The organism is Caballeronia udeis (genome assembly GCF_044909315.1).
Taxonomy (GTDB): Bacteria; Pseudomonadota; Gammaproteobacteria; order Burkholderiales; family Burkholderiaceae; genus Caballeronia; species Caballeronia udeis_A.
In genome coordinates this window covers 114095-170064 of sequence record NZ_JBIYEB010000018.1, presented here as the reverse complement: position 1 = coordinate 170064, position 55970 = coordinate 114095, and the positions used below count along the sequence as shown (strand labels likewise).

General features: G+C 57.3%; 58 protein-coding genes, 1 tRNA gene and 1 riboswitch (1 of these 60 cut by a window edge). Of the genes, 38 read left to right on the top strand and 21 right to left on the bottom strand.

The genetic code is table 11. The annotated features are described in order from the left end of the window. Positions 1–824: the 3' portion of an N-acetylmuramoyl-L-alanine amidase gene (locus ABH944_RS26785; RefSeq protein WP_404610204.1), read on the top strand. It extends 724 nt beyond the left edge of the window; only the last 824 of its 1548 coding nucleotides appear in the window; the start codon falls outside the window, past its left edge; it ends in the stop codon at positions 822–824. A gap of 71 nt (positions 825–895) precedes the next feature. On the opposite strand, the gene ABH944_RS26780 is transcribed toward ABH944_RS26785, so the two are convergent. Beyond that, positions 896–1780 carry an EamA family transporter gene (locus ABH944_RS26780; RefSeq protein WP_404610205.1) on the bottom strand — a complete coding sequence of 295 codons (885 nt, stop codon included), beginning with the start codon at positions 1778–1780 and terminating at the stop codon, positions 896–898. Positions 1781–2072: 292 nt separating this feature from the next. Between ABH944_RS26780 and ABH944_RS26775 the strand changes: the two genes are divergently transcribed. Next, on the top strand, positions 2073–2972 hold the full coding sequence (locus ABH944_RS26775; protein ID WP_404610206.1) for a pirin family protein: 900 nt from the start codon (positions 2073–2075) through the stop codon (positions 2970–2972). Positions 2973–3094: 122 nt separating this feature from the next. Beyond that, positions 3095–3943 (top strand): thioredoxin, encoded by an 849-nt coding sequence (gene trxA / locus ABH944_RS26770; protein WP_404610207.1) that lies wholly within the window; start codon positions 3095–3097, stop codon positions 3941–3943. 133 nt (positions 3944–4076) lie between these two features. Here the strand turns inward: trxA and ABH944_RS26765 are convergent, their stop codons facing one another. Next, positions 4077–4937: a tRNA threonylcarbamoyladenosine dehydratase gene (locus ABH944_RS26765; RefSeq protein WP_404610208.1), complete on the bottom strand. Its 861-nt coding sequence runs from the start codon at positions 4935–4937 to the stop codon at positions 4077–4079. 341 nt (positions 4938–5278) lie between these two features. Here ABH944_RS26765 and pdxH point away from each other — a divergent pair, with 341 nt between their 5' ends. The 3 genes from pdxH (at position 5279) to ABH944_RS26750 (ending at position 8491) form a co-directional block, all read left to right on the top strand. Then, on the top strand, positions 5279–5935 hold the full coding sequence (gene pdxH, locus ABH944_RS26760; protein ID WP_404610334.1) for a pyridoxamine 5'-phosphate oxidase: 657 nt from the start codon (positions 5279–5281) through the stop codon (positions 5933–5935). Between the two features lie 205 nt (positions 5936–6140). After that, positions 6141–7355 (top strand): class I SAM-dependent methyltransferase, encoded by a 1215-nt coding sequence (locus ABH944_RS26755; protein WP_404610209.1) that lies wholly within the window; start codon positions 6141–6143, stop codon positions 7353–7355. A gap of 62 nt (positions 7356–7417) precedes the next feature. Then, on the top strand, positions 7418–8491 hold the full coding sequence (locus ABH944_RS26750; RefSeq protein ID WP_404610210.1) for a DUF72 domain-containing protein: 1074 nt from the start codon (positions 7418–7420) through the stop codon (positions 8489–8491). 81 nt (positions 8492–8572) lie between these two features. On the opposite strand, the gene msrA is transcribed toward ABH944_RS26750, so the two are convergent. Further along, positions 8573–9133, bottom strand: a complete 561-nt coding sequence (gene msrA, locus ABH944_RS26745; RefSeq protein ID WP_404610211.1) for a peptide-methionine (S)-S-oxide reductase MsrA — start codon at positions 9131–9133, stop codon at positions 8573–8575. A gap of 256 nt (positions 9134–9389) precedes the next feature. On the opposite strand from msrA, the gene ABH944_RS26740 reads away from it, so the two are divergent. Continuing rightward, positions 9390–9899 (top strand): flavin reductase family protein, encoded by a 510-nt coding sequence (locus ABH944_RS26740; RefSeq protein WP_097265014.1) that lies wholly within the window; start codon positions 9390–9392, stop codon positions 9897–9899. Positions 9900–9947: 48 nt separating this feature from the next. On the opposite strand, the gene ABH944_RS26735 is transcribed toward ABH944_RS26740, so the two are convergent. After that, positions 9948–10436 carry an Lrp/AsnC family transcriptional regulator gene (locus ABH944_RS26735; protein WP_062081678.1) on the bottom strand — a complete coding sequence of 163 codons (489 nt, stop codon included), beginning with the start codon at positions 10434–10436 and terminating at the stop codon, positions 9948–9950. Between the two features lie 141 nt (positions 10437–10577). Then, positions 10578–11417, bottom strand: coding sequence for an IclR family transcriptional regulator (locus ABH944_RS26730; RefSeq protein ID WP_404610212.1), 840 nt, complete (start codon positions 11415–11417; stop codon positions 10578–10580). Between the two features lie 99 nt (positions 11418–11516). On the opposite strand from ABH944_RS26730, the gene ABH944_RS26725 reads away from it, so the two are divergent. Further along, a complete protein-coding gene (locus ABH944_RS26725) occupies positions 11517–12707 on the top strand; it encodes an acyl-CoA dehydrogenase (RefSeq protein ID WP_404610213.1) in 1191 nt (396 codons plus the stop codon). A gap of 114 nt (positions 12708–12821) precedes the next feature. On the opposite strand, the gene ABH944_RS26720 is transcribed toward ABH944_RS26725, so the two are convergent. Beyond that, complete coding sequence (locus ABH944_RS26720) at positions 12822–13460, bottom strand: peroxiredoxin (RefSeq protein WP_404610214.1); 639 nt, start codon at positions 13458–13460, stop codon at positions 12822–12824. A 472-nt stretch (positions 13461–13932) separates the two neighbouring features. Here ABH944_RS26720 and ABH944_RS26715 point away from each other — a divergent pair, with 472 nt between their 5' ends. The 3 genes from ABH944_RS26715 to ABH944_RS26705 all read left to right on the top strand — a co-directional run bounded on the left by ABH944_RS26715 (position 13933) and on the right by ABH944_RS26705 (position 15430). Next, entirely contained in the window at positions 13933–14235 is a 303-nt protein-coding gene (locus ABH944_RS26715; protein ID WP_062081668.1) for an ElaB/YgaM/YqjD family protein, read from the top strand. A gap of 225 nt (positions 14236–14460) precedes the next feature. Beyond that, on the top strand, positions 14461–14841 hold the full coding sequence (locus ABH944_RS26710) for a phage holin family protein (protein WP_404610215.1): 381 nt from the start codon (positions 14461–14463) through the stop codon (positions 14839–14841). Positions 14842–14935: 94 nt separating this feature from the next. Then, positions 14936–15430 carry a DUF3318 domain-containing protein gene (locus tag ABH944_RS26705; RefSeq protein ID WP_404610335.1) on the top strand — a complete coding sequence of 165 codons (495 nt, stop codon included), beginning with the start codon at positions 14936–14938 and terminating at the stop codon, positions 15428–15430. Between the two features lie 40 nt (positions 15431–15470). Here the strand turns inward: ABH944_RS26705 and ABH944_RS26700 are convergent, their stop codons facing one another. The 4 genes from ABH944_RS26700 to glyA form a co-directional block, all read right to left on the bottom strand. Then, positions 15471–15644 (bottom strand): hypothetical protein, encoded by a 174-nt coding sequence (locus tag ABH944_RS26700; protein ID WP_404610216.1) that lies wholly within the window; start codon positions 15642–15644, stop codon positions 15471–15473. A gap of 400 nt (positions 15645–16044) precedes the next feature. Next, complete coding sequence (locus ABH944_RS26695; RefSeq protein WP_404610217.1) at positions 16045–16146, bottom strand: prepilin-type N-terminal cleavage/methylation domain-containing protein; 102 nt, start codon at positions 16144–16146, stop codon at positions 16045–16047. 165 nt (positions 16147–16311) lie between these two features. Beyond that, complete coding sequence (nrdR, locus tag ABH944_RS26690; RefSeq protein WP_062081655.1) at positions 16312–16794, bottom strand: transcriptional regulator NrdR; 483 nt, start codon at positions 16792–16794, stop codon at positions 16312–16314. Positions 16795–16797: 3 nt separating this feature from the next. Next, positions 16798–18045 carry a serine hydroxymethyltransferase gene (gene glyA, locus ABH944_RS26685; RefSeq protein ID WP_404610218.1) on the bottom strand — a complete coding sequence of 416 codons (1248 nt, stop codon included), beginning with the start codon at positions 18043–18045 and terminating at the stop codon, positions 16798–16800. A gap of 161 nt (positions 18046–18206) precedes the next feature. After that, positions 18207–18306, bottom strand: a riboswitch (ZMP/ZTP riboswitch). 333 nt (positions 18307–18639) lie between these two features. Between glyA and ydfG the strand changes: the two genes are divergently transcribed. From ydfG to ABH944_RS26640, 9 genes are all read left to right on the top strand, one after another. Then, on the top strand, positions 18640–19386 hold the full coding sequence (gene ydfG / locus ABH944_RS26680) for a bifunctional NADP-dependent 3-hydroxy acid dehydrogenase/3-hydroxypropionate dehydrogenase YdfG (RefSeq protein WP_404610219.1): 747 nt from the start codon (positions 18640–18642) through the stop codon (positions 19384–19386). A gap of 110 nt (positions 19387–19496) precedes the next feature. Beyond that, entirely contained in the window at positions 19497–20012 is a 516-nt protein-coding gene (gene ybgC, locus ABH944_RS26675; RefSeq protein WP_404610220.1) for a tol-pal system-associated acyl-CoA thioesterase, read from the top strand. 187 nt (positions 20013–20199) lie between these two features. Further along, a complete protein-coding gene (gene tolQ / locus ABH944_RS26670; RefSeq protein ID WP_404610221.1) occupies positions 20200–20877 on the top strand; it encodes a protein TolQ in 678 nt (225 codons plus the stop codon). 10 nt (positions 20878–20887) lie between these two features. After that, positions 20888–21334, top strand: a complete 447-nt coding sequence (gene tolR / locus ABH944_RS26665) for a protein TolR (protein WP_097265032.1) — start codon at positions 20888–20890, stop codon at positions 21332–21334. Next, positions 21334–22428 (top strand): cell envelope integrity protein TolA, encoded by a 1095-nt coding sequence (tolA, locus tag ABH944_RS26660; RefSeq protein WP_404610336.1) that lies wholly within the window; start codon positions 21334–21336, stop codon positions 22426–22428. The genes tolR and tolA overlap by 1 nt, the downstream gene beginning before the upstream one ends. Positions 22429–22544: 116 nt before the next feature. Next, positions 22545–23837: a Tol-Pal system beta propeller repeat protein TolB gene (gene tolB, locus ABH944_RS26655; RefSeq protein WP_404610222.1), complete on the top strand. Its 1293-nt coding sequence runs from the start codon at positions 22545–22547 to the stop codon at positions 23835–23837. Between the two features lie 44 nt (positions 23838–23881). Beyond that, positions 23882–24388 carry a peptidoglycan-associated lipoprotein Pal gene (pal, locus tag ABH944_RS26650; protein WP_062081640.1) on the top strand — a complete coding sequence of 169 codons (507 nt, stop codon included), beginning with the start codon at positions 23882–23884 and terminating at the stop codon, positions 24386–24388. Between the two features lie 27 nt (positions 24389–24415). Beyond that, on the top strand, positions 24416–25165 hold the full coding sequence (gene ybgF, locus ABH944_RS26645; protein WP_062081638.1) for a tol-pal system protein YbgF: 750 nt from the start codon (positions 24416–24418) through the stop codon (positions 25163–25165). A gap of 162 nt (positions 25166–25327) precedes the next feature. Then, a tRNA-Lys gene (locus ABH944_RS26640) sits at positions 25328–25403 on the top strand. 14 nt (positions 25404–25417) lie between these two features. On the opposite strand, the gene ABH944_RS26635 is transcribed toward ABH944_RS26640, so the two are convergent. Next, positions 25418–26497: a tyrosine-type recombinase/integrase gene (locus ABH944_RS26635; RefSeq protein ID WP_404610223.1), complete on the bottom strand. Its 1080-nt coding sequence runs from the start codon at positions 26495–26497 to the stop codon at positions 25418–25420. A 501-nt stretch (positions 26498–26998) separates the two neighbouring features. Between ABH944_RS26635 and ABH944_RS26630 the strand changes: the two genes are divergently transcribed. The 10 genes from ABH944_RS26630 (at position 26999) to ABH944_RS26585 (ending at position 41712) form a co-directional block, all read left to right on the top strand. Further along, complete coding sequence (locus ABH944_RS26630) at positions 26999–27238, top strand: hypothetical protein (RefSeq protein WP_404610224.1); 240 nt, start codon at positions 26999–27001, stop codon at positions 27236–27238. A gap of 35 nt (positions 27239–27273) precedes the next feature. Next, on the top strand, positions 27274–27546 hold the full coding sequence (locus tag ABH944_RS26625; RefSeq protein ID WP_404610225.1) for a hypothetical protein: 273 nt from the start codon (positions 27274–27276) through the stop codon (positions 27544–27546). 17 nt (positions 27547–27563) lie between these two features. Further along, a complete protein-coding gene (locus ABH944_RS26620; RefSeq protein WP_404610226.1) occupies positions 27564–28727 on the top strand; it encodes a tyrosine-type recombinase/integrase in 1164 nt (387 codons plus the stop codon). Positions 28728–29210: 483 nt separating this feature from the next. Next, positions 29211–29480: a type II toxin-antitoxin system ParD family antitoxin gene (locus ABH944_RS26615; RefSeq protein WP_404610227.1), complete on the top strand. Its 270-nt coding sequence runs from the start codon at positions 29211–29213 to the stop codon at positions 29478–29480. Continuing rightward, on the top strand, positions 29467–29775 hold the full coding sequence (locus ABH944_RS26610; protein ID WP_404610228.1) for a type II toxin-antitoxin system RelE/ParE family toxin: 309 nt from the start codon (positions 29467–29469) through the stop codon (positions 29773–29775). The genes ABH944_RS26615 and ABH944_RS26610 overlap by 14 nt, the downstream gene beginning before the upstream one ends. A 234-nt stretch (positions 29776–30009) precedes the next feature. Next, positions 30010–32847: an SNF2-related protein gene (locus tag ABH944_RS26605; RefSeq protein WP_404610229.1), complete on the top strand. Its 2838-nt coding sequence runs from the start codon at positions 30010–30012 to the stop codon at positions 32845–32847. Beyond that, on the top strand, positions 32844–34670 hold the full coding sequence (locus tag ABH944_RS26600; protein ID WP_404610230.1) for a site-specific DNA-methyltransferase: 1827 nt from the start codon (positions 32844–32846) through the stop codon (positions 34668–34670). The genes ABH944_RS26605 and ABH944_RS26600 overlap by 4 nt, the downstream gene beginning before the upstream one ends. Positions 34671–34678: 8 nt before the next feature. Continuing rightward, positions 34679–37402, top strand: a complete 2724-nt coding sequence (locus tag ABH944_RS26595) for a DEAD/DEAH box helicase family protein (RefSeq protein ID WP_404610231.1) — start codon at positions 34679–34681, stop codon at positions 37400–37402. 81 nt (positions 37403–37483) lie between these two features. Continuing rightward, positions 37484–39769, top strand: a complete 2286-nt coding sequence (locus ABH944_RS26590; RefSeq protein ID WP_404610232.1) for an ATP-dependent nuclease — start codon at positions 37484–37486, stop codon at positions 39767–39769. Further along, positions 39766–41712, top strand: a complete 1947-nt coding sequence (locus tag ABH944_RS26585) for a UvrD-helicase domain-containing protein (RefSeq protein ID WP_404610233.1) — start codon at positions 39766–39768, stop codon at positions 41710–41712. The genes ABH944_RS26590 and ABH944_RS26585 overlap by 4 nt, the downstream gene beginning before the upstream one ends. Before the next feature lie 157 nt (positions 41713–41869). Here ABH944_RS26585 and ABH944_RS26580 read toward each other — a convergent pair whose 3' ends face one another. Next, positions 41870–42070, bottom strand: a complete 201-nt coding sequence (locus ABH944_RS26580) for a hypothetical protein (protein WP_404610234.1) — start codon at positions 42068–42070, stop codon at positions 41870–41872. 636 nt (positions 42071–42706) lie between these two features. Here ABH944_RS26580 and ABH944_RS26575 point away from each other — a divergent pair. Continuing rightward, positions 42707–43597 carry an ArdC family protein gene (locus ABH944_RS26575; protein ID WP_404610235.1) on the top strand — a complete coding sequence of 297 codons (891 nt, stop codon included), beginning with the start codon at positions 42707–42709 and terminating at the stop codon, positions 43595–43597. An 18-nt stretch (positions 43598–43615) separates the two neighbouring features. Here the strand turns inward: ABH944_RS26575 and ABH944_RS26570 are convergent, their stop codons facing one another. Further along, positions 43616–44218, bottom strand: a complete 603-nt coding sequence (locus ABH944_RS26570) for a YdcF family protein (RefSeq protein ID WP_404610236.1) — start codon at positions 44216–44218, stop codon at positions 43616–43618. A gap of 27 nt (positions 44219–44245) precedes the next feature. On the opposite strand from ABH944_RS26570, the gene ABH944_RS26565 reads away from it, so the two are divergent. After that, positions 44246–45055 (top strand): phytanoyl-CoA dioxygenase family protein, encoded by an 810-nt coding sequence (locus ABH944_RS26565; protein ID WP_404610237.1) that lies wholly within the window; start codon positions 44246–44248, stop codon positions 45053–45055. Between the two features lie 66 nt (positions 45056–45121). Here the strand turns inward: ABH944_RS26565 and ABH944_RS26560 are convergent, their stop codons facing one another. After that, the gene (locus ABH944_RS26560) at positions 45122–45640 is read right to left on the bottom strand and encodes a hypothetical protein (RefSeq protein ID WP_404610238.1); all 519 of its coding nucleotides are present in this window, start codon (positions 45638–45640) and stop codon (positions 45122–45124) included. Between the two features lie 84 nt (positions 45641–45724). On the opposite strand from ABH944_RS26560, the gene ABH944_RS26555 reads away from it, so the two are divergent. Then, a complete protein-coding gene (locus ABH944_RS26555) occupies positions 45725–46120 on the top strand; it encodes a hypothetical protein (RefSeq protein WP_404610239.1) in 396 nt (131 codons plus the stop codon). A 43-nt stretch (positions 46121–46163) separates the two neighbouring features. After that, a complete protein-coding gene (locus ABH944_RS26550) occupies positions 46164–46559 on the top strand; it encodes a hypothetical protein (protein WP_404610240.1) in 396 nt (131 codons plus the stop codon). Between the two features lie 552 nt (positions 46560–47111). Here the strand turns inward: ABH944_RS26550 and ABH944_RS26545 are convergent. Then, positions 47112–47636, bottom strand: coding sequence for a J domain-containing protein (locus tag ABH944_RS26545; RefSeq protein ID WP_404610241.1), 525 nt, complete (start codon positions 47634–47636; stop codon positions 47112–47114). A 94-nt stretch (positions 47637–47730) separates the two neighbouring features. After that, positions 47731–48420 carry a hypothetical protein gene (locus ABH944_RS26540; protein ID WP_404610242.1) on the bottom strand — a complete coding sequence of 230 codons (690 nt, stop codon included), beginning with the start codon at positions 48418–48420 and terminating at the stop codon, positions 47731–47733. Between the two features lie 95 nt (positions 48421–48515). On the opposite strand from ABH944_RS26540, the gene ABH944_RS26535 reads away from it, so the two are divergent. After that, complete coding sequence (locus tag ABH944_RS26535) at positions 48516–49301, top strand: hypothetical protein (protein ID WP_404610243.1); 786 nt, start codon at positions 48516–48518, stop codon at positions 49299–49301. 57 nt (positions 49302–49358) lie between these two features. Continuing rightward, a complete protein-coding gene (locus tag ABH944_RS26530) occupies positions 49359–49721 on the top strand; it encodes an ankyrin repeat domain-containing protein (RefSeq protein ID WP_404610244.1) in 363 nt (120 codons plus the stop codon). A 2-nt stretch (positions 49722–49723) separates the two neighbouring features. Here ABH944_RS26530 and ABH944_RS26525 read toward each other — a convergent pair whose 3' ends face one another. Continuing rightward, positions 49724–51274 (bottom strand): type IV secretory system conjugative DNA transfer family protein, encoded by a 1551-nt coding sequence (locus ABH944_RS26525; RefSeq protein WP_404610245.1) that lies wholly within the window; start codon positions 51272–51274, stop codon positions 49724–49726. Positions 51275–52045: 771 nt separating this feature from the next. Here ABH944_RS26525 and ABH944_RS26520 point away from each other — a divergent pair. Together ABH944_RS26520 and ABH944_RS26515 are read left to right on the top strand one after the other, a co-directional pair. Continuing rightward, a complete protein-coding gene (locus tag ABH944_RS26520) occupies positions 52046–52387 on the top strand; it encodes a hypothetical protein (RefSeq protein ID WP_404610246.1) in 342 nt (113 codons plus the stop codon). Next, positions 52384–53976 (top strand): relaxase/mobilization nuclease domain-containing protein, encoded by a 1593-nt coding sequence (locus ABH944_RS26515; protein ID WP_404610247.1) that lies wholly within the window; start codon positions 52384–52386, stop codon positions 53974–53976. Before ABH944_RS26520 ends, ABH944_RS26515 begins: the two co-directional genes overlap by 4 nt. Before the next feature lie 473 nt (positions 53977–54449). Here ABH944_RS26515 and ABH944_RS26510 read toward each other — a convergent pair whose 3' ends face one another. Genes ABH944_RS26510 through ABH944_RS26495 form a run of 4 tightly spaced genes read right to left on the bottom strand, consistent with a single transcriptional unit; the run spans position 54450 to position 55482 of the window. Beyond that, positions 54450–54575 carry a hypothetical protein gene (locus ABH944_RS26510; protein WP_404610248.1) on the bottom strand — a complete coding sequence of 42 codons (126 nt, stop codon included), beginning with the start codon at positions 54573–54575 and terminating at the stop codon, positions 54450–54452. Then, positions 54559–54879, bottom strand: a complete 321-nt coding sequence (locus tag ABH944_RS26505; protein WP_404610337.1) for a nucleotidyl transferase AbiEii/AbiGii toxin family protein — start codon at positions 54877–54879, stop codon at positions 54559–54561. The genes ABH944_RS26510 and ABH944_RS26505 overlap by 17 nt, the downstream gene beginning before the upstream one ends. 58 nt (positions 54880–54937) lie before the next feature. Then, positions 54938–55357, bottom strand: coding sequence for a hypothetical protein (locus ABH944_RS26500; RefSeq protein WP_404610249.1), 420 nt, complete (start codon positions 55355–55357; stop codon positions 54938–54940). Beyond that, entirely contained in the window at positions 55354–55482 is a 129-nt protein-coding gene (locus ABH944_RS26495; protein WP_404610250.1) for a helix-turn-helix domain-containing protein, read from the bottom strand. The genes ABH944_RS26500 and ABH944_RS26495 overlap by 4 nt, the downstream gene beginning before the upstream one ends. Between the last annotated feature and the right edge of the window lie 488 nt (positions 55483–55970).

The following is a 55970-nucleotide window of genomic DNA, read 5'->3' as shown; positions in this document are numbered from 1 at the left end:
CCACGGTCAAGCCGGCGCCGCCTACGGCCTTGGCTAGCCAGGACGACTCGTCCGGCAACACCACAAACGACGACTACGGCTTCGCCAATCCGAAGAGCAACAAGTCGGGCACGACCCGCCTGCTTACCGTCGCGATCGATCCGGGCCATGGCGGCGAAGATCCAGGTGCGATCGGCAGTGGCGGCACGTACGAGAAGCACATTGCCCTTGATGTCGCCAGGAAGCTGCGCGCCAAGATCGACGCCCAGCCGAACATGCGCGCCATGATGACGCGCGACGCCGACTTCTTCGTGCCGCTCAACGTGCGGGTACAGAAGGCGCGTCGCGTGGGCGCGGACCTGTTCGTTTCCATTCACGCCGATGCGTTCACCACGCCCTCGGCACGCGGTTCGTCCGTGTTCGCACTCTCGGATCACGGTGCGTCGAGCGCGGCTGCGCGCTGGATGGCGAACAAGGAGAACTCGTCTGATTCCATCGGCGGGATCAACGTGACGACGCAGGACGCGAGCGTCAACCGGGCGTTGTTCGACATGTCAACCACCGCTCAGATTCGTGACTCGATGCGCTATGGCAATTTCGTGCTGAACGAGATTGGCGATATCAACAAGTTGCACAAGGGATCGGTGGAGCAAGCCGGTTTTGCGGTGTTGAAAGCGCCGGACATTCCGTCAATCCTGGTGGAGACCGCGTTTATCAGTAACCCCGAAGAGGAGCAGCGTCTGAACGACGACGCTTATCGCGACAAGATGGCGAACGCGATCATGAAGGGCATCAAGCGTTATTTCGCGGCCAACCCGCCGCTCGCAAAGAGCCGGATGACGTAAGGGACTGTGTTCGCTCGCGCGGAGCTACAGGCACCGTTCTGCCACCGCGAGCGAACCGCTTCGACTTGCCCCTAACGTGCCGTCGATAAAAACCGCTGCCGAAACCATCCGCCGAACACGTTGACCACCAGTCCGGCCATCACCAGCACCGCCCCCGCGAATTGCATCGGGCTTAGGCCTTCATCAAGCAGCAATGCTGCCGACGCCAGCCCGACAATGGGCACGAGCAAGGAAAACGGCGCGACCTGACTCGCCGGATAACGCGCCAGCAGCTTTCCCCACAACGTATAACCGAGCATTGTTGCGATAAACGCGAGATAAACAATCGCAAGAACCGACGTGAGCGAAATGCCCGACAAGCTGGCCGAAATGCGCGCCGGCCCCTCCACCATCAGCGAGAGCGCGAGGAACGGCAACGGCGGCACCAGGCTCGCCCACACTACGAGCGACAACAGGTCGACCTTGCCCATGCGCTTCGTGATGACATTGCCCATGCCCCACATGGCCGCGGCCACGAGTGTCAGCAGGAAACCGGCAACGGTCATCGCATGCCCAGCCTGCACGCCGATCACCGCCAGCCCGCACGCCGCGATCAGCAAACCCGCGACGTTGGGCCCGCGAAAGCCTTCGCCCAGAATCATGGCCGCGAAGATCAGCGTGAAAAACGCCTGCGCCTGCAACACCAGCGACGCAAGGCCGGCGGGCATGCCAACAGACATTGCGTAGAAAAGCAGCACGAATTGCCCGAACGAGATGGTCGCGCCGTAAGCAAACAGCCAGCGAAACGGAATAGCCGGCCGCTTGACGAAAAACACGGCCGGGAATGCGACCAGCGTGAAGCGCAACGCGCCTAGAAGCATGGGCGGCACGCCGTGCAGACCCACCTTGATCACGACGAAGTTCACGCCCCAGGCGAGAATGACAATCAGCGCGGACAACAAATCCTTGGGCGACATCGCCGTCTCCGTGAGTTTTATTCGAAGCTGTTTTCAGGATCAGGCCGGAGACAGGACGCTCCGAATTCAGATCGAACGCAATTCGACACTGTAGCGGACGATTTTGCAAATGCGTTGTACAAACTCACGCCATAGCCCGTTCGGATAAGGCGATCCCGCGTTGCGTCTGTCGGTGACCTCAGGTTCCGGTTTGAATGGTCGGCCGAATGGCACACCGCCCGGGTACCGCTTGCGTGCTTCCACACGGCGCCCAGTAGAATTGCATTTCCGAGTACGCAATCCGGACGTCCATATGTCTTCCACAATCCAAGCGTTTCTCAAGCCGCATCAGCACGACGTTGGCGGCCTCATGGTGCGTCGGGTATTGCCCGCACTGGCTGCCCGGACCATCGGACCGTTCATCTTCTTCGATCATATCGGCCCGGCAACGCTCGCACCCGGCGTGGGGCTGGACGTGCGCCCCCATCCGCACATAGGCCTGGCGACCGTCACATATCTCTTCGAGGGAGCGATCGTGCATCGCGACAGCGTCGGCTCGGTCCAGAAAATCACGCCGGGCGACGTCAACTGGATGACGGCCGGCGGCGGCATCGTGCATTCGGAACGCACGCCGGACCCGGAACGCGCCGCAGGCCAGAACATGCACGGCATCCAGACATGGGTCGCGCTGCCGGTAACGGAAGAGGAGTGTGCGCCGTCGTTCGAGCACCATCCGGCCGCGACGCTGCCGCAACTCGAACGCAATGGCGTGAACCTGCGGGTGATCGCCGGCAGCGCTTTTGGTGAAACAGCGCCGACCACCACGTTCTCCCCCACCCTCTATGTCGCGGCGCAATTTTCGGCGAACAGTGCCGTGACGCTCGATACGGAACATGAGGAACGCGGGGTCTATCTGTTGGAAGGCGATCTCACCATTGACGGCGACGCGCTGCCCGCCGGCCAGATGGCGGTGCTGAAGCCCGGATTTGCCGCCGATCTGCGCAGCACGGGAGGCGCCATCGCGATGCTGCTTGGCGGCGCGCCACTGGACGGTCCGCGTTTCATCGAGTGGAATTTCGTGGCGAGTTCACGAGAGAAAATCGAGGCTGCAAAACTGGCATGGAGCGAACAGCGAATAGGCCAGGTCCCTGGCGAGACGGAGTTTATCCCGTTGCCTCCACCGCGCCGCCCGGCCAATCCGCCTGATGCTTGAGGATTGCCAGGCTCAAGGCCTGAGGTCCGGGCCCGCTGCTGAATCAGGTGTGCGCCCGGTTGAACTTGGCCGGCTTGCCCCAAGATAATTGTTCATCGTTTACGCGTTTCTGGAGGAACACCATGGATACAACACTCGCTACGTTCGAACAGGACGTAATCGCCGCGTCCACGCTTGCGCCGGTGCTCGTCGATTTCTGGGCGCCGTGGTGCGGTCCGTGCAAGACGCTCGGCCCGATGCTCGAGCGGCTGGAAGCGGAAGGCGCGGGCAAGTGGAAGCTGGTGAAAGTGAATGTCGATGAAAATCCGGAACTGGCGCAGCACTTCCAGGTGCGCAGCATTCCGCACGTGGTCGCGTTTGCGGACGGCCGTGCCGTCGACCAGTTCATCGGTGTGCTGCCGGAAGGCCAGTTGCGCGAGTTCATCGACAAACTGGTTCCGGACGGCGCGGAGGCCGAGCGGCGGGCCGCGCATGCGGCCTACGCGGCCGGCGAGACCGATCTGGCCATTGACCATATCAAGGCGGCGCTGGCGCTTGATCCCGGTTATGACGACGCGCGGCTGGACCTGATCGAGTGGCTGCTCGCTGCGGGCCGCACGGACGAGGCACGCGACGAAGACAAGTTGCTGTCGCCGAAAACCACGCAGGGGATCGATGCCCGTTACAACGCGCTAAAAACGGAGCTGGACGCCGCCGATGCCGCTGAGAGCCTTCCACCCGCAGACGCCCTGATCGACGCAGTGAACGCGAATCCGGATGATCTGGAAGCCCGTTTCGCGTTGGCCAACCGGCTGATCGCCGGCCGCGATTACAACGGTGCGCTGGAGCATTTGTTCGCCATCGTGACGCGTGACCGCACGTTCATGGACGACGTGGGCCGCAAAACCATGCTGTCGGTATTCGGTCTGGCCGCACATCAGCCGGAGGTGGTTTCGCAATGGCGCCGCAAACTGAGCGCGGCAATTAACTGACACATTAAATAAATGCCTGACGCCAAAACCTTTCAAATAGTTTGAACATATATTGGCGAAGAAACGTTTTGAAAAATGGCCGCTTTCAAGCGGCCATTTTTTTAATCTTTTGAGTCACGCGCAATGTCGATGTTTAAGCGCGTTTCGCGATATCTCTTAAGACATAAGCAGCAGCGGCGAATCCGAAACTTGCGGTCACGCAGACACTTGATCCGAATCCCGCGCAGTTCAGTCCGACCGGTCCCGTAGCAGCGGGCGCTGTTTCTTCCGGTCCGCTCACCTCGCCGGCATCGCGAGCAGGCGCTTCGGGGTAGATCAGCGGCTCGTCGGAATAGACCGCGCTCACCTTGAACTTCGCTTTCGGTCCACGCGGGAAACCGTGCAATTTGCGCAGTTGTCCGCGCACCTTCGAAAGCAACGGATCCTGGATCGTGAGCGCCAGATCGTCGATACGAATCCGCGTCGGATCGAGCTGCCCACCCGCTCCGCCTACGGTGATCAATGGCTGTTCGTGCGCAACACACCACGCAATTAGCGCCGTTTTCGTACGCACGCTGTCAATTGCATCGATCACGAAATCGAAACCGCCGCCCAGCACCGAATCGAAATTCGCGGGCTCGATGAAATCTTCGACCTGCTCCACGCGGCACGCCGGATCGATCAGGTGGATGCGCTCGGCCATCGCGCTCACCTTGGGCTTGCCGTAGTTGCCGTCAAGCGCATGCACCTGGCGGTTCGTATTGCTTTCGGCCACGTTGTCGAGGTCGATCAGCGTCAGGCGCCCGATCGCATTGCGCGCCAGCGCTTCGACCGTCCACGAGCCCACACCGCCAATTCCGATCACCGCCACATGCGCGCGTTCGAAGGCCGCGAGCCCGGCCGGACCGTATAAGCGTGCCACCCCGCCAAAGCGCCGGGCGCGGTCGGCGGCTTCAATCTCCGACGTAGCGGAGTTAAAATTCAAAGCATCGGCAGAGGCAGGAAAAGCGGTCATGATGGGCACGCGAAAGGTAAGCGAAACTCGCAAAAACAAGGACAGGAGAGCATCACAATAGCGGCGAATGGCACTGGTCAGCACTGACGCGCTATCGCAACGATAGAAGCGGAGATCAGCAGGAATTCGCTGAATTGCGTATTCTGCCTTATCGAAGATTGGACGTAAGAAATCGACGGCCAGTTTTTGAAAGCAAAATGAAAATAATTGCCGAGTTGAGTCAAATTTTGTCGCCCGGGATCATGATCTTAATCATTAAAGATCAAAGGGATATTGGCGGTAAAGCGCAGAATTTGACGAGCTTGGCTATACTAATGCGATTGAAGCGTTTGCATAAGAAAATGACGACCCTCGCTGATCTTCGAAAGAATTATTCCCTCGGATCGCTGGAAACATCCGACGTGGATCCCAACCCGATTCGACAATTCGAAACGTGGTTCGCGCAGGCGCTCGACGCACAATTACCCGAACCCAATACCATGACGCTCGCGACCGTCGACGAGCGCGGTCATCCTTCGGCACGCATTGTGCTCATCAAGGGCGTAGACGACCGGGGCTTTGTTTTCTTCACAAACTACCTCAGTCGCAAAGGTCACGAACTCGCGAGCAACCCTGCCGCGAGTCTGCTGTTTTACTGGATCGAACTCGAACGCCAGGTGCGTATCGAGGGTTCCGTCGTCAAGACAAGTCCGGAAGAAAGCGATGCGTATTTCGCGTCGCGCCCGCTTGGATCGCGAATAGGCGCGTGGGCGTCGGAGCAGAGTGAAGTGATCGAAAGCCGCGCGGTGCTTGAAGCCCGCGAGCGCGAATTGATTGCGAAATACGGTGACAACCCGCCGCGTCCGCCACATTGGGGCGGCTACCGGCTCGTTCCCGACACCATCGAATTCTGGCAGGGCCGACCGTCACGGTTGCATGACCGTGTCGTCTATAAACGTGCTGCACACACGCTTGGGGCGAATGGCCAGCAATGGCAAATCGTCCGCTTGTCGCCTTAGCCTTAGCAGGACTTCGACTTTCGCCGGGTTCCTCGTGGACCCGTATTGACTGGACCCGCATTAAATCGCGTCTCGTTGCGGCGTGTCCGGGTGGCGAAGGGCAAACAGAGAAGGGCAAGCGACAAAGGCATCGCGAACACAGTGCAAACGTGCAGTGCAATCGACCCGGTTTAGCTTCATTTTCATCTGAGCGCGGAGAACGAGCATGTTTTGGGAGAAAAAGCTGACGCAGTGGGTGCAGGACATTCGGGACCGGGCAAACCTGCCCGCCCGCTTGGTACTGTGGGATGGACAGCAACATGACTTCGGAAGTTTCGCGGCGCCGCAAGTCACGCTACATGTGAAGAGCGCAACCGCACTACCCTATCTGCTGGAACCGAGTCTCGACAACCTCGGCGAAGCCTATGTGAAGGGCAAGATCGATATCGAAGGCAAGCTGTCGGACATCATCAATATTGGCTACGGGCTGGCCAAGAACACCGTCACGAGCGCGAGCAAGCTGGCGCGCGTGCGGCGCTATTTCAATCATACGAAGGCGTCGGACAAGAAAGCCATTCAGTACCACTACGATGTATCGAACGAGTTCTACGCATTGTGGCTCGACAAGAACATGGTGTACTCGTGCGCGTATTTCGAGAACGGCGATGAAGACCTCGCCACCGCGCAGATCAAGAAAATCGACCACATTCTCACGAAGATCCAGCTGCAACCGGGCCAGCGCCTGCTTGACATCGGCTGCGGCTGGGGGGCGCTCGTCTTGCGCGCCGCCCAGAAATTCGGTGCGAAATGCGTGGGCGTCACGCTCTCCCAGAACCAGTTCGACCTCGCCACCAAGCGCGTGAAAGAAGCCGGACTGGAAGGCCAGATCGAAATCCGCCTGCAGGATTATCGCGACGTGCAAGGCCAGTTCGACCGGATCACGAGCGTCGGCATGTTCGAGCACGTCGGCCGCAAAAACCTGCCCGGTTACTTTGCCAAGGTGCGCGAACTGCTGGTCGACGACGGCATTGCCATGAACCACGGCATTACGTCGACCGACTTCAACAGCGGCGAAACGGCGCTTGGCGGCGGTGAGTTCATCGACCGGTACGTGTTCCCGGACGGCGAGTTGCCGCACATCGGGCTCGCACTCGAAGCACTGCAGGAAGGCGGCCTGGAAGCCGTCGACGTGGAAAGCCTGCGCCGTCACTACGCGCGTACGCTCGACATCTGGGCGGAAAATTTCGAGACGAAGTCGGAGCAGGCGAAGAGTCTTGTCGACGATGAAAAATTCCGCATCTGGCGCGTGTATCTTGCAGGGTGTGCGTACGCGTTCGAAAACGACGATGTGTCGATTTACCAGATTGTGTGCCGCAAGGCCGGGCGCAGCGCGAAAACGCTGCCGTGGTCCCGCCGGTATATCTACGACAAAGCACTCTGAGTTCTACGCCTGACTCCCCCGCCTCCCACGAACCCGCATCCGGTGATGAACCGGATGCGGGTGTGGAGCCGCCTGAGCAATCCGCGCTACAGGTCGATCTGTTCGGGGCGGTGGAAGAGCCGGAAACGGTAAATAGCAAAGGTCCGGCGGCCCCCTCCCCCACAAAATCGAAATCACGTGGCGGCATCTTGCCCGCCCTCGCCGCGCCCGACCATCACGCGTTAGCTCTCCGTCTTCCCGACACCGTTCATATCGGCCCCTCCACGTGGTCGTTTCCCGGCTGGCGCGATATCGTGTACGGCGACGAATATTCGTCCGCGAAGCTCTCCCGCGATGGCCTCAACGCGCTCGGCGCGCATCCATTGCTGCGTTGCGTATCGATAGACCGTTCGTTCTACGGGCCGTTATCGGTGGCCGACTATGCGCGCTACGCGAACCAGGTGCCTGCCCATTTCCGCTTCATCGTGAAAGCGCCTGCTTCCGTCACCGACGCCACCGTCCGCGGCGACAAAGGCGCCCCCGCCGGCGATAACCCCGCTTTCCTGAACGCGCGTATCGCCATCGACGAATTCGTGCAGCCGTGCATCGCCGGCCTGGGAGAAAAAGCTGGCGCGCTCGTGTTCCAGATTCCACCGTTGCCGGACGCGCTGATCGTCGATCCAGGCGTCTTCCTCGAGCGGCTCTCCGCGTTTCTCAACGCGTTGCCGCCACTGCCCGGTGAAAGTTGTTACGCGGTGGAGTTGCGCGACGCCATCATGCTGACGCCGCGTTTCATCCGCGTGCTGCGCGACGCGAAGGTGCGCTATTGCGTCGGCATTCATGCGCGCATGCCCGATCCCCGGCGCCAGGCGAAGGCGCTTGCGCTGCTGGACGAAGGCGGACTTGGGCCGCTGATCGTGCGCTGGAGTCTGCACGGCGGCTTTAAATACGAGCAGGCGAAAGCGAAGTACGAGCCGTTCGATAAACTCGTCGATGAAGACCCGGACACGCACGAAGCGCTCGCCGAACTCGCGTTGCGCTACGCGCTGGCAGGGCAGCCGGTGGTCATCGCGGTGAACAACAAGGCAGAGGGGTCGGCACCGCTGACCTGTTTCAAGATCGCACGGAACATGGCGGCCGGGCTGCCACAGACATAAGCCGCCGGAATAAAAAACGGGCTTCGATTTCTCGAAGCCCATCTTCCCTTATGTGCCTTTCAAACCGTGCCGTTCAACCGCTCAGCGTTTCAGCCGGTGCGCGAACTTCTGCCTGAACTTCGCCACCTTCGGCGCGACCACGAACGCGCAGTATCCCTGATTCGGATGCTGCTCGAAGTAGTTCTGGTGATAGTCCTCGGCCGAAAAATAATTGCCGTTCAGCGGCGTGACTTCGGTGACGATCTTGCCGTCGAAGATGCCTTCTTTCTGCAATTCATCGATCACTTCCAGCGCGATCTTCCTTTGTTCGTCGGAGTGCGTAAAGATGGACGACCGGTACTGCGTACCCACATCATTGCCTTGCCGGTTGAGTTGCGTCGGATCGTGGGTCGCAAAGAAAATCTCCAGCACGTCCCTATACCCGATCACCGCAGGATCGAATTCCACCTTGATGACTTCGGCGTGACCGGTCGTGCCGTCGCAGACCTGTTCGTATGAAGGGTTCCTGACCTGGCCGCCGGCATAACCCGATTCCACCGACAGCACGCCTTCGACGCCTAGAAAAACCGCTTCGGTACACCAAAAGCAACCGCCGCCAATGGTGGCGGTTTCGCGCTTTGCCTGCTCGTCATGTTGCGTCATGCTGGCTCCTGGTTCGTGTTCCGCGAGAGACACCAAAATGTGCGCGGACGCCTGTGAATCAACCCTTCCAGCTTACTGGTTTTCGGTTGTCCGCGTTGCCAGTACGGCCTTTAGCACCGTGGCGAACAGGCTGATTCCGATAGAATCGTCACAATCGCCAATCCTCCGATGACTTCGAAAACTTCATCCGGCTTATTGTTCAGCTATTGTTTGCCGCCTGGATTTCGCCGATACCGTCGAACCTGAACCCATCCCGATGAAACGCGCCAATCCTCCGAATTTCGACGCTACCGCTTTCCGCGACGCCCTCAGCCAGTTTGCCACTGGCGTCACCGTCATCACCACACGCGCCGAGTCCGGCCAGTTGATCGGCATTACCGCTAGTTCGTTCAACTCCGTTTCACTCGATCCGCCACTCGTGTTGTGGAGCCTCGCGACCAAATCCGCCTCCATGCCGGTATTCCAGGCCAATAGCCACTACGTGGTCAACGTACTCGCAGCCGATCAAGTCGATCTGTGCAAACGCTTTGCGACGGTCAAGGGTGACCGCTTCGCCGGCGTGTCACATGCCGCGGGAGACAGCGGCATGCCCGTCCTGGATGGCGCCCTGGCGTGGTTCGAATGCCACAACCGCAGCCGCTATCAGGAAGGCGATCACGTGATCTTCGTGGGTCAGGTCGAGCGATGCGGTGTGCACGAGAATGCAGCGGAAATTGCCCCGCTGGTGTTTCAGGCGGGGCAGTTTCATACGCTTGGATCGCTGTGACGTTCGGCTTGCTACAGCCCGGTTAAGACGCTCGTTTAATGCGCTCGTTCAGCCGGTTCTTTCGATCAGGGCAACCGGCACGCCCGCTTCGTCTTTCATGGTCTGAAGCACGATGTTCGAGCGGATGTCGATCACACCCGGCGCCTTGTACAGCTTGCTCAGGATGAAGTCCGAATAGTGCTTGAGATTATGTGCAAGCACGCGCAGGACGTAATGGGTGTCACCGGTCACGACAAACGCACCCACCACTTCCGGCCATTCCCGCACCGCGTCCGCGAATTTCTCGTGCCAGTTTTCCTGGTCGTTGCGCATGGAAACATGGACGAACGCCTCCAGCTCCACGCCCAGCCGTTCCCGGTCGAGACACGCGCGATAGCTCGCTATTACCCCTTCTTCCTCGAGCAGCCGCATACGGCGCAGACATGCCGACGGCGAAAGCGAAATTCGCTCAGCCAGATCGAGGTTACTGATACGTCCATCTTCTTGCAGCACCGACAAAATACGGCAATCCGTTGCGTCCAGCGAGAACCCGGTCATTTTTTAGTCTCCCTGCGGCTGTTTCATCGAATTATGTTCTAAGAGCCATCTTTTTGGGATGTTATTTATAAATCACGTTTTCATCGTTTTCGGCGCGATTTAGTCATCAAGCGGCCCTATTCGGGCTTAATCGGCGTTACTTCACGCCAGTCGCGCGGCCAGCGTGCGTAGCTTGGGCGCAACGATATTGCGGAAATACGCCTCGTCCATCGACGATGCCGGCCCGCTGCTGCTCAGCACCAGCCATCGCCCGTTGCGGATATCGCGTAAAGGCGCGGCGATCGCGTTCACGTCGGCATGCCAGTCGCGAAACGAATAACAGCAGCCATCGCGCGCGTAATCGTCGATCGCATCCTGCGCCGCCTTCACCAGCCGCGCGCCGTCCTCGCCGTTTTTCACCGCCGCCGCCCCGAGCTCTTCGAGCAAGGCCGCGCGCTGATCCGGTTCCTGCACCGCCAGATACGCGCGGCCCATCGAGCTGGTCAGCATGGACAGCCGTGAGCCGGGCGCGAGGCCGAGCGTCAACGCGGTCTCGCTCCGGATGGTTTCCAGATAGATCATGTCGAGATCGTCGCGGCATCCCAACGACACCGCCGCGCCAATTTCCCGCGCCAGCACCCGCATGTGCGGGCGCGCGAGTTCGAGTGCATCGGCGCCGGCCAGCAGCGCGAATCCGAGCGACAACACGCCCGTGTCGAGCGCGTATTTGCCTGCCGGTTCGTCAAAACGAAGATAACCGAGCGTGGTCAGCGTATACGCAAGCCGGTTGACGGTGGCTTTCGGCAGGCCAGTTCTATCGACGAAATCACGATTTCCCAGCAAGGTCTCGCCCGGACGAAATGCGCGCAGCATCTCGAGCCCGCGGGCGAGCGCGACGACAAACTTGCGTTCATCGATTCCTTCTGAAGGATCGGACGGCTGTGCGGACAGCTTCGAGAACGACTTCGGCAACTCGGAATTCCGGATGGAAGTTATTGGCATCGGATGTTAGACTCGGTTCTGATTTGCAAAACATTGTTCCGCTTAGCGGAACTTCAGTCAAGTCCGAAAATCAGGAATAGAGGAAACAGGAGAAATAACATGGCCGATGACGCCCGCTTCAGTTGGGAAGATCCGTTGCTGCTCGACCAGCAACTCAGCGACGAAGAACGCATGATCCGCGACGCTGCGTACGCTTACGCGCAGGACAAGCTGCAGCCGCGTGTGCTCGACGCGTTCCGCAACGAACACACGGACGTGGCGATCTTCCGCGAGATGGGTGAACTCGGTCTGCTCGGCCCGACCATTCCGGAGCAATACGGCGGTCCCGGTCTCAACTACGTCAGCTATGGCCTGATCGCGCGCGAAGTTGAACGTGTGGATTCGGGTTACCGGTCGATGATGTCCGTGCAATCGTCGCTCGTCATGGTGCCGATCAACGCATTCGGCACCGAAGCGCAAAAGCAAAAATATCTGCCGAAGCTGGCGACCGGCGAATGGATCGGCTGTTTCGGGCTCACCGAACCGAACGCCGGATCAGACCCCGCCAGCATGACAACGCGTGCCAAGAAGGTGGACGGCGGATTTTCGATCTCCGGCCAGAAGATGTGGATATCTAATTCGCCGATCGCCGATGTGTTTGTCGTGTGGGCGAAGCTGGAAGAGGACGGCCGTGACCTGATTCGCGGTTTTATCCTCGAAAAAGGCTGGAAGGGCTTGAGCGCACCGGCCATACACGGCAAGGTCGGCTTGCGGGCATCGATCACCGGCGAGATCGTGATGGATGAAGTCTTCGTGCCGGAAGAAAACCTGATGCCGAACGTGAGCGGCCTCAAAGGCCCGTTCACCTGCCTGAATTCGGCGCGCTACGGGATCGCGTGGGGTGCGCTCGGTGCAGCCGAAGCGTGCTGGCACATGGCACGGCAATACACGCTGGATCGTAAGCAGTTCGGCCGTCCGCTCGCGGCCAACCAGTTGATTCAAAAGAAACTAGCCGACATGCAGACGGAAATCACCCTCGGGCTGCAAGGCGTGCTGCGTCTGGGCCGCATGAAGGACGAAGGCACGGCGGCGGTCGAAATCACGTCGATCATGAAACGCAATTCGTGCGGCAAGGCACTGGATATCGCCCGCCTGGCGCGTGACATGCTCGGCGGAAATGGTATTTCAGACGAATTTGGCGTGGCGCGGCATTTGGTAAATCTGGAAGTGGTGAACACGTATGAAGGCACGCATGACATCCACGCGCTGATCCTCGGGCGCGCCCAGACGGGGATTCAGGCGTTTTTCTGAGCTGAGTTCCTGTGAGCATATCCACGGCTCGTCGAGACCCCGAAAAAACAAAAAGCCAGCGCGTTTCATGCGTTGGCTTTTTGTTTTTTACTTGGCTCCCGGTCCGGCAAGCGCTTACTTATCGGGCTGAGGCGTCAGGCGCAGATACGGGCGCACAGCCTTGAAGCCCTTCGGGAATTTGCGCTTGATCTCCTCCGGATCCTGCAGCGACGGCACGATGATCACGTCGTCGCCCTGCTTCCAGTTGCCCGGCGTGGCGACCGAATGACTATCGGTCAGTTGCAGTGAATCGATCACGCGCAGGACTTCGTCGAAATTTCGCCCCGTACTCGCCGGATACGTGATGGTCAGGCGAACCTTCTTTTTCGGATCGATGACAAAAAGCGAGCGCACCGTCTGCGTCAAATTTGCGTTCGGGTGAATCATGTCGTAGAGCTCGGACACTTTCCGGTCCCCGTCGGCCAAAATCGGGAAACCGACATTCGCCGCCTGCGTCTCGTTGATGTCCTTGATCCACTCCTTGTGCGACTCCACGGTATCGACCGACAACGCGATCGCCTTCACGTTGCGTTTCTCGAACTCGCCCGCCAGCTTCGCGGTCAGACCCAGTTCCGTGGTGCAGACCGGCGTGAAATCCGCCGGATGCGAAAACAGCACGCCCCAGCTGTTGCCAAGCCACTCGTGGAACTTGATACGGCCCACGCTGGAATCCTGTTCGAAATCGGGCGCCGTGTCGCCTAGACGCAAACTCATAATGTGTCTCCTCGAAGTGATGCACCGGGTCATTCGTCACACGGTGCAGGTCTGGTACAGGTTGAATGCAGGTATCCGGATCTTGCCCGGGGGTTCGGATTTGGCCAGGCCGCTCAGGGTCATCCCGGCACGACGGCCCGCCAAAAATTAAAGCATAAGGGACTAGACCTGCACAACGAACGAACATTCCGTCACATCGTCATGCATTTTTGTAATTTTTCGGTCTCGGCGAAAACTTTCGCGGACGGAAATATCCTCCGCTCGATGCCCCCTCGACGCACCATTACGCACCCCGTGCATTGAATGGCCGGGCTTTACGTGCGAGCGCGATGGCTTCCTTGACGATCCTCGCGGTGAGCTTTGTGTCAGCAGGAACAGAAACTGCAAGCTTTGATCTCGGGGCCGGATGGACCTCAATTAGCGACCGCTTCTTTGGTACGATTGGCGTAGCCTCACTCGTGTGGAGCCATCAATGTCAGAAATTAATAAGGAGCGATTCATGTCGGATATCAAAACCGTTCTCGCAGACGCCGAAGACCTGTTGAAACAGGCCGCAAGCGCCACGGGCGAGCGTGCATCCGAGTTGCGCGAGACCGCTCTGAGCCGCTTGAAGCAAGCGAAGGAGAAGGCTGCCGACGCACAAGTCGTGGTGATCGAGAAAGGCAAGAAAGCCGCGCGTGCGACCGACGACTTCGTACACGAACGCCCATGGGCATCAATTGGGATTGCTGCAGGTTTAGGCGTTGTTGTTGGTTTGTTGATCAACCGCCGTTAATCCTCGTCAATTCCGGCACCGGGTCCGGCCGCTGTTTTGCCGCGCTTTGCTGAGTTGGCGGGCCACCCGGCGAGCCAACCCGGAATTCGCCCGGTGAAAACCGCAACTGCCTGGGACCGCCGGGGTTTTGCCGACCGGCGTTCAGAGTAATAGACCGGCCGGGCGGCTACAGGACCCGGCCGGAAATCTTCGCGCCAAAAATAACGCGCTCCTCGCGCTCAAGCCATGACGACAGACAGGCACTCTCAGCACGATACGCAAGGGCCGTTGCGCCGCATTGTCAGCTCCGTGTTCGCCATTTTCGAAACGCGTTTGGAACTGATCGGCATAGAACTCGCTGAGGAAAAGGAGCGGCTGATCGGCGTGCTCTTCCTCGGCCTTGCCGCGATGATGCTCACCATGATGGCGCTCATTACGCTCACGGTGCTGATCGCGATCGCGTTCTGGGATACGTACCGGTGGCAATCGCTTGCTGCGATCACGGTCGTGTACGCGCTGGTTGCCGTGTTTTGCGCCCTTCGGGCGCGCACCGGTCTGATCAATGCGCCTAACGTCTTCGACGGCACGATTGCCGAGTTCAAGAAGGACCGCGACACGTTCAAGTGATACCTGATCAGCGCTGCGGGCTCACCTCATGGCGACGCCCGGGCAGTACGACCACACCGTATTCATCGACGACCATCCAAGAGCTCGCCACGCCATGAGTCACTACGACGACACCTTCAAAGCTCCGAAGCGAGCGCCCGCGCACAAGTTGAGCACGCCCCACATGCGTGCATTGCGCAAGGAATTGCTGATCGCGCGGGCGGACGTCGAGCGCATGGAACTCGCGCAGGCCAGCGCCGATCTGCGCTACAAGGTCTCGCATTTCAGCGTCCTTAATCTGCTGATGCCGGGGCGCCGCAAGCGTGGCCGGGCAGCAGAAGGCAGCGGGCTCCTGAGCCGGCTGAGCGGCCTGTTCGGTGGCGGCAGCGGCCTGGCCTTGTTGCTTAAGCAATATCCCGTGGTGAGTTCGCTCGCCTCGCTGGTGCTCGCGAAACCGGTGCGCTCCCGCCTGATCGCCAGCGCGAAACCCATACTGAAGTGGGGTGGTCTGGGCCTGCTGGGCTGGGAGGCGTATCGGGTGTGGCAACAGATGAAATCGAGTCCGGACAAGCCCTTGTCGCCCGACGTTCCCGTCGATCCGGACGCCTAAGCGGATAATTCTTCACGTTTGTTTCGTTTCTTCAATCTGCTCATCTTCCACTCCAGCACGCCGCCACTTTGGGCGGCGTGAGATTTTCCATCGACCGGTTTGACCTGACACCCGTTGCGTCCAGCGAATCGATTCCGCCGGTGTCGCCGGCGTTGACCGGCTCCGCTTCGATCGAATACCCGCCGTTCTGCTCCGACTCGCCGATTATGCGCAACAGATAGACCGCCGTGCCCGACGCAGGCGCCTGGTCAAGCTGAACGGCAGCCTGGTAGCCACGTCATTGCTCCAAACCGTTCGCGCGCTCTCCCTATGTTGAGCGGCACGGTAAAGCGCAGTCACCGCATCCAGCCGATACCCTCCTGCCACCTGTTCCCAGTACCCTGGCATGGCGAATGTCGCAATGATCGCCGCCACGCCGAGCGTGATCATGAGGCGCCGCCCCCGGCCGGGCGGCCTGGCGAGCAACCGAACAGCGCCGGGCTCTTGTCTGCCGGCTCGGCGCCCGCCGGGACAAAACCCGCCCTCTGCACCTGCTGGTCGATCAGGTCGAGGGCGGTGCTTGCCGCGTCGCGCAGGCGCGTTGTTTCCGTCGCCTGATCGTAGGCAAACCGCTGTCAGCGAGACAGTGAAATAGTCGCGAGAACGACCAGCAAACCGAGTGCAACGGAGACAGTCAGCTCGAGCAGCGTAAAGCCTGACAAGCATCGTAAATTCATCTGTATTCCTTATCGATTGAGCTCAAGCCAACACTCAATCTAGGCAGAATTTTCGATGTGCGCCATTAGCCGATCGGTCGAGTATCGGACGTGCAAAAGCCTCGACATACTGTCAAAACGATCACTGGGTCCAAGCGAGAAAGGACAGGGAAATGCGGAAAATGCTCAGCGTTTTCGGGGACTGGATTTGCGCGGCGCGGCACGCCGGAATTCCTCGAGCACGTCTTCGAATTCGGACACGTCTTCAAAGCGTTTGTAGACCGAAGCAAAACGCACGTAGGCAATGGTGTCCAACTGGCGGAGCTCGTTCATCACCAGTTCGCCCAGACGGTCGCTGCGAACTTCTCGTTCGCCGCTACCAAGCAACTGATATTCGATCCGCGCAACGGCGGCATCAACGGCGTCCGCAGCAACCGGGCGTTTGCGCAGCGCCAGTTGCATGCTCGCCACAATCTTGGCGCGGTCGAACTCGGTACGGCTGCCGTCCTTCTTGACGACCGACGGCAACGCGAGTTCCACGCGCTCATACGTGGTGAAACGTTTGTCGCAGGCGGGGCAACGCCGCCGCCGGCGAATTGCCGCCCCATCTTCCGACACGCGCGAATCCGCCACTTGCGTGTCCTCGTGCCGGCAGAAGGGGCAGCGCATGGCTTAGCCGTAGACCGGGAATTGCTTGGTCAACGCGGCGACCTTCGTGCGTACGCGCTCGAGGTTGGCTTCGTCTTCCGGCGCGTCCAGCACGTCGGCAATCAGGTTACCCACCTGCTCCGCCTCAGCCACACCGAAACCGCGCGTGGTCATGGCCGGCGAGCCGAGACGCACACCGCTGGTGACGAACGGCTTTTCCGGATCGTTCGGAATCGCGTTCTTGTTCACGGTGATATGAGCCTTGCCGAGCGCAGCTTCCGCTGCCTTGCCGGTGATGTGCTTGGCGCGCAGGTCGACCAGCATCACGTGGCTCTCGGTGCGTCCCGAAACAATCCGCAAGCCGCGCTTTACTAGGGTCTCGGCCAGCACCCGCGCGTTCTCCGCGACCTGTTGCTGGTATGCCTTGAATTCCGGCGACAACGCTTCCTTGAACGCCACGGCCTTGCCGGCAATGACGTGCATGAGCGGGCCACCCTGGATGCCCGGGAAAATAGCCGAGTTGATCTGCTTCTCGAACTCGGCTTTCATCAGGATCACGCCGCCGCGCGGGCCGCGCAGGCTCTTGTGGGTCGTGGTCGTGACGAAGTCAGCGAACGGCACCGGGTTCGGATAAACACCGGCGGCGATCAGACCGGCGTAATGCGCCATGTCGACCATGAAATACGCGCCGACGCTCTTTGCGATCTTCGACAGCCGCTCGAAATCGATCTTCAGCGCAAACGCGGACGCGCCCGCCACAATCAGCTTCGGCTTGTGTTCCTTAGCCAGCTCCTCGGTTTTGTCGTAGTCGATATCTTCGGCTTCGTTCAGGCCGTAGCTGACCACGTTGAACCACTTGCCGGACATGTTCACCGGCGAACCGTGCGTGAGGTGACCGCCTTCAGCCAGGCTCATGCCCATGATGGTGTCGCCGGGCTTGAGCATGGCGAAGAACACGCCCTGATTGGCTTGCGAGCCGGAATTCGGCTGTACGTTCGCGGCTTCCGCGCCGAACAATTGCTTCACGCGGTCGATCGCCAGTTGCTCGACAATATCGACGTACTCGCAGCCGCCGTAATAGCGCTTGCCCGGGTAGCCTTCCGCGTATTTATTCGTGAGTTGCGAGCCTTGAGCGGCCATGACGGCCGGGCTCGTGTAGTTTTCCGACGCGATCAGCTCGATGTGATCTTCCTGGCGGCGGTTTTCCTGCTCGATCGCCGCAAACAATTCCGGATCGACCTGGGCGATGGTACTTTGGGCTTTATCAAACATACGTTTTCCGTTGAATGGGTGTCAGTTGACCGGATCGCGCGTGTACATATGCGCTACGCCGCGAGAGCGAGAAGCACGATGGGTCCCAAGCGAGGCGGAAGAGAGAAGCTCCGTTTACGCGAGACGGACAGCCACCGGCAACGCAACGAGCGCGTGCGGATCTCAGCTGCCCAGGCGAACGGCAAAACGACACCCTGCGCTTCCCGGTGGGTTAATCCACCTCGGATCCGAAGATCCTTGTCGCCAGTTACGCAGGGCTGGAGAGCCTTAGTTTAATGGGCCGCCTGAGAATAGGCAACTGCCGGAAAACCCCTTAAACAGGCGCTTCCAAGGCAGCAACGTTCTAGCGGCGACCGGGTGCGAATCTCACCCAGGTGCCACCGAAGTATGGCCCAGGCGCTAAAATTGCCGACCGGGAGCGGTATTTGCGCTGCTAAGCCGGCCTCGAAAGCGAATTGAAAGAAATATCTTGACAACTTGCCGCGTCGCAGCAATGGAAGTACGCTGTCCCGCTTTCTCGCAAACGTCCGGGCGGCGGCACGCGAGCGTTCCTTTCCGAAATCTGACGCACAACATTACAACCGGAATCCGCACATGATCGTATTTGTCACTGGCGCTTCCGCCGGCTTCGGCGCAGCCATTGCGCGCACGTTTGTCAAAGGCGGCCATCGCGTGATTGCAACCGCGCGCCGTAAAGACCGCTTGCTGGCGCTGTCGCAGGAACTCGGCGACGCGCTGCTGCCCGTCGAACTCGACGTTCGCGACGAGGCGGCGATCAAATCGGCCGTCGCGGCGCTGCCGGATGCTTTTTCGCATATCGACGTGCTTGTCAACAATGCCGGTCTGGCGCTCGGCCTGGAACCGGCACAGCGGGCGAGCCTGGACGACTGGAACAACATGATCGACACCAACTGCAAAGGATTGGTCACGGTCACGCATGCGTTATTGCCCGGCATGGTCGAACGCAATCGTGGGCACGTGTTTAATCTGAGTTCGGTCGCGGCCACGTATCCTTACGCGGGCGGCAATGTTTATGGCGCGACCAAAGCATTCGTGCGCCAGTTCAGCCTGAACCTCCGCGCGGACCTGAGCGGCACGGCGTTGCGCGTCACCGACATCGAACCGGGCCTGTGCGGGGGCACGGAGTTCTCGAATGTTCGCTTCAAAGGCGACGACTCGAAGGCATCGAACGTCTATAAGGACATGCAGCCGCTAACGCCCGAGGACATTGCCGACTCCATCTATTGGATCGCCACGCGCCCGGCGCACGTGAATATCAACGCCATTGAGTTGATGCCGATCGCGCAGTCGTTTGCTCCATTGACCGTGCATCGCGGCTGAGTCAGGCCAGTGAATATGCCAGGCGTACAGCCGATGGTTGCCAGAAAGCAGCAACCAACAGCACGATTCGACGGACGTTTTGCGGCTTCCGGTAAAATGCGCGGATGAACATGTCCACCAGCGAGCCTCAGCAGGCGAAACGCCTCTTGACCTTCGATTGGCCGCTCCGGGTCTATTACGAGGACACCGACGCCGGCGGTATCGTCTTCTACGCGAACTACCTGAAGTTTTTCGAACGGGCACGCACTGAATGGTTGCGGGCGTGCGGCATCGACCAGCGTGTGCTGGCCGAGTCGGACGGCGTGTTGTTCGTCGTCAAGCGCACGGCGCTCGAGTATTCGGCGCCCGCGCGCCTCGATGACATCATTCATGTGGTAAGCCGGATCGAGCGTATTGGCGGAGCGTCGGTGGATTTCCATCAGGAAGCCCGGCGGGACGGCACCTTGCTGGCTTCCGGCGACATCAAGGTGGCATCGGTCAGTGTCGGCGCCATCCGCCCGGTCGGGATTCCTGCCTCGGTGCTCAACGGGTTACGCAGCGGACCGCAAGAATCTGTCTCAAATAACGCGTCAACCATGGCAGTGCCAGTACCGTTTAAATCATCTTGTTCAGAAAAACCCATGTAGACAAAGACTCTTTGACTCCATCAAGACCTGAACCGAATCGAGCCCGCGTGCTATCAGGCATGCGGGCATAGAAGTACCGAGTATTTGCTTGCAGGACCTGTCTACGCTTTCAGTCGTTTGTCGAAAACCTGACAATTCCGAGCCAGTGCACCTCGGACGCCCCTTTGGGACGTAACAGCGGACCTTTATGAACACTACACAAGACCTGTCGATCGTTTCTCTCGTCATCCATGCAAGCCTGCTGGCGCAGGCCGTCATGGCGCTGCTGCTGATACTGTCGTTGTTGTCGTGGACCTACATCATTCGCAAGTGGTTTGCCATTCGGCGCGCGCAGAATCAGACCGAGCGTTTCGAACGCGATTTCTGGTCGGGCGGTGACCTGCAGGCGCTTTATCAAAGTGCTGCTAATAACCGCCACACAATTGGTGCGCTGGAACGGATCTTCGAATCGGGCATGCGTGAGTTCCTCAAGGGCAAAGAGCGCCGCATGAGTGATCCGGCCGCGATTCTCGATGGTTCACGCCGTGCCATGCGCGCCGCGTTCCAGCGTGAAATGGATGTGCTGGAAGTCAACCTCGCGTTTCTCGCGTCGGTCGGCTCGGTCAGCCCGTATATTGGTTTGTTCGGCACGGTCTGGGGGATCATGAATTCGTTCCGCGGCCTGGCCAACGTACAGCAGGCAACGCTTGCGAACGTGGCGCCGGGTATTGCCGAAGCGCTCGTGGCGACAGCAATCGGCCTGTTCGCGGCGATTCCCGCGGTGGTGGCGTACAACCGCTACGCACACGATATCGACCGCCTCGCCATTCGCTTCGAAACGTTTATCGAAGAGTTCTCGAACATCTTGCAGCGTCAGGCCCATTAAGGAGTCCAGTATGGCCGGAGGTCCAATGCGTTCCAGCATGCGCGGCAGTTCAAGGCGCGCCATGTCCGACATCAACGTCGTGCCGTACATTGACGTGATGCTCGTGCTGCTCGTCATTTTCATGGTGACCGCCCCGCTCGTCTCGCCTTCCATCATCAACCTGCCCACGGTCGGCAATGCGGCTCCCCAGGAGCAAACGCCCCCGGTCGTGGTCAATATCAAGGCCGACGGCAGCATGACCGTGCGCTACAAGGACGACGGCGGCGCGGCACAGCAGCAGAGCATGACGGAGGGTGACCTCAAGACGTTCGTGCTGAATCGCCAGGAATCGCATCCCGACCAGCCCGTGGTGATTGCTGCCGACAAGACCGTGAAATATGAAGTCGTCATGAACGTGATGTCGGATATGAAGGCGCGAGGCGTCAAACGGGTCGGATTGTTAGTCAAATCGCAATGATGAATCGGCAGTCCAGCAGTCACCATGGTGCGCGTGTCAGCGCGCGCCCCGTCCGTCCGCCGCGTGAACGCGGGACATGGAAAGCGTTCGCGCTCGCCGCGCTGATGCATGTGCTGCTCGGGATCCTCCTGTATCACGGCGTCAACTGGCAGAACAACACCCCGGCGGGCGCCGAGGCAGAGTTGTGGACCGACATCCCGGATGTGTCGGCGCCTACGCCCCGCCCTGTTCCGCCGCCTGCGCCGCCGATCAAGGTGCAGCCGGCACCGCCGCCGGCGAAGGACGAGGAAGCTGACATCGCATTGCAGGAAAAGAAACGTAAGCAGCAGGAAGCAGCGGCCCGCGCCGCGCAACTGGCTGAACAGCAACGTGCGCAGCAGCTGGCCGACCAGGAAGCGGAGGCCAAGCGCCAGCAGCAGCTCGCAGCACAACAAGCTGCGCAGCAAGCCGCTTTAGCGGCGCAAAAAGCGGCTCAGGATAAGCAGAAGCAGGCCGATAAGCAAAAGCAGCTTGCTCAACAGAAGCTCGATCAGCAGAAGGCGCAACAGGCCAAAGAGAAGGAAGCTGACGCAGCGAAAGCCGCGGAGCAGCAGAAGGAAGCTCAAGAGAAGGCGCAGGAGCAGGCGGACGCCAAGGCCAAGGCTCAGGCGGACGCCAAGGCGAAAGCCAAGGCCCAGGCCGACGCACAGGCGAAGGCCAAGCTTGATAAGGAACGCAGCGCGCGGCTTGCGGCGTTGCAGGGTCAGGCGGGTGGCGGAACGAGCGAGAGCGGCGAAGGACTGGCCAAGAGCGGTACAGGTCGCGGCGCGGGTGGGACCGCGACATCGGCCGGGTACGCTGAGAAGGTGCAGCGGCGCGTTCGTCCAAACATCCGGTGGGGAGGAGAAACAGCGGGACTTGAGACGGTGATCTCGGTACGTGTCTCTCCGGCGACCGGCACGCTGTTGTCTGCGTCAATCCAGCGCTCGAGCGGCAACGATCAGTGGGACCAGGCCGCGCTCCGCGCAGTTCAGCTCTCGGATCCGATGCCGCTGGACATCAACGGTCAGGCACCGCCGACGTTTACGATCACAATGCGTCCGGCGGGTGGTTGAACGGACATGGTAAAACGACAGCGCACAATGAGCCTTGACGGGAACGAATTGTGCGTCCGGTGGTCTCTTCTGCTGCCGCCGGTAGTTTAAAAATCGCTTTTTCTGGAACCAGATACATGAGTTTGATGACAAAGCTTGGCCTGAAAACGCTTGTTGCATCCTGCCTGATCGCCGCGGGCACCGCTGCGCATGCGCAGTTGAATGTGCTTGTAACGGGCGTAGGTTCTACCCAATTTCCCATTGCCACCGCCACGTTTGCCAACGAAGCAAATTCGCCGCAGCAGATTAGCGCGATCGTTCGTCAGGATCTGGCGCGCAGCGGCAAGTTTACAAATATTGATGCGGGCGCCACACCCGTGTCGGAAACGGATTCCGTCGACCTTGGCAGCTGGAAAGCGAAAGGTGCGGACGCATTCGTGTCCGGTAGCGTGAACCGCCTGCCGAACGGCCAGTACGAAGTGCGCTTCCGCCTGTATGACACGGTCAAGCAGCAAAGCCTGGGCGGCCTGTCGCTTGTCAGTCCGGAAAGCGGTTTGCGCATGAGTGCACACAAGGTCGCGGACTATATCTACGCGAAATTGCTGGGGGATCGTGGCGTTTTCGCGACGCGCCTGTCGTATGTGATCAAGACCGGCGGCCGTTATCAGTTGCAGATTTCGGACTCCGATGGTCAGGACGCGCGCATTGCGCTGTCGAGCCCCGAGCCGATCATCTCGCCGGCGTGGTCGCCTGACGGCACCAAGGTCGCGTACGTCTCGTTCGAAAAGAAAAAACCCGTTGTTTATATCCACGACCTGCCGACAGGCAAGCGTGTGATCGTATCGAATCAGAAAGGCAATAACAGTGCACCGGCGTGGGCGCCGGACGGCCGCAAGCTTGCGGTTGCCCTGTCGACTACCGGCAACACGCAGATTTTCCAGGTGAACGCGGACGGCAGCGGTTTGCGTCGCCTGACACTGGGCAGCTCGATTGACACCGAGCCGGCTTACTCTCCCGATGGCAACACGATTTATTTCACGAGCGACCGCGGCGGCGCGCCTCAGATCTACAAGATGTCGGCGAACGGCGAAAGCGCCGGCCAGGCACAGCGCGTCACATTCACGGGGAATTACAATACAAGCCCGCGAGTGAGCCCGGACGGCAAGCAGATTGCGTACATTTCGCGTGTTGGCGGCGGCTTCAAGTTGTATTTGCTGGACCTCGCGTCCGGCACGGCAACTGGCCTGACCGACACCACAGCAGACGAATCGCCCAGTTTCGCGGCGAATGGTCAGTACATCCTCTACGCCACCCAAGTGAACGGGCGTGGCGTGTTGGCGGCCGTGTCGACTGATGGTCGTACGCGGCAAGTCTTGTCGCTTCAGGGGGGCAGCGTACGCGAGCCGTCCTGGGGTCCGTTCATGCAATAAACCTCACGCAATAACTTAAGCAGCAACACACAAGGAGAGTAACCATGATGTCTAAAATTCGTATCGGCTTTGCAGTGGCGATGGTCGGTGCATTGGCCGCATGTCATTCAGGCGTGAAGCTGGATGAAGGTGCAAACAAAGGCGCGATCGGCACGCAACCCGACGCGAACGCAGTTCAACAGGTCAACGTCGATCCGCTGAACGATCCGAACAGCCCGCTGGCCAAGCGCAGCATTTACTTCGACTTCGACAGCTACGCTGTTCGTGACGACTATCAGCCGCTGCTGCAACAACACGCGCAGTATCTGAAGAGCCATCCGGACCGTCACGTCCTGATCCAGGGCAACACCGACGAGCGCGGCACGAGCGAGTACAACCTGGCGCTGGGCCAGAAGCGTGCTGAAGCTGTGCGTCGCGCAATGTCGCTGCTGGGTGTGGCAGACACGCAGATGGAAGCCGTGAGCCTGGGCAAGGAAAAGCCGCAAGCAACGGGGCATGATGAAGCGTCGTGGGCGCAGAATCGTCGCGCTGATCTCGTTTATCAACAGTAACGTAACCAGTCACGGGTGAGTCGCCGTATGTTGTATCGCTTCCCCTCGCTGCGCTCGGTCGCAGTTGCTTGTTTGTTGGGTTCGGCCGTGGTCGGCGGGTCAGCGCACGCGGCGTTGTTTGATGACAATGAAGCGCGTAAAGCCGTGCTCGATTTGCGCACGAAAACGGATAGTCTGGCTAGCCAGTTGTCCGCCGCTCAGCGCACGATCCTCGATCAATCGAATCGTCTTGACCAGTTGAATCAGCAGGTCGCTACGCTTCGAGGCCAGAACGAGGACCTGGCCAACCAATTGACGACGTTGCAAAAGCAGCAAAAGGACTACTACACCGACCTCGATGGCCGGTTGAAGAAGTTCGAACCGCAGCAGCAGACGGTGGATGGCGTGCAAGGGACGGTGCAGCCCGGCGAGACTGAAGCGTTCAATGCGGCGTCAACGCAATTCCGTAACGGCGACTTCAAGAACGCTGCTGCATCGTTCAGGACGTTTGTCGCCAAGTATCCGGACAGCCCGTACCAGCCGACCGCGCAATATTGGCTGGGCAACGCGCTGTATGCTCTGCGTGATTACAAGGCATCGACCGCAACCTGGCAAAATCTGGTGACGAAATACCCGACGCATCCGCGAGCGCCTGATGCGCTGCTCGCTATCGCGAACAACCAGATCGAGCAAGGTCAAAAAGCCGCTGCGAAAAAGACGCTGGATCAGGTCATCTCGCAGTACGGTGGAACGGAAGCCGCGCAGTCGGCTGAAAGCAAGATGTCGCAGGTGAAGTAAGCAAAGCTGGTCTTTGCGCCTCTCGTTGAAAAAGCCCGTTGCGTGGTTGCTGCGGGCTTTTTCTTATGGGTTTTGTGCGCGATTTCCGCCGTTCCGCGATGCGGAGCATTTTTACGCTCCGTTGACAACTTACGGTCTGTGTGACTATAATTTCGGCTCTTTGGGTCGTTAGCTCAGCTGGTAGAGCAGCGGACTTTTAATCCGTTGGTCACAGGTTCGAATCCCGTACGGCCTACCAAAGATTTAAAGGGCTCAGCGCAAGCTGAGCCCTTTTTCGTTTTCCACGTCGTGACAGGAACGTGACGTGGACGCGTCATTACTGACACGTCCCGCCGCATCCTCAATCCGTGCCGCAGCGGCTGCAAGATTGTCGGTTGCAAATTTCGCGTACCGATCAACCATGCTGCGCGACTTCCAGCCGCCCAAGTCTTTCAACTCGTCACAGCTTGTCCCGGCTTGCCGATGCCAGGACGCCCACGTGTGGCGCAGATCATGAAAACGCACGTCCGTCAGACCCGCCTTGCGCATCGCGGCACACCATCCGGAATTCGTTAAACCCCAAACGATCGGCTCACCGTGATACGTGAAACAGACCCGTGGATGTTTCCCAACTTGCTCCTGCAATACCGCCACTGCATCTGCATTCAACGGCACGCCTCGCGGTGTGCCATTCTTGGTCCGGTTCAGCCAGGCCGTGCGCCTGCCCAGATCGACCCGACTCCACTCCAGACCGGTGATCTCGCCTGCCCGGCAACCAGTCGCCAGTGCGAAACGCACCAGCGCCGCGAGATGGGGAGGACAGGCCAGAATCAGCCTGCCTGCTTCTGCCCGCGTCAGCCACCGGTCCCGCTCAACTTCGCCCGGAAGCAGCCGCACCTTTGGGATGCTATCAATCCATTGCCATTCATCACGCGCCGTCCGCAACAGATTGCGCACCAGCGCGAGATAACGGTTCACAGTTGCCGGTTTGTTACCGCGCTTGAGCTCTCCCTGAACAATCGTCCAGACCGTATCGCCTGTGATCTGATCGAGCGTCATGGCACCCAGGTACGGGTCCAGCATCCGGCAAATCCGCTGCAAGTCCCGATAGCTCCGCAACGTCATCTTGGTGGCGAGGTAGCGGATAACCGCTTCCTGCCACGTTCGCCGGGGCTTGATTCCGAAATGCGCGGCCCGATGGGCGTCAAGCGTTAGCTTGGCTAGCAGCGCCCGCGCTTCTTCGAAGATTTCAGTCCCAGAGCTCTGGCGTATGCGTCTTCCGTCCGGAAGGGTTGTGCTGATCCACCAGTGCCGGGAGTCTTTGCGCCGGTAGATACCTCTTTGCTGAGCCATAAAGGTTCCTTTACGGCCCGCCCTCTACGCTTAGTTTCGTCAAGCCAGGCGTCCAGGTCAACCCGATCGTAAAGACAACGGCGGCCAAGCTTGAGAACTGGGATGTCCAGCGAACACAGAAGCGTAACGCCGATTCCGAGATAAGCCGCCGCCTGTTCTTTCGACAGGCAGCGTTTCGGCGGCAGGGGCAGGTCGTGATCTTCCATGATGTTGCGAGCGATAGCGTTGCCACGGAACAATTCGTTCTGTTTTCGGCACTTGCGCGCCGCCATCACGCCGACCGTGGTGATTTTGACTGTACAGGGGCTATCCAACGCGATGCCTCGCGCAGTCCTCGCGGACTAAAGCGGATCAAGGGGGGCTTAGGCAGACGACAGGTTGACAGGAAAGAAAAAATATCAACTTTAACTTGATAAAATTAATTATTTATAAACCAGCCTATACCATCATTAGATTAATGAAATACCACTTTAGGTTAGAGGCTGAAAGCAGAGGCCAAAGATGCAGATCATTTTTAAAGGTGAAATTACAATCGCAGAATTAAGGCAGCTTTTGTTCCAAACTTTGAACGAAATAGAATCCGACCTTGCTGTACGTTATTCTCTCGGCGCAACGCTTTATGTTAATCCGACTAACGGTTTCGGCGACGCCATCGTTCCCCATAACAAGTATGGATTGTCGGTTAACAAGCTATACAGCAGTGGTCCCTACCGGAGCGCCGCAGATGAATTCAAATTATGAGAAAGCGTTCACGTTCTGCGTAACGAGGTATTTTTATGCACAAGCCATTTTATTTGAATATCGAAGAAGCCAGACTAGCCCTCGCGGAAATCGGAATAGAGCTTACTCCTCGTCAAATTAAACGCGCCGCCGATCCAGATGCTCACGGCAAGAGAAAGCTTCCGTTCTTCGTCGATCCCATTGATAAGCGCCTTAAGATTGAGCGTAATACCCTTCTGGAAATCTACACCCGGTGCCAAGTTCACGCTGAAAACAACGCACACATAAATCCCAAAAACCTGCGGGAATCGTTTGACCTGAGCAAGTAAAAGCGTTATCCAGAATCATGTCCGACATCAGAAAACGGGTTGGAAAGAAAGGCTCGACGTATCAGGTCCGTTATGCCGATCCGACCTCAAAAACGGGATATTCATACAAGACATTCTCGACCGCCAAGGAAGCAAGAGCCTTCCGGGAAGACGGGAGCAAGCGCGGAGTTGGGAAAAGCGATTGGACCATCACGGACGCCATTGATGCGTGGCTGAAGATTTGCCAGAACGAAGGCCGCGACGGCAGGCCGCCAGTGTCCGACGCGACCTACCGGTATTACAGCTACATCGCTGACATCATGAAATTGTATGCGTGGCAGAAGGGGCTTCGCGAGTTGACCAAACCGGATGTTGTCGCTTTCCGGTCATGGCTCATCACCGAACGGGGCCGCTATCTCGCGGCCAAGACCCTAACCTACTTTCACGCAGTGCTCGCCGAAATGGCTTCACGAGGCCTCGTCGCTAGCAATGTGGCATCAGGCGTCAGCGTGCGGCAGGAAACGCGCTATTCGGAACCAGTTGAAATTCCAACCCACAACGAAATTAAGGCGCTCTTGACCGCAGCGGACGAGCTTGCCAATTCGAAGAACTTGCAAATTGCGAACGCATGGGCGCGCTATCGCCCCATGCTCTACCTCGCCGTAGACTCTGGGATGCGGCCTCAGGAATATATTGCTATCGCGGGACGCAACCTCCTCAAGTCCGGAATCCAGGTCGAGCGCGCGATCGACCGTAGCGGCGAACTATCCGTGACCAAGACGCCGGCAGCGCGTCGATTTATAGAACTGAGCCCCGAAACTCTCGATATGGTCGTGCATTACCGCGACCACCTTGCCCCTACGAATGAGCATGATCTGGTCTTCCCGACCAGTAGCGGTCACTGGCAGTCGCTGGATAACTGGCGCAAGCGCTGTTTTGTCGCCGCCTGTGAGAAGGCCGGGCTTATGGACGCCGAGAACATCGACGGCGAATCGGTGATGAAGCCACGCTACACGCCATATGCGCTTCGCCACTATTTCGCGTCCGTACTGATCGCCGAGGGGACGGACATCGCCAAAATCAAAACCTTGATGGGCCATACGGATATCAGCACCACATTTGATGTCTACGCTCACCTCATCCGGCAAGCTGAAGATGGCAAAAGCCAGCGTACCGGGATGATCTCCAGACTCAAAAACTGACGTTGCTGTGGCAAATATGTGGCGATTCTGTATTAAGCCATTGGAGTTGGCTTAATTTTTTCAGCTTCCCAAGCTGTAGGTCGCCGGTTCGAGACCGGTCGCCCGCTCCATTTAGAATCAATAGCTTAATTTTGTATTACGGCAATTATTGCCTTTTTTGACCAAAAACGTCGCCAAAAAGCCAGCCGCTGTAACCCGCAGAAATCCGCCATTGTCCGGCGCAGTCTTTTTCGGCTTGTGGCGAGCCTGTGGCAAACGGCGGAGTCCAATAATGAGGCTTCAGCCCTTAAGATTGGCCGCTTTTCCCGATCCCGTTCGTCTCGGGTCCGTGCTCGTTCTCGCTGAAAGTGTGTCGAAGCCAAGGTGTTTGTTTCGCCACGTCTCTCTACGGGGCTGGGGCGGTCTGGTCTGTAAAATTATTGTCAGTCATTGACAATCTTTGCTACGCTATAAGTAGGCAAATGCAGGTTGATGGAGCGAGCAATGAACGTAAATCTGACCCCGAAGCTTGAGGAAATGGTGAAGGACAAGGTGGCGACCGGCCTTTACAACAACGCCAGTGAAGTCGTTCGTGAGGCATTGCGCTTGATGGAGGCGCGTGATCGTCACGAGGTTTTGCGAGAAGAGGCCCAAAAAGGGGTAGTCCAGCTCCGCGAAGGCAGGAGTTCACCCCTCGATATGAAAGCGGCAAAGAAGGTCGCCGAACAGAACGCCAAACGCGGACGTAAGGTGAATCCACTTGTCACGCCGTAGTTTCGATATTGTCCTGTCTGAGCTTGCACAACATGACCTGACGGATATCCTTCAATATACGTTAGAGACTTGGGGTGCGGACCAAATGGACGCGTACGCAGCCAAGCTAGAAAGCGGCATTCAGCTGCTCCAGAAAAACCCCGCTCTGGGCAAGACCAGGGAAGACCTATTCGAAGGCTGCCGGACCCATCGGGTTGAGCATCATCTTGTCCTATATGAGATTGGAGATAGCGAAATTCGAGTGGCCCGGATACTTCATGAGCGTATGGACGCTCACTCCCAATTTGCCGATTGAGAACCTTCCTAGATGACTAGATCGGAAAAGCGATGATAAAAAGTACAATTCCGGTGCGCGCCTCCCTACCCTAATGCGCCAGCAACCGTGAATGCTGCAATTCATTGCCCCTTTGGAGCTCGCCATCTGCCTCATTCCACTGGAATGGCCACGCGCAAAACAGTTGCGAACCGCGCAACAGCGTGGGAAGAATGGTTAATAATCAGCGGTGCATCAGGAAGGCCAAGCCGAAGAATGACGACGACATTTACGTTCACGCCGCACCAGAGTAGTTTTTTCGCGCATCGCATAACGTTAGAAGGTGTTGGCGACGAGGCGTTGGCGCAATCGCTCTCCACTGCGCGAGTCGATATGAACCCGCACCAGGTGGACGCGGCGCTCTTCGCATTGTCCTCGCCGCTGTCGAAAGGCGTTGTGCTCGCCGACGAGGTCGGGCTCGGCAAGACGATCGAGGCAAGTCTCGTCATTGCGCAGCGTTGGGCGGAACGGCGGCGCAGGATCTTGCTGATCGTACCTGCATCGCTGCGGAAGCAATGGAGCCAGGAATTACTTGAAAAATTCTCGCTGCCATCGACAATTATCGAGAGCAAAAGCTATAACGCAGCGAAGAAGAATGGGAACAACCGCCCTTTCGATATAGCCGACACCGTTCTGATCACGTCCTATGAGTTTGCCGCCACAAAATCCGAAGACATCGCGTACGTGAAATGGGACCTTGTCATTTACGACGAAGCGCATAGGCTCCGAAACGTCTACAAGCAAGGCACCGGGCTCCGTGCAAAGCGGCTGCGTGAAGCGACTGCTGATCATTTCAAGATATTGCTGACGGCGACACCTCTGCAAAACTCACTGATGGAACTGTATGGCTTGGTGTCCGTGATCGACGAGCATTTCTTCGGCGACGAAAACAGCTTCCGCGCTTCTTATGTTAGTGGCAGTGCCTCAAGCAACGGTTTCCTTTTTCTGCGCAAACGCCTTGAATCGATCTGTAAGCGAACGTTGCGCCGCCAGGTGCAGCAAGCAGGCCTGATCAAATACACAGCGCGTTGCCCGCTGACATTGTCGTTCGAACCGTCCGACAATGAGGCCCGGCTTTACGAATCCGTGTCGTCGTACCTGCAACGACCCGGCACCATCGCGTTCGGCGACAGACCTAATGCGCTGGTCACACTGGTCGTGCGGAAGATCCTTGGTTCATCGACTTTTGCACTGTCGGAAACATTGGCCAAGATCATCGAGCGCTTGCGCGAAAAAGAGCGGCCATCGATCGAAAACCTCATTGACTACGACGCAATCGATGATTCTGCCGAAGAGTTCGACGAGGACGACGCCGAAGCCGACGAAATTGATCCGGCCAAACTCGCCGCCGAGATTTCAGAACTCGAAGAGTACCGCGCCCTTGCCTTGGCGATCGGGGAGAACGCCAAGGGGAGCAAACTTGTAAATTCGCTCGCGGGTGCTCTGGACGAAATCGCCTCCAAGGGTGGCTTGCGGAAGGCCGTGATCTTTACAGAGTCGGTCCGGACTCAGCGCTATCTAGCCGATCTGCTGTCCGTCAGCGGATACGGAAATGAGATCGTGCTGCTCAATGGCCAGAACAACGATCCGGCCAGCGCCGCGATGTATCGCGAGTGGCTCGCCCGTCATAAAGATTCCGACGTGGTTTCCGGTTCCAAGACCGCAGACATGAAAGCGGCGGTCGTCGAAGCTTTTCGCGACCAAAAATCCATTCTCATCGCGACGGAGTCCGGCGCTGAAGGTATCAACCTTCAATTCTGTTCATTGGTCGTCAATTTTGACTTGCCGTGGAATCCTCAGCGGGTCGAACAGCGCATCGGGCGCTGTCATCGATACGGGCAGAAGATTGACGTAACCGTGGTTAATTTCCTGAACCTTAAAAACCAAGCCGAACGACGCGTCTTCGAGTTGCTTGACCAGAAATTCAGGCTGTTCGACGGCGTATTCGGCGCTAGCGACGAAGTCTTGGGTGCCATCGAGAGAGGTGTCGATATCGAACGACGCATTCTCGAAATCGTACAAAGCGCCCGCAACGAAGATGCTATTAACGCCGCATTTGACCAGCTCCAAACCGATCTTCAGGAGCAAATCAGCGAGCAGGTGCTCGATGCGCGCAAACGCTTACTGGAGAACGTGGACGAGAAGGTAACGAGGCAACTCAAAAGCAGAGACGGTGAAATCCGGAAGCACCTTTCCGAGTTCGATCGCGACCTCCTGCGAATCGCTCGGGCGGAACTCCCAGAGGCGCAATTTCATACCGATGACGAGCGCCGATTCGATTTCAGCGGTCACACATACACCACCGAATGGCCGATGGCGGATGAACGCGGATGGCAGTTCTTTCGGCTGACTGAAGGCACCTTGGCACAGGAAGTGATCGCCAGTGCGAAAAACCGCCAATTTCCAGACACGAGTCATCTTCAATTTGATCTGTCCGCCTATCCAGGGAGACTGGCTGATGTCGAATTGCTACGTGGGTCAAAAGGCTGGCTTCGGGCGGCAAAACTGCAGGTCAATACTGCAGCCGTGACCCGAGAATATCTTGTCCTGTCTATCATCGCCGACCAAGGGGACGCTCCGCATGCCGAGACGATCGAACGGCTTTTTTCAGTTCCCGCACGCGATATCGGTCAAGTATCAGAGGAGCCTCCCCTTGCCACGCTTGATGCGGTTGAAGTGTCAAGACGCGTGAGTCTCCTTGCTCTTGCGGAGGAGCAGAACAACGCTTGGCTAGAAGAAGAAGGCGAGAAGCTTGATGCCTACGCGGACGACCTTGAACGAGCATTCGAAGCCGACGTAAAGGCAATGGATACCGAGATCAAAGCAGCAAAGAAAGCACTACGAGGATCAAATCTAGCAATGAATGAAAAATTGGCCGAAAAACGGCGTATCAGCGCGCTGGAAGGAAAGCGGGACAAAATGAAGGCTGCCTTCTTTGATCGAAAAGCAGAGATACGTGCAGAAGTGGAATCCATGTTGGATCAAATACAGGATAGCTTGAAAATCGCACCTGTAATGACGCCACTGTTCACGGTGCGATGGGAGGTTGTATGAGCAGGAAACAGCGCCTCGAACTGACGTGGATCGGTAAGGATAATCGCCCGCAACTGGAACCTCGCATCCTAGTCGAGGACCCATCCTTGAACTATCACGCGCAGCAACGCGTGACAGATGATGATATTTTTGACAACCGCCTGATCTTCGGCGACAACTTGCTTGCCTTAAAATCCCTTGAGCAGGAGTTTGCCGAAGAAATAAAATGCATCTATATCGACCCGCCGTATAACACCGGCCAAGCGATGGAGCATTACGACGATGGTCTCGAACATTCGATATGGCTCTCTCTAATGAGGGAGCGACTCGAAATTTTGAGGAAACTACTCAAGAAAGATGGTGTCTTCCTGTGCCAGCTCAACGACGATGAGATGGCATATGCAAAGATATTATTGGACGAGGTATTCGGGCGCAGCAATTTTCTGAATCATGTGAGCGTACGCATGAAGCAGACTGCGGGTGCGTCTGGCGGAGGAGAGGACAAAAGGCTTAAGAAAAACACCGAACATCTGCTCATCTACGCCAAAGATAAAGATGGTGACGGCGGCTTCCAAAAATTCAACGATGTCTATGACGAGGAGGATTTGTTCGAGGTCATAGATGGAATGAAACAGGAGGGCAAAAGCTGGAAATATACTCGGGTTTTGATAAGCTTCGGCGAACGTCAATTTCTTCAAACGATTACTGATGGCAGCGGTGAGGCGATAGATATATACGCACATCGCAACGTCGTAATGAAACCGATAACCGCGCTTGCCGCCGAAGAAGGGATCACCGAAGAGCAATGTTATAAGAAATACTTTGACAAAGTATTTAGAGATACTAATGCACAGAGTTCGATTCGAACTCGCGTCATGGAGGCAACCGCTGGCAAGGGGGACTTCTTTAGCATTGAGTATATCCCTAGATCCGGTCGTAGAAAGGGGCAAAAGGTCACCTTATACTACAAGGGAAATAATTGCGATCTGATAGCGTGGCTAAGTGATGTCGCTGTAAAGCGCGGTGACAGGCTACTTAAGCTAGAGAAGACTGGAACCTATTGGGAGGGATTTCCCCTAAACAATCTCACCAAGGAAGGCGGTGTCCAATTTCCAAAGGGAAAAAAACCGGAAGCTTTACTTCAAAAAATCTTGGAGCTTTGCACTGATCCCGGCGACTGGGTGTTGGACTCGTTCGCAGGTTCCGGCACAACCGGCGCTGTGGCGCAGAAAATGACGCGTCGGTGGATCATGATAGAGCTCGGTGAGCACTGCCATACGCATATCATTCCCCGGATGAAGCGAGTTATCGATGGGGAGGATACCGCTGGGATTACTCGGGCGACCCAATGGCGGGGAGGCGGAGGGTTTAAATATTATCGCCTTGCACCGTCGCTACTCGAAAAGGACAAGTGGGGAAATTGGGTCATTCAATCAGAATACAATCCGGCCATGTTGGCGGAAGCAGTGTGCAAGCTCATGGGATTCACCTATGCGCCAAGCGAACAACTGTACTGGATGCACGGCTATTCGTCGGAGCGGGATTTCATCTACGTGACTACGCAGAGCCTATCGCAAGATCAGTTGCGGGCGCTTTCTGAAGAAGTCGGTGAGGAGCGAAGTCTGCTTGTTTGCTGCAAAGCGTTCAACGCCAAAGCTGACTCGTTTGCTAATTTGACCATAAAGAAGATTCCGCTGGCCGTCCTCAGGAAGTGCGAGTGGGGCACGGATGACTACAGTCTGACAGTCCGCAGCCTCCCGGCGGCTACAACGGATCTGAGCAGCACTCCTTCGTCAAAATCGGCGTCAAGGACACAGGCGGACTTGTTTGCAGAAAAGGAATAACGTTGATAATGAATCGCGAACTGCACAGTATCACCCAGCGACTATCTCTCCGCTCACCTCAAGTTGATTCTCTGGAAATCCTGGCCGAGGTACTAGAATGCGTCCCGTTGAAGAAGGACATTGCCGACGGTCGGGCACTTGCCGTCATCCGCGAGAAGTGGCCGACGTTTGAGGACTTCGAAAGAGATTTTCCATCACTATGCTTCGCTCTTGCTACAGGCGTGGGCAAGACGCGGCTCATGGGCGCGTTCATCGCTTATCTGTACCTTACTGGGAAAAGCAGGCATTTTTTCGTCCTCGCGCCGAACACCACTATCTATCAGAAGCTGATTAACGATTTCACCCCGGGCCACCCCAAATACGTGTTCAAGGGGATCGCTGAATTTACGACCAATCCGCCCCTCATCATCACGGGCGACAACTATGACAGTGGCCGAGGGGTGCGCCTCGCGGATGGTCGCGCTTCCGATCTGTTCGGTAGCGACGTGCATATCAACATCTTTAACATCGACAAGATCAACAAGGAAGAGGGGCCGCGCGGCAGCCCCAAGATGAAGAAACTGCAAGAGACGATTGGCGAGAGCTACTACGACTACCTCGCCGGGCTCGACGATCTCGTTTTAGTCATGGACGAGGCACATCGCTATCGCGCGAGCGCAGGCGCGAAAGCGATCGACGGACTGAAACCGATCCTTGGGCTTGAGTTGACCGCAACGCCGAAGACCGTCGGCGCGCGTTCGGCATCGTTCCGGAACGTTATCTATAGTTACAGCCTTGGGCAGGCGATGGCGGACGGGTTCGTGAAAGAGCCTGCCGTCGCGACCCGCAAGGATTTCGATCCGAAATCTGTTTCCGAAGAGCGCCTTGAACGGATCAAACTTGAGGACGCCGTTCACAATCATGATCACGTCGCCGTCGAGCTTGACCGTTATCACCGCGTAACGGGACGGCCTAAAGTTCATCCATTTATTCTCGTCGTCGCGCAGGATACGGATCACGCACGACGCCTGCGTACCTATATTGAGTCGGATGATTTCTTTCGCGGTCGATTCAAAGACAAGGTCGCTGAGGTGCATTCGGCCCTGAAAGGCGAAGAAAGCGAAGATGCAACGCAGCGGCTGGTGGCACTGGAGCACGACGATCGCACCGACATCGTCATTCACGTCAACAAGCTTAAGGAAGGTTGGGACGTTACCAACCTGTACACGATTGTGCCGCTCAGAGCATCAGCATCGGACATTCTCACGGAACAGACTCTTGGACGCGGTTTGCGCCTGCCCTACGGCGAACGCGTGACTCACCGTGACGAAGAAGATTTTGCGGCTGTAGATCGGCTGACGGTTATTGCGCACGACCGCTTCGACGAGATTATTCAGAAAGCGAGAGAGCCTGGCTCGATCGTCATGAAGCACATTGAAATTGGCGATGGATGCGACGTGTCATCCGGTGGAGCGACACTTGTGACCGCACCGTCCATCGCCGAGATCATGATCACCGGCGGTAGCCCCTCACTGCCTGGTCTTGAAACAGCGGATGCGCCGATTCTTACGCTCGAAACGCCCGAGGAAACGCGGACTGCCGAAGTAACCCTCGAAGTGATTCGGCGCTTTGAACGGAAACTTGGCAACGCCGGAGAACTGCGATCGCCTGATGTACAGCGTCAGATCGCTGAGGCGGTGCAGGAAATCGTACGGCCCGCACAGAGCACACTGGAGGGAATTGTCCCCGCGACTCGCGTCGAAGAGATCGTTGAGGCGGTCACTCAGACCGTGGCCGCGCGAACGCTTTCCATCCCACAGATTTTGGTGCTTCCGAAGCGGCGAACCACGTTCCAGTTCGCAGATTTTGACCTAAAAGACCTTTCGACGATCAATGTCCGGCCAATCGATGACGGGTTGATCATCCAAAGCTTGCGGACCGAGGTCAGGACCTATCTGGCAAAGACCGTAGACGATCCGCGTGAGGAGCGTCTTGAAGATTATCTGGTCCGTTTCCTGATCGAGCGCAATGAGATCGATTACGACGCCCATGCCGATCTTCTCTACAAACTCGCGGGTCAAATCGTCGCGCGCATCGGGTCGTATCTGGAAACCAGGGCTGACGCCGAGAATGTTCTGCTGCGAAATGGTCGGCAGCTCGCTGATTTCATCTTCGCCCAGATGATGCAGAATTACGTCGAAACGCCGCTCGAAGAAGACGACTACGAAGTTCGTGTAACGCGCGGATTCACCCTCCTCCAGCCGCAACCATTCAACATTGTTCCAGGCCAGCGGGTCCGGGATTTTCGTCAACAGGTATCGCCAGTGTCGGACACGAAGCGTCAAGTCTTCGGCGGCTTCAAGAAATGCTGTTACTCCCTACAGAAGTTTGATTCCGACCCTGAGCGCCGCTTCGCCGTTCTCATCGACGCTGATCCGATTGTCGAGAAATGGCTAAAGCCGGGACGCGCGCAGTTCCAGATCGAATATCGCGCGGGTGACAACTATGAACCCGACTTTGTCGTTGAGACGCACGACGCCGTGATGATTTGCGAGGTCAAAAGCAGGACAGAGCTCGCTGACCCTATTGTTCAAGCGAAAGCGAAGGCGGCGACGAAATGGTGTAAAGCGGCAACGCAACACGCAACAGAGTCTGGCGGCAAGCCTTGGTCATACGCGCTAATCGGTGATGATCAGATTATCGGGAGCGCCACGCTCAGCGGCTTGATGGCGCGCTTTACGCAGACTGGATAAGGACATGGTCCAGTCACGCAGTAGATCGGGCGATTCCTTCGTTCGCAATAGAGATTAACTTTAACCGGATCGGGGCAAGACGTGCATCTCCACTCATATAGCATACGAAACTACCGGCGCTTGCGAGATGTTCACATTGAGCTTGCCTCTGATATTTCGATTTTCGTAGGAGCGAACAACAGCGGAAAAACGTCTGCTACGCAGGCTCTTTCCGCGTTCGTATCCGGATCGAAGGATAAATTCTCCCTTTACGATTTTAGCTCCGTCTGCTGGAGCGCATTCGATGCGGCAGGCGAGCTTCCCGAGGATGCTGCGGAGACTGCGGAGCTGCCCTCGATCGCGCTCGATCTTTGGTTCGACGTGATGGCAAATGATCTTTATCTAGTGATACCGCTTTTGCCAAGCTCCGCATGGGAAGGAACACAAGTCGGCATACGGATAGAGTTTGCAGCGCAGAACGCTGCAGAGCTTCTCGCAAAATATCGCTCAGTTCGCGATGATGCGCAAGCGAAGGCGGCAGCGCTGGAGGCACGGGAAAATGAGAAATACGTCCCGTGGCCTAGGAGCCTGACCGATTACCTCACAAATGAACTCTTAAACGAATTTGAGTTCAAGTATTACGTCCTCGACCGTGCCCAATTCGATGACCGGCACAGGTCTGTGGAAGGATACGAACCTCTACTGCTGGGCAAAGACCCCGGCGGCGCAGCGATCCTGAGATCCCTTATCAAGGTCGATAATCTGAGCGCCCAACGTCATTTGGCAGATCCGGCGTCGGGGACGGCGACAGGCGCGGGTCGATCCGAGGATCTCTCAAAGCGCCTGAGCAGATTCTACAAACGGAATCTAGATCAACGACAGGAAGATCATCGGGCACTACGAGCGTTGTTTGATTCGGAGGCCGGTCTCAACGAACACTTGGCTGACGTGTTTAAAAACACGCTCACCCGCCTCTCAGGTCTCGGTTATCCGGGTCTTCATAACCCAAGACTTGAGATCAAGTCCGCGCTCAATCCGGCTTCGATTATGAACAGCCAGGACACTCGCGTGCACTATGTGCTTGGTGATGGCGACGATGCTCTACGACTGCCCGACACATACAACGGCTTGGGTTTCAAGAACCTTATCTATATGGTGGTCGAAATACTCGACCTTCACGCCAGGTGGGTCGCAGACGAGGAGCAACGTGCTCCGCTGCATCTGATATTTATCGAAGAGCCCGAGGCGCATCTCCACGCCCAGCTTCAGCAGGTTTTCATTCGGAACATCCTCGACCTTGTGAAGGCCAGCGACGAAGACGGCGGCGCTTTCCAGAGTCAGATGGTCGTGACAACACACTCTCCCCATATCCTCTATGAACGCGGCTTCAAGCCTATCCGGTATTTCCGCCGAAAGAATGCTACCGGCGAACAGACAACGGAAGTCTTGAATCTTTCTGCGTTTTACAACCAGACGCCGATCGAGCGCGAGTTCCTGCAACGGTATCTGAAGCTAACGCACTGTGACCTATTCTTTTCGGACGCGGTCATTCTTGTCGAGGGTAATGTCGAACGGCTTCTGCTTCCTATGATGATTGAAAAGGAAGCGGCTTCGCTACGGTCGGCATGCCTGTCGATCTTGGAGGTAGGCGGAGCATTTGGTCACCGCTTTAAATCTCTCATTGAATTCCTCGGCATCGTTGCGCTTGTGATTACAGATCTGGACAGCGTGAAACTCGTTGCTGCTGTTGAGCAAGATGAGGACGACGATACAGAATTTGAAGTTCCGAGCGCGGAAGCAGATCAACCTCCGGTCAAGAAGTCCGGTAAGGCGTGTTTGCCCTCCGAAGCCGATGCACTCACTTCAAACCAAACTCTGATTCAGTGGCTTCCCAAAAAGCAGACCGTCGCCGAGTTACTTGCTGCTACAGACGAAGACAAGCTTCATCAGGGAGAAGGTGGGAATGGTGTGCGCGTCCGTGTGGCGTATCAGATTCCCACGAATGTGACTTGGAATGGCACGACGGCAAACCTGTGCGGCAGAACACTCGAAGAGGCCTTTGGGCTGGAGAACGCCGAATGGTGTCAGGCAACGACCCAGCGACACCTTGGCCTTAAGCTTCGTGGAAACGCAGCTACCCCCGGGGATCTCGCGGCTGGCCTTCACAAACGGGTCAATGGTAAGTCGTTCGATAAAACCAAGTTCGCCTTGGGTGTTCTAACGGAGCCGCCAGCAAGCTGGAACGTGCCTCTTTACATCAAATCCGGTTTGCATTGGCTCTCCAGTGAGGTCAGCATCGAGTTGCCGGTGACGCTTCCAGAGGTATCCGAGCCCGCAGCAGCGGCTGCGGCTACTGATGTACCGGTAGTCCCGGAGGCGGCCGAATGACAAGCCGTGCTCAGCAAAAGGACACGCAGGCCGACCGCGAACTTTACGACTGTCTGAACTCGTCGCCCCCGCGTAGCTTTATGATGATCGCAGGAGCTGGCTCGGGCAAAACCACTTCCCTGATTAAAGGGCTTTCCGAAATACTCAGCAAGCATGGCGATAAGCTAAAGCTTCGTCGCCAGAAGGTCGCATGCATCACTTACACGGAAGTCGCAGCGGGAGAAATTTGGGCGGATGTCGGAAACAATCCTCTTGTCCACGTTTCGACAATTCACAGCTTCCTCTGGTCGCTGGTTCGATCGTTTCAAGCTGATATCCAAGGATGGGTCGCAAGCCGAATTGACAACAAGCTGGTCGATCTTCGGACGACAGCCGCAAATTTCGGACCTCGCGTACAGCAGCGAACACGCGATAAAAACCGAAGTGACATTGCCCGCTATGAAGAGCTGCGGGGACGTATAAGCCGCGTCCGCTCTTTCACGTACGGAACGGGTAGCGACTATGCAAAGGGTATTCTCGGTCACGACGACATCATCAAGATGGTGCCGGAACTAATCACAGAGCGGCCCCTGATGCGAAGTCTCCTCGCTCAGCAGTATCCGTTTCTCTTTGTTGACGAGAGTCAGGATACGATGGAGAACATCGTAACGGCCCTTAAGGCAGTTGATGAGCAGTTTGGAGATCGGTTTTGTCTTGGTTTCTTTGGCGACCCGATGCAGCGCATTTACCTGGCTGGTATCGGCTCGATTTCGCCGAGACCAGGCTGGGCCAGCATCACGAAGCCGGAAAACTTCCGCTGCCCTGCGACTGTGCTTAGCGTCGCTAACGCGATCCGGCGAGATGGAGACGGCCTGGTTCAAACGCGTGGCCGGATGGCAGGGCCGGACGAAGCGCCGGTCAGCGTACCGGGTAGCGCGCATCTCTTCGTGCTACCCATCGATGAAAGACGGGATGAGCGAATCGCTCAGGTACGCGCCTGGGCAGCAGCCCGTAATGGCGATCCCGAGTGGACTCCGAACAAGAATAACGACGCCGTAAAGCTCCTTGTCATCGTCCACCGCATGGCAGCCAAACGCCTAGGCTTTGGTGATTTGTATGCGGCTCTCAATGACAGAGCTCCAGATACGTTCAAGAACGGATTCCTCGACGGAACCGCATGGCCGGTGCGGCCCTTCCATAATTTTGTTTTGCCACTTGCGAATGCGGGTAAGAACGGCAGCGAATTCGAGGTGATGCAGATTATCCGGAGCCAGTCTCCGCTCCTTCGCCGCGAGACCCTCAAGGGTGCCAACGTCGCGGAACGGCTTGGCGATGTCCGCCGAATCAGCCTGCGCATCCAAGAAATGATGGAGCCCGCCTCGAACGCAACCAATGAGGACGTTCTTCGCTATGTTCACGAGTCGCGCGCAATTGATCTCGATCCTAGGATTCTCTCTTACTTGAATCTCCCGAATGCCGCTGATCCGCAGGAGGTTGACGGCGTCGAAGCAGCCGAAAACGAGGACGATGGTGAAGAGCTGACCAAGGAGGTTTCGGCTATGGCGGCATTCCTCGCATGTCCCGCATCGCAATTCTGGGGCTATTACACATACGTGAACGATGAGTCTCCGTTCTCGACTCAGCAAGGTATCAAGGGCGCGGAATTCGATCGTGTTCTTGTCGTGCTAGACGACGATGAGGGCACCCATGTTCAGTTTTCTTACGACAAGTATTTGGGGATTAAGCCGCTGTCTGACCGGGAGGAGGCAAACCGACTCGAAGGAAAAGAGACAACTATCGAGAGGACTAGACGCCTCTTTTATGTGTGTTGCACGCGTGCCCTGAAAGATCTCGTCGTCGTCCTGTTTTCGAACGACGTTGCAACGGCCCAGCGCCGTATTACGGAGCTGGGTCTCTTTCCGGCGGATGCAATCCATCTGGAACAAGAGCTTCCGGCGATTTAGCGCATGCGAACTAAATTACACTCGACGTGCGTTGACCACCGTCAAGTGACGGGCCCAAAGTGATGTGGTAACGAATCCGCGATCGCATCCGTCTGTATAAGGATGAGAATGGCGACGACAAAGAGGCGTATGCATAACGCCTGCCCGCTGCCGGGACTTACTTCGGTCCCGGCGTTGGTTGGATCGTGGCCCTGCGCATCAATTCGTGTTTGATGTCGGAAAGGTCTGCGTTAGCGTCCGCGTCATCCGCCGTAGCGTGATCTTTCGGCGCAATCGCGTCGGAAACGCGGCGAAATGCGGCGCGCAGCTCATGTTCACTCAGGAATTTAAGATCGGTTGGGTTGAAATAGCGGGTCATGGCGTTACTCCTTCGTCGTCCGGCCACGACCAATTCGCGGCCTTCATGCCCGCAGACGAAGGCAGCGCGTCTTGCCTGGCTGCACCCGGCGTAACGTCAGTGGAGAAGCTGCTCGCAGCTTGCGGCCACGAAGGCGAACCGATGCCACCGTGCAAATGAAAAGGCCCGCTTTGGTTTTGTCTGGAACGACGAAGACGCTATGACCGAGCATCAACCTTCATCTGGCCGCGCCGAACTTCAGGAACACACGCGCCGCACGGCAACGATTTCACGCGCGCATCAAGAACAAGACACACAACATGGCGAAGCCGCCTTTCGGCGGTCCGGGCTCTATGCGCTTCGCGCACCGGGCCTGTGGTCCCGGCCATCCGGTCACGATCCCTTTCGCGAATTCAAAACCGTAGTCAGAGAGCAGGTTCTAAGGGGCCAGCCCCTCGCGCCATGCAAGGGATTGCTCACGCTCTTTCCAGCCGGTCTCCCCATCCTTCCGCGCACAACACCCTGCTTGTGCAGGACGGGTGATCCCCCTCCGGCTGGAAAGCCCTTGCACTTTGCTACCCCCGGCGTCGCCCGCGGGCAGGCGTGCATGCGCAACCAACAGCGCAAGCACACCAAGCCCAAAAGGAGAACCGGGTCATGAACACAGCCACATCTCACCAAGACATCTACAGCCGCGTCACCGACAGAATCATTGCCGACTTGCAGAAAGGCGTTCGCCCGTGGCTCAAACCATGGAGCGTCAGTAATGCGGAATCTCGCATCACCCTGCCGGTGCGTCACAACGGCGTACCCTATCGCGGTATCAATATCTTGTTGCTGTGGGGCGAATCCATTGCCAACGGTTATCGGCCCAATCGCTGGATGACTTACAAGCAGGCCGCCGAACTCGGAGCCCATGTGCGGAAAGGCGAGCACGGCTCGCTTGTCGTCTATGCCGACACGTTTCACAAGGTCGAGGAGAACGATAGCGGCGAGGAGATCGAACGCGACATGCCTTTTATGAAGGGATACACCGTGTTCAACGTTGAACAGATCGACGGCTTGCCCGAGGGCTATCAGGTCACTCCCGCGCCGACAGCGGAGCCATTGCAACTGATCCAACACGCCGAATCCTTCTTCGCCGCTACCGGTGCGACTTTTCGTCATGGCGGGAACCGGGCCTTCTATGCACCAGCGCAGGACTTCATCCAACTGCCGCCCGCCGATGCATTTCGCGATGCAGAGAGCTATGCCGCCACTAAGGCGCACGAATTGACGCACTGGACCTCTCACCCGTCACGTCTCAATCGTATTTTGGGCAAGCGGTTCGGCGATGAGGCCTATGCCGCCGAGGAGCTGATTGCGGAACTCGGCGCGGCGTTCCTGTCCGCTGACCTCGGCATCGCGTCCGAGGTGCGGGAAGATCATGCAGCCTATCTGGCTAGCTGGTTAAAGGTACTGATAGCCGACAAAAGAGCAATATTCGCTGCGGCAGCGCATGCGCAGCGTGCAGCCGACTATCTTCATTCCCGGCAAGATCAACATTGAGGAGGCTAAGGCGAACCGTTAGCGTACGTCAGCTAATGGAGGATATCCTGGCAACCAAGACAGCTCACGAAGAAATCCACTCTTGAGGTATTCAGGAATCTTTTCGAATTCTAAAAACACACGTCGCCTGAACTCCTCGCAGGTATGCCAGTCTTCCAGCCGTACACCGAAATAGTTTACGCCGTGAACCGACTTTTTCGGGCCGGGCCAGTGGCGCTCCAAAGTCATTAGATATCGACGAGCAGAACAAACTTTTCCGATCGCTAAGATGCTTTGAATGGTCTGTGCGCCAAACCGCTCTTCGATTAAGGTTTTTGAAAATACAACGTTTTCTCCTGTGTTCGTCGACTGATCTTCTAAGATGATTACATTCTCCGGTATCCCCGCTGCCATGAGCTTGTCTGACAAAATTTTTGCCTCCGAACAAGCGTGCCCCCCGGTGGGACCACCCGAGACAATCAGCCGACGGAAAAACTGGCGATTCCACAAGGCTAGTGTGTCGCTACAAAAGTCATCTATGCCATGCCTAGTTCCGAACAGCAGTGCTATGTCCGACGGCGCGGGAACTGTCGAAGGCATGACGTACTCTTGAATGAGTCGCAACTTTTGTTTCTCTAACATTGATCTAAGTGCCTACAGGAGAAGATAATGGAGACAATATCTGATGATAGCCTCAAACAAGCAAAATCTGATCTAAAAAAACAAGGTTTTGCGATTATTAAAAACGTCTTCTCGCAGGATGAAGTGAACTTGATGCGCGGCGCTGCGATGACGGCCCTGATGGAATGTTCGCCGGACCGAGAGTATCAAAAGGGAGGAAAGATTCAGACCGCCAAAAGAAACGGCGTTACGTTTCCGGCTTTAATGTTTTGGCCCTGCCTTGTAAACAATCATCTAAATGAAGTTCGAACCGATAATCGCATTTCGCAAATAGTCACAACACTTGTGGGAAAGAAAGCGAAACAACTCAACAACCAAATATATTTCCGTCTTCCTGGCGACTCAGACTCGTTCGCATGGCATCAAGACATAATGTTCAGAGAATCTATCGAGTATGATGGAATAGAAAAGTCTTATATACAAACAGTAATTTCAATTGACGAAATAACCGAAGATAACGCCCCTCTTGAATTCATAGTCGGCTCCCACAAATTTGGGAAACTCAATCTAATCAAAAAGGATATGAGTGACTTCAGAACATTTGTGCGGAGTTCTTTACCCGACGGACTGAAGGGTCTTGAAATTCGCCGCATCACGACGTCGCCAGGCGATATGGTTCTTTGGTCGCTTCTTGCGGTTCACGGGTCACCGGAGAACACATCAACCCGGAGCCGCATGACATACATGAATGGTTTTTGCTCGCCCCGCCATTCTAAAGAGTGGCCTGAGTATCTAGATGGAAAAAAATTAATCCGGCATGCAGACAATCGTTTGATACCATATGGATGGGTCAAATGAAGCCACATGTACCTCGTCGAAGGCTGATCGTCCTCCGCGTCGATCAACGCAGCAATCGCTCGATTGCTAACGATCGCGCCCGCGATTGCCGCTATCGCGATTGCCCCCTCGGTACAGACTCGGCCCCCGGTCGCTCTTTCTCGCTTCCCTCGATGCCTCGATTGCATTCTCGTCCTGTGCCGCGTTAGGATCTCTATCCCGTGCCAGTGCGAGCACTTCGTCGATATCGGCATCGCGCTGAATGTCGATTGCCACGAGCGCCTCCGCGTTTCTCGTTTCGACGGCGCATTCCGCTTCGCGATCAATATCCTGAGTGTCACGTCGGCGGGGCGATGATATACGCCATTTCTCTTTTTCATAAGTTTTGCTCGGGCGATCGCGCCTAATCTTCTTGCGCTCTTTCTCGACATCCTGTTCGCGCTGCCGTTCCTGCAGATTCTTGAGATGCGACCTTTTCTCTTTGTATTCGCGTTCGATGTCCTTTGCCCGGTCCCTGAGGTCTTCAGGAAGGCGCGCGATGTCATGCGCCCGCCGATCCGCTTCCGGGTTGAACGTGGGAGAAACTGATGGTCTTTCATCATTCATATGACGCCGTCCGATATTTTGTGGACAACCGAAGCTTGAAAATGACAAGCTGAATAAGCAGGCCGAAGAACAAACGAGGACACAATGACCCAATTGCCCCGGGCGCTCACCGAACTGATCCCAGACCCTCAAGGCAAGCGCGCCGAAGAGGCAATCCTGTCCGTTGTCGTTGGCCTCGAACGGGAAGGGGTGCCGCCAAAAACCATTGCGAAAGCCATGGCGCGAGTGCTCCTTTCATTCTGCGTTCGCCAAGGTTCGATTAAGGGAAGCTTCGGCTGGGTGTCCGAATGCCTCGACGCGTTGGGGCGTGCGCTCGAATGGCAGGCCGAAAAAAACAGGCGCGCATGGGTTCGTCGCTTCCTTCAGAAAACCGGTCGTCTCTATCGAGACGCATGGACGGAAATCGAAATTGCATCGCCACCTCCCGACAAAATCGCCGAGGATCAACTGAGAACAACCAATCCTCATGGCTCCGCCTAACGAGCATGCGGCATCACCAGGCCAAAGAACAAATGAAGATGCGATGACTCCATTGCCCCCACCGCTGATCGAACTAATCGCAGACCCCCAAGGCAAGCGTGCGGAAGATGCAATTCTGTCGCTCGTCGTTGACCTCGAACGGGAAGGGGTATCGCCGATGGCAATTGCGAAAGCCATGGGCCGAGTGCTCTTCTCATTCTGCGTTCGCCAAGGGTCGATTCGGGGAAACTTCGACTGGGCGTGGGACTGTATCAACGGCTTAGGACACGCGCTCGAACGGCAAGCCGAGCAAAGCAAACGTCTATGGGTGCGGCGCTTCCTTCGCAAGACAGGCCGCATGTACCGAGACGTGCATATCGATATCGATGTCACGCCTCCTTCGCCTGATAAAATCGCCAGAGATCGACTGCGATCAATCAATCCTCAGGGGTCCGCTTAGAGGGCAGGAGCCGCTTCGCGGGGTTAATCCGCACCTGTTTCAGTTTCGAACGCAGAGATTTAAATTCACCGGCCTTGTACGCCAAGCTGATCACAATCCCTGTCCGTTCAACGACCGCCGTTTGACCACACACGGCACATCGCAGATGCTGCTCGCTATCGGACCAGCATCCCAGGACTCCGCAATTGCTGCACCGGGCTATTCCCTTGCCGCCACAATGGGGGCAACCGCAATAACTGCTGCTCAATTCAAGCACACGCTTTTGTATCGGTGCGCCGCCCGTTTTGCCTGCGGCGCTGTCAGTCCAGCACCTCGCTGCAATTTCTGCCGCAACGACCTCCACGCTCGATCCCCCCACTCTCAATCTCAAGCTCGAACGTTCACCGATCTTTTTTGAGCAGTAAAGGGTAACGTCCGGTAGGTCGTTCTCAAATTTCGGACGACCCGGCGCTCCCGGTTTCGAAACCGGGACCGCTCGCACCCCCCGCCGAAACGCTTCGAACTCCAGTCTCAGGGCTTCGAGTGAAGCCTTCGCGTCACCAACTGTCTTTTTCATGACCATCCCCTTTCGCGTTTGATCCTAAGGACAGCTTCGTTTACCAGTTGCGCAAAGACGCTGCTTTTGAAACCCTTGTCGGGATGCACGACGGCGAGTAATTGCCGATATCGCTGTTTTAAGTCTTCGAATGAAAATTCTTCACCTTCTGCGAAGCCAAGAATTTCAAGTGCGCGCTCATACTCGCGCTGCTCGCTGGTCGCGCCATCGGACTCCTCCTGCTGTTCCCCGTTTTCGCCCTCCATGTAGCGGCGAAACGCGGCGAAGGTTTCGAAGCTGTTCTTGCCATGGCGGATGTAGAGGCGCACAAGCTTCAAATATTCCTTGAAGGATCTAAGTCTCCGCCCGACCCAGCATGCCGGTGGCCATATCGTCCACACAGCCCCCGTTGTCGCGACCTCCCACAGCAGCGACATCGTTCCGATCACCGCGCCCCTTGCAAGCATGCAGACGAAGACCGTGCAATGAACCATGAACCGGGTTCCGCTATCGATTGCCTGCAGCGCGAGCGACGCCAACATGCGCGCCGCCCAAATCGCGAATCGATACACGATCGAAAGGGCAATGGATGCCGCCGCGAGACCACCAACGCCCAACGCGGCGAGATAGAGGTTGTTATGCATTTCCAAGCCCTCCCGGTGTATCGTTCCATTCATCCTCAGGGCGTTGTTTGATCCCGCCGCCCATGCTCATTGCTTCATCAAGGCAGCGGTCGCAATACTGCAACCGCGCGATGATCGCCGTCGCCTCTTTTTGGCCGTAGACGGTCAGAAGGTCTTGCCGGTGCCCTGCATGAACGAGAATGATGTGGAATGACTCGCCGTAATAGGCTGTCCTGCGAACGATTCGCCCTCGCGCCGACGCTCGTTTAATTTCGTATTCGTGCTGCTGCTGTTCGTGCTTCGCGTTGTCATGGACTTGTAAGGCGAACCGGTGTTCGAGATCGCGGGCATAGTGCTGCCACCCCTGCCAGTGGCGAACGCTGATCGCCTCTGGCGTCATCCGGATCGATGTCTCGCGGCGCAGCGCCAGCCGGACCGACCACGCGATTGCGCAGTACAAGGCGAATGAAGTGATGATCGATTGCAGAATGGCCGCCGTGCCGGTGTGCGAATTCATCGCTACCACAACGTTTTCCAACGCCAGAATTGCCCCCGTTAGGGCGCAGATAGTGTCGGCCAGCTTTGCCCCGCCCGGCGTCAGCTCGCGCGGCGTTATACTAAACGTTGGTGTGCCGTCTCGATTCTTAGACTGAACCGTGCGAGGGTTGCCGGACAGCGGATGCTTGAATTTCAGGCGTGCCATAGGACCTCCAAATTGACGGTCTTATCGTATGCGCGCGCGGCTGCCCCAAACCTCGCGGTTTCCTCGCGCTGAGGTGCGAGAGAAGGAGGAAGAGGATGACCTTCATTGACTGGGAGATTGAAAACTTAAGGATTGGCCTGAACCTTTATCGCCTGTCTAAAGCCGAGGGCGGTAAACATCCGTCGTGGGAGACGGTCGTCATCAATATGATGACCTCAGGGGTGACGGACGACGAGTTTTCGATAGACGGTGACGAGCCTGAACTTAAACCGGAAGCGTTAAGGCGTTTCGCTACCGGTTTCAGCGTACTGGCTCCCGATAAGTTACGAGACATAAAGGCGTTTTTGATTAAAGAAAAAATCATCTCGGACGCCCCCACGTCAGACCCGGAACAACTACGAGATATTTTCGCCGCTAAAACACACCTCGCTAATGAAACGCAGGAGGCACAAGAATTTCTCAGGTCCTTTGCGGCGAAGTACAAGAATCGGGAAAACAAGAGCGGAGATAATCAGATCCCGAATGTGATACTTAATTTCACGTTAGACGAGTCAGGAATGTTCTTTCGAGTTGAGGAGCATTGCGAGCATTTTTCCGAAGGCACTGCGACATTTATACGAGGTGAAATCGTTAAAACTCGCCGCAGAGGCTATGCGTTTGCGACTACGGGGTTAAATATGCTTCACATCCTTTTGCAGGGTCCACAAAAGGAAGATCGTGTTGTGTACGCGCAGACGCATGTTGAAGAAGTAACCGATAGCGTTACTCAAATTGACTTCCTCAGAATGGGGAAGCCTATTAGAAAATCTCAATTTTCTTCACTGTCCCACCAAAAAACGCCTAGTCCAACGGATAATATTTTTCATTTTTTACTATCATGATCGAAAAAATATCGGAAATCGGCGGTTTGCCGCTTATTTTTTGAAAGGGAGATCGTTATGCAGCCTGATCCAGCTATGTTGAAGCAGTTGACACGCTATCACGCACTCATTGCGGCTAGAGATGGCAGTCCAACATCTCTTCAGCACTATTTGGAGGTCGGGGCAGATGCGAACGCGCAAGACGATCAAGGCATGACGGCCCTGCATCACGCTGTCGCGATCGGCTCACGCGAATGCGTTCGCATTCTCGTTAATAGCGGAAAATGTAGTTATCTGATCCGGGACAAATTGGGACGTTATGCATCGGAAATAGCTCTTGAATGGGGATTGGATGCCGCCGTCGCCGCATTATTGGCAAAAAAGCAAGCACAGGAGGCAGCAAAAAAAGGCGTCCCAGCATGGGAAAAATCCTCGTTATAGCGTCAAGCTGGCTTCATATAAATCGCGAGCGGCCCCTTACGGGCATGGTAGACGACGCGCTGCAGCATCATCGGATGATGCCCGGCCCAAAGGATGAGTTGCCGTTGTAGTCGGTCACTCCTTGCGAACTGACGCGTGATCTCGTCCGGCGTAAGCAGATCATAGATTTCAACCGTCTCCGACCGTCCTGATAGCCCCTTATCCTGCTGATCTTGGGCCACTTCGCCGACTCGGGCAACCTCAACCTGCGTTTTGCCGAGCCGCTTGCTGATGTATTCAGTCGTCGTTAAATCGTTGTTGCCGAAGAATTGAACGATTCCTGCGTTGCCCGCAAAGGTTTCCCATCGATCGCCATAAAGGGATTTGCCTTGGCTCCAGTCCTGGAGGACGAACCACAGCTTGACGCCAAATGAGGCAATCAGCCCGGCGGCGGTCTCAAGCTGCTTCATGTAACCCAGCACCGGGAATTCGTCGAGGCATGCGAGCACCGGGACCGCTGGGACGGTGTGTTCGCGCTCCATTGCATCGAGCAATTGGTTAACGAAAATGCGCATCCAGCGCTTCGAGATCTCGACCCGCGTCGCTGGAAAGCAGAGATAGATGCTGACGCCGTTCGCGTTGCGCTTCAGGTCGGCCAGATCAAAATCGCTGCTCTTAAGGACGTTCCGGAAGGCCGGGTAATCGAGGAATTTCGTATGTCGGTTGACCGTCGAATGCACGCCGGTCACCTCGTTCTCGCTCTTTCCGTAGAAATCGAGTGCCGCCGCCATTAGCGAGCTGCCGATGTCCTGTGTTGCCTCGTCCTTCTCCAGCCGGGCAGCGTTGTACATCATCTCGTCAAACAGGACTGGCTTCTGCGATCGCTTTGCTTTCTTGCCGCTGTCCGCTTCATCGTCCGGTCGCAGCCACAGCGCCTTTTTGATCAGTTCGCGAACCATCACCAGATGCCGCTTCGACTTATGCTGCGGCGCGGTCGCCACATGGATGATGACGCCTTCAATGAAATTCTTGGCGCTTTCGTCCCAATGCGGTTCTTTCTGATCCGCCGCCTGGACAACCAGCGATTCGGCAATCAGGGCGGCGTCTTCGAGGAAGGTATAACTTCCCTCGGTCAGGACGTCCATCGGGTTATACGACGCCCGGTATTTGGCGATCCGTTCCGAGGCATGCCGGAAGGGATCGAGGACATAGATTTTCTGCCCCATGCCAGCCCGACGCTGCGCCGTGATTTCGGCGAGCTCGCCCTTGGGATCGGTCGCAAGCACGCTGCCTGGATAGAACAGCAGATTGCTGACGAGACCAACAGATTTCCCCGAGCGCGATCCGGCAACGGTCAGGATATGGCGATCGTCCTCAATTCCAATCAGCCGATCGCCGAGAGCGCCGATCAAGACCTTCTTGCCCGGATTGCGCGGATCGTACGCAAGGGCGGCGCTTGCGGCGATGTCGCTCAGCTTCATCCAGCGCGCCTGCGGGACCTTTTGTTGACGCAGGAAACGGGTGCTGTCCCCGCGCGGCACGTCCTGCATGAACTCGGCGAAAAATTCTGGCATTTCGGTCTCCGGCTGTTGGCAATGGAATCATTCTCCCGCCGCCAGCCCATCGAAGACCTCGCGCACTCCTCGCGACACGTCTATCAACACGCCCCGGCATGTCTCGAAAACCATGGCGCAGCCGTTGAGAAAGATGCTAAACAGAGCAGACCGCTTCGGGCCTTCGTGGTACAGCAGTAACAGCTTGTTAACCCCCGCCCGCTAAACTCAGAGTAGGTGTAAATGCGAACGGAGTGAGCACAAGGTGTGCGTGGTACTACCACGCTCACCTTGCGGGGGGACTTCCAGTCCCCCGCGATCCCCCCTTGGAATCCCTAAGCGCATCCGCCTTTGTGGGCGTCTTTGCTAAGGGATTGTGCAACGTATCGCCGTTGCATCACGACCAAAGGGAGACTTCGGCTCTCCCTCTGGACACTCATCGATCAGGGCTTTCGCGCCCTGAACCACGACCGGTGTTCCGACACCGGCTTCGGCCAAAGGGAGATTTCTGCTCTCCCTCTGGACACTCATCGACCGGGGCTTTCGCGCCGCGGACCACGACCGATGTTTCGGCATCGGCCTCGACCAAAGGGAGACTTCGGCTCTCCCTCTGGACACTCATCGACCGGGGCTTTCGTGCCCCGGACCACGACCGGTGTTTCGGCATCGGCTTCGACCAAAGGAAGATTTCTGCTCTCCCTTTGGAGTTCCTTCGACCGGGATACGCGCGATCCCGGACCCGCGAGGTAAGCGCGAGGAAGGCAGCCGCCCGTTGGCGATAGCGTATGGGGCATGACCCGCAAACCGCCACGCCAAGCTCCGATTTCGTATCGCCCGCCGCAAGGCTTGCGCGATGAGTTTCGCACGCGGGTGCAAACTTCCGGCCTGTCCACTAACGCCTATATCACCGCCGCCGTGTTCGGCCATGCCCCGCCCCGATCTGCGCGCCGTTCCGCGCTAGACCAGAAAATGACGGCCATGCTTCTGTCGCAAGCGGCGCGCATCAGTGACCGGCTGGACGAAGCCGCCCGCCAGACCGGTGGGGCCGGGGCAACGCCGCTCCTCTCCGAATGCCGTGATGCGCTCGCCGAAATCAGGACGTGCCTGATGCTGGCGCTGGGGAGGGACGGTTGATCCCTTTCGCGTCGCAGCGTGGCGGTGGGCAGGATCTCGCCACCCACCTCCTGAACGACTACGACAACGACATGGCGGAAGTCGTTGAGGTGCGGGGAGCCGTCGCCCATGATCTGCACGGCGCGTTCAAGGAATGGGAGGTGCAGGCCGACACCTTGACGCACTGCCGCAAATATCTTTACAGCCTGTCGATCAATCCAGACCCGAGGCAGGGGCCGTTGACCCGCGAGCAGTACATGGACTACATCAGGCGCACCGAGGACGCGCTTGGATTGGGGGCACAACCCCGTGCGGTCGTTTTCCATGTCAAGTACGGGCGGGAGCATTGTCACGTCGTCTGGTCCAGAATCGACGCGGACCAGCAACGCGCCATCCACCTCGCATTCGACCGCGACAAGCTGATGCGGGTGACGCGCGCTTTTGCCCGCGATCACCGTCTCGACCTCCCTGCCGGATACGATAAATCGCGCGGTATCGGGCAGATATCGCTCTATGAACAGGAACAGCTCCGTCGAACTGGCCTGTCCAAGGCGAACCACAAGCAGGAGGTTACGGACGCCTGGCGGCAGAGCGACGATGCGCGCGCCTTCGTTCAGGCATTGGCCGAACGCGGCTACATGCTTGCGACTGGGAAGCGGCCATATGTGCTCGTTGACCTCTACGGCGGCATGCATGCGTTGCCGAAGCTGATTGACGACAAGACCGTTCGGACGAAGGACATCCGTGCCTTCCTCGAAAAGGACTTCCCGTGCGACGGGTTGCCGTCCGTCGAGGAAGCGCGCCAGCTCGCATCCGAGCACCGGCGGATCATCGAGCAGTCAGTCCAGGAAAGCCGACATTCCGACCGCCTTGAGCAGTTAAAGCACAGTCAAATGGACCGGCGGGCGGCGGTCGAGCGCGAGCGGGACACGCTTAAGCATAAGCAACGCGCGTTGCGTTTCTCCCAAGAGATGCGCCAACGCGCGGAGCGCGACAGACTGCGCTCTGACCATCGCGCACATATGGATGCAATCCGTCAGGAGCGCCGCCGCAACCAGCCCACTGGCCTCGCCGCCTTCCTTGGCCGGATCAGTGGTTTCGCTCTATTGCAAAAGACGCTGCGTCGCCACCACGACAAGCAGGAAGCCCGCACTTATATCGAGCGGAGGCAGCAGCTCGGGGAGCGTCAGCGCAGCGAGCGATCAGCGCTGGATTGCCAGCTAGCGATTCAGGCGAAGGAAATTGAGCGGCGTGCTGCGGCGCTGGAAAAGATTGATCGGCGGGAATTGGCCGCCCTGCGGCGCGACATCAAACGCGAGGTCCACGTGCGTGCCCGGGACGGGGACCAGGTCATGCCGTCACTCACTCGCGGGTCGCCTAAGCAGCCTCATGGCGCAATTCCGGATGTGCTTGATGCATTCTCCCGTGCATCGCGCGAGAGCAATAGCGAGGTTCCCGACCTGATGGCTGCTTTCGAACGTGCAGCCAGAACAGACGGCGACGACGGCGGAGAAGACGGCTCTGGCGACAGCTTAGATCGCTCGAACTCGTTCGAACCCACGCCGCCTGATCGTCCACGTAGGCGACGCAATCAAGACCGCGAACGATAACCCTTCTTCCGTACATCTTTGAGACAGGCAAATACCGTGACAGATTCTGCCACCGGAAACGCCAGCGTGACAAATCTGGCAGTGCGTTGACGGGCGTTGGCGAGCGAGGGCGGGCCAAAAAACGCCGAAAAATGGACCCAAACGTGACTTTTAATCCGTTGGTCACAGGTTCGAATCCCGTACGGCCTACCAAAGACATGAAGGGCTCAGCGCAAGCTGAGCCCTTTTCTCATTGTGGAAAGGCTGCGGAGGTTCGGAATCCCGTTCCGGCTCCAGCCACTTCGGCTCGCTCCCGCAGTCCAGATCTTTTTTGCTCCAGGTTGGCAGAGCAGAGCACTCGCTTAGCGTTGGCGGGTGCGCGGTTTGCCTACCGGTTCACTCGTGGGAATTTCCCGCAAGAATTCCGTCACGAGAGCAACGGCATGATCAAAAGCGGGTGTGTAGTTCAGGGTCCGAATGTCCGAGAAACCCTGTCAAATAAACGCATCACGCGTAGCCAACTGCTCGATAAACGTGTCTCGATGGCGAATCAGGAATTCACCGGCGGCCGACAATGCGACCGGGTCACGCTCGATCACGAGACTAAGATCGAAGACCACGAGCGGTCGCGCGATCGCCTCGGTGCCACATTTTCTTCGCCACGATTTCGGCCGCGGTTTCCACTTTTACCGGATGATCGAGCAAGGTCCATTGATCGTATCCGGGGTCAGTCAGATTCGGAGAAACGACGAAGTCGATCTCGCCTTCAGGCAGAAGCAGCTTCATGAATTGCGCGTGATCCTCGTACTCGGTCGTGATGTCCGAGGCAACGTCACTGATGCGCGGATTCACGAAACCCAGATACTGCGGATCGGGCACAAAAATGTCGATGTCCTTGCTGAGCCGATGGCCATATCGCAGCATAAGCACGGTGCCGCCACCGAACGATCAGAGCCGATCGGGTCGACCGTGTTCGGCGATTTCATCGGTGAGCGTAAACGCGTGGCCAAGCAAGCTTTGCCACGGACCGGCCGGTAGCGAATGAAGCGAATGAGCTGTCATCACTCCCAGACCCGCCGGTAAAGATCCAGGCGAGGTTTTTCCAGATCTTCTTGGGTGCGACGCCAGACGATCTGGCCGCCTCCTCAACAGCTTTGACAACAAAGGGCACACGCACTTCGTCAAGAATGACGGAGACCTGCGACTCATAGCCCGGCGGGATTTTTCCCGTCGCGAGCGCGCGAGCAAGTCGGGCTTCCGTCAGCTTTCCCTTGTAGCTCACATTGGCGCTCACAGATGCCTTGAACAAACCCTTTTGATCGGGCCTCTGACGACTGGCTGTCAATTCGATCCCAAGAACGCTGAGTAGCGGGATGAGTTTGTTGATCCCCAGATCCTTCACCTTGCCGGTTTCAAGCGGGTTGACCGTGAACCGGAGAGCCCGCTGAGTTTCGCGAGCTGTGCCTGCGTCAGGTCGAGTTCCGAGCGTCGTTTCGCGACCGACTGACCAATCTCGTAGAGTTGCATGATTACCCCTGCGGCGGAATGCAAGAAAACGCGGCACCTCGTATGTAAGGTATATCCCACATTTTTTCTGAAGCAATTCCGACGCGGCAACTGTTAATCGACCAGTACCGAACGTCGCTCGCGGGCCCCTGCAAACGTCATCACCCCACCCCGCAAGCCGCCGGCAAATCCACGTAATCACCACCAGCCGTCACCGCATCGCCGCAACGTGAACACGCGGGCTCCCGCAGCCAGCGCAAGCGGTTAAACTGCATTCCCAGCGCGTCGAGCTGTAGCAAAGTACTGGAGAGCGACTCGCCAATACCCAAAAATCAACTTGATCGCCTCTGTCGCCTGCAACAACCCTATCACGCCCGGTAGCACGCCAAGCAACTCGCTTCGGCGCAATTTGGCGCGAACTCCCGCGGCGGCGGCTCCGGAAACCGTATCCAATGGCGCACGTTTGCGGTCTGATAGCACTTCTGCGGAACGCGCTTAAGCGCCTCGTT

Excerpts from the sequence above, each read along its gene's own strand:
- pdxH (WP_404610334.1), top strand. The coding sequence starts at position 5,279 with ATGACGACCCTCGCTGATCTTCGAAAGAATTATTCCCTCGGATCGCTG.
- ABH944_RS26780 (WP_404610205.1), bottom strand. The coding sequence starts at position 1,780 with ATGTCGCCCAAGGATTTGTTGTCCGCGCTGATTGTCATTCTCGCCTGG.
- ABH944_RS26725 (WP_404610213.1), top strand. The coding sequence starts at position 11,517 with ATGGCCGATGACGCCCGCTTCAGTTGGGAAGATCCGTTGCTGCTCGAC.
- ABH944_RS26620 (WP_404610226.1), top strand. The coding sequence starts at position 27,564 with ATGTCCGACATCAGAAAACGGGTTGGAAAGAAAGGCTCGACGTATCAG.
- ABH944_RS26710 (WP_404610215.1), top strand. The coding sequence starts at position 14,461 with ATGACGACAGACAGGCACTCTCAGCACGATACGCAAGGGCCGTTGCGC.
- tolB (WP_404610222.1), top strand. The coding sequence starts at position 22,545 with ATGAGTTTGATGACAAAGCTTGGCCTGAAAACGCTTGTTGCATCCTGC.
- ABH944_RS26755 (WP_404610209.1), top strand. The coding sequence starts at position 6,141 with ATGTTTTGGGAGAAAAAGCTGACGCAGTGGGTGCAGGACATTCGGGAC.
- glyA (WP_404610218.1), bottom strand. The coding sequence starts at position 18,045 with ATGTTTGATAAAGCCCAAAGTACCATCGCCCAGGTCGATCCGGAATTG.
- ABH944_RS26560 (WP_404610238.1), bottom strand. The coding sequence starts at position 45,640 with ATGAATGATGAAAGACCATCAGTTTCTCCCACGTTCAACCCGGAAGCG.
- ABH944_RS26595 (WP_404610231.1), top strand. The coding sequence starts at position 34,679 with ATGAATCGCGAACTGCACAGTATCACCCAGCGACTATCTCTCCGCTCA.
- tolQ (WP_404610221.1), top strand. The coding sequence starts at position 20,200 with ATGAACACTACACAAGACCTGTCGATCGTTTCTCTCGTCATCCATGCA.
- ABH944_RS26630 (WP_404610224.1), top strand. The coding sequence starts at position 26,999 with ATGCAGATCATTTTTAAAGGTGAAATTACAATCGCAGAATTAAGGCAG.
- msrA (WP_404610211.1), bottom strand. The coding sequence starts at position 9,133 with ATGACGCAACATGACGAGCAGGCAAAGCGCGAAACCGCCACCATTGGC.
- tolR (WP_097265032.1), top strand. The coding sequence starts at position 20,888 with ATGGCCGGAGGTCCAATGCGTTCCAGCATGCGCGGCAGTTCAAGGCGC.
- ABH944_RS26635 (WP_404610223.1), bottom strand. The coding sequence starts at position 26,497 with ATGGCTCAGCAAAGAGGTATCTACCGGCGCAAAGACTCCCGGCACTGG.
- ABH944_RS26565 (WP_404610237.1), top strand. The coding sequence starts at position 44,246 with ATGGAGACAATATCTGATGATAGCCTCAAACAAGCAAAATCTGATCTA.
- ABH944_RS26695 (WP_404610217.1), bottom strand. The coding sequence starts at position 16,146 with ATGAATTTACGATGCTTGTCAGGCTTTACGCTGCTCGAGCTGACTGTC.
- ABH944_RS26530 (WP_404610244.1), top strand. The coding sequence starts at position 49,359 with ATGCAGCCTGATCCAGCTATGTTGAAGCAGTTGACACGCTATCACGCA.
- ABH944_RS26535 (WP_404610243.1), top strand. The coding sequence starts at position 48,516 with ATGACCTTCATTGACTGGGAGATTGAAAACTTAAGGATTGGCCTGAAC.
- tolA (WP_404610336.1), top strand. The coding sequence starts at position 21,334 with ATGAATCGGCAGTCCAGCAGTCACCATGGTGCGCGTGTCAGCGCGCGC.
- ABH944_RS26775 (WP_404610206.1), top strand. The coding sequence starts at position 2,073 with ATGTCTTCCACAATCCAAGCGTTTCTCAAGCCGCATCAGCACGACGTT.
- ABH944_RS26575 (WP_404610235.1), top strand. The coding sequence starts at position 42,707 with ATGAACACAGCCACATCTCACCAAGACATCTACAGCCGCGTCACCGAC.
- ABH944_RS26570 (WP_404610236.1), bottom strand. The coding sequence starts at position 44,218 with ATGTTAGAGAAACAAAAGTTGCGACTCATTCAAGAGTACGTCATGCCT.
- ABH944_RS26545 (WP_404610241.1), bottom strand. The coding sequence starts at position 47,636 with ATGTTGGCGTCGCTCGCGCTGCAGGCAATCGATAGCGGAACCCGGTTC.
- ABH944_RS26525 (WP_404610245.1), bottom strand. The coding sequence starts at position 51,274 with ATGCCAGAATTTTTCGCCGAGTTCATGCAGGACGTGCCGCGCGGGGAC.
- ABH944_RS26600 (WP_404610230.1), top strand. The coding sequence starts at position 32,844 with ATGAGCAGGAAACAGCGCCTCGAACTGACGTGGATCGGTAAGGATAAT.
- ABH944_RS26520 (WP_404610246.1), top strand. The coding sequence starts at position 52,046 with ATGACCCGCAAACCGCCACGCCAAGCTCCGATTTCGTATCGCCCGCCG.
- ABH944_RS26585 (WP_404610233.1), top strand. The coding sequence starts at position 39,766 with ATGACAAGCCGTGCTCAGCAAAAGGACACGCAGGCCGACCGCGAACTT.
- ABH944_RS26735 (WP_062081678.1), bottom strand. The coding sequence starts at position 10,436 with ATGACCGGGTTCTCGCTGGACGCAACGGATTGCCGTATTTTGTCGGTG.
- ABH944_RS26730 (WP_404610212.1), bottom strand. The coding sequence starts at position 11,417 with ATGCCAATAACTTCCATCCGGAATTCCGAGTTGCCGAAGTCGTTCTCG.
- ABH944_RS26580 (WP_404610234.1), bottom strand. The coding sequence starts at position 42,070 with ATGACCCGCTATTTCAACCCAACCGATCTTAAATTCCTGAGTGAACAT.
- ABH944_RS26765 (WP_404610208.1), bottom strand. The coding sequence starts at position 4,937 with ATGACCGCTTTTCCTGCCTCTGCCGATGCTTTGAATTTTAACTCCGCT.
- ABH944_RS26720 (WP_404610214.1), bottom strand. The coding sequence starts at position 13,460 with ATGAGTTTGCGTCTAGGCGACACGGCGCCCGATTTCGAACAGGATTCC.
- ABH944_RS26705 (WP_404610335.1), top strand. The coding sequence starts at position 14,936 with ATGAGTCACTACGACGACACCTTCAAAGCTCCGAAGCGAGCGCCCGCG.
- ybgC (WP_404610220.1), top strand. The coding sequence starts at position 19,497 with ATGTCCACCAGCGAGCCTCAGCAGGCGAAACGCCTCTTGACCTTCGAT.
- ABH944_RS26505 (WP_404610337.1), bottom strand. The coding sequence starts at position 54,879 with ATGCTGCGATATGGCCATCGGCTCAGCAAGGACATCGACATTTTTGTG.
- nrdR (WP_062081655.1), bottom strand. The coding sequence starts at position 16,794 with ATGCGCTGCCCCTTCTGCCGGCACGAGGACACGCAAGTGGCGGATTCG.
- ABH944_RS26550 (WP_404610240.1), top strand. The coding sequence starts at position 46,164 with ATGACTCCATTGCCCCCACCGCTGATCGAACTAATCGCAGACCCCCAA.
- ABH944_RS26555 (WP_404610239.1), top strand. The coding sequence starts at position 45,725 with ATGACCCAATTGCCCCGGGCGCTCACCGAACTGATCCCAGACCCTCAA.
- ABH944_RS26615 (WP_404610227.1), top strand. The coding sequence starts at position 29,211 with ATGAACGTAAATCTGACCCCGAAGCTTGAGGAAATGGTGAAGGACAAG.
- ybgF (WP_062081638.1), top strand. The coding sequence starts at position 24,416 with ATGTTGTATCGCTTCCCCTCGCTGCGCTCGGTCGCAGTTGCTTGTTTG.
- ABH944_RS26715 (WP_062081668.1), top strand. The coding sequence starts at position 13,933 with ATGTCAGAAATTAATAAGGAGCGATTCATGTCGGATATCAAAACCGTT.
- ABH944_RS26605 (WP_404610229.1), top strand. The coding sequence starts at position 30,010 with ATGACGACGACATTTACGTTCACGCCGCACCAGAGTAGTTTTTTCGCG.
- pal (WP_062081640.1), top strand. The coding sequence starts at position 23,882 with ATGATGTCTAAAATTCGTATCGGCTTTGCAGTGGCGATGGTCGGTGCA.
- ABH944_RS26740 (WP_097265014.1), top strand. The coding sequence starts at position 9,390 with ATGAAACGCGCCAATCCTCCGAATTTCGACGCTACCGCTTTCCGCGAC.
- trxA (WP_404610207.1), top strand. The coding sequence starts at position 3,095 with ATGGATACAACACTCGCTACGTTCGAACAGGACGTAATCGCCGCGTCC.
- ABH944_RS26495 (WP_404610250.1), bottom strand. The coding sequence starts at position 55,482 with ATGCAACTCTACGAGATTGGTCAGTCGGTCGCGAAACGACGCTCGGAA.
- ydfG (WP_404610219.1), top strand. The coding sequence starts at position 18,640 with ATGATCGTATTTGTCACTGGCGCTTCCGCCGGCTTCGGCGCAGCCATT.
- ABH944_RS26625 (WP_404610225.1), top strand. The coding sequence starts at position 27,274 with ATGCACAAGCCATTTTATTTGAATATCGAAGAAGCCAGACTAGCCCTC.
- ABH944_RS26540 (WP_404610242.1), bottom strand. The coding sequence starts at position 48,420 with ATGGCACGCCTGAAATTCAAGCATCCGCTGTCCGGCAACCCTCGCACG.